A 57,181-nucleotide genomic window follows, 5' to 3' on the forward strand; every position below is an offset into this window, starting at 1 on the left:
TTCTGGCTCCGAATGTTGGTTAACGTGATGCCTGCGGAACCCACGCCACCGACAACGCTCCCGTCGGGCATCGGTAGTGAGTGTACATCTCTGTCAGCGGACCAGCTTCGAGACCTCGCGAAGTACGCCGAGTCACTGGCCGAGTATCGCGATCGGGAATCGCGACTCGAAGCCGAAGACGAGTCGTCGGGTGAGGAATCTGATGACAGACCCGATGGGGTCCCGTCCGGGGCGTCAGTCACAGTCAAGGAAATCAACGACAATCGCTACCGATACTGGCAGTGGCGTGATGGAGACAAAATCAAGTCGAAGTACATCGGCCCCGCTAGTCCTGACGACTAATCCACTGTTGGCTATGCTTCGTCGGTGGCCGCTTCCCAGCCCCGGTGGAAGTGGACCAGAGTGGTATCAGAATCGAATCTTTCACTGGAAGGCCGGTGTAAGAGGCATTGGTCCTCGGGCACTGCTTTGACCGTCCCAGCGGCCCTGAGGTCCTGCGCAATCCGCCGTGCTTTGGACTCGTCGACGTCGACTGTCTGTACTCGTTGATTGTCTCGGTCTTGTGCGAGTTGACGGCGCTCAAACCGTTCATAGTCTGGTCGTGTATCGTCCATGATTGCTCCGCACCACGAAGGAGCGCACAAAGTCTGTGTCAGAAGCAAACCAAGGGGAATTAATCAAACTGGTTTGGGGTCCTGAAATCAGGAGCCAATGACTTCCACAATATGCCCAACACGCGAATCATCTTCCAAGGCATCTAAGACCGAATCGGGGTTAACATCTCCAGCGAGTGTGTACATATTCGACATTCCTTGTCCCCGTCCGCGACCATGACGGTCTTTCGACAAGACATTTGAATGGACGAGGTCATTCAGCTTTTCTCTAAATGTATGCTGTTTGAGTTCATTGGCGTCAATGTACTCACAGAGATTGGAGTACAGTTGATGGAGTGCCGTGGTTTCACCCGTCGCATCATTCAGTTCAGCAGAAACAACGGTGAGGAGTGCGATTTTCCGCTGCGTAGTTTCAGCACCAATCGTATCGATGAGAGCTTCTCTCTCGATCTCCTCTTTCGCGGCACGAACATGGCGTTCGCCAACCATTCCGACACCTTCGTCATCAGCGAGATCACAGGCGTAGGACAGCAATTCAATGGCCTGTCTAGCGTCGCCTGTTTCCTGTGCGGCGAGTGATGCAGTCAGAGGTATCGTACCTTCCTCAAGTACATCGCTTTTCAGATGGGCAAAATCCTCATGTCCGTCTTCAAAGTGTGTGTCCCGGAGCGCCTGAGCAGTACGACGAGCAAGAATATTTTGAAGATGATCAGCGTTGTAGGGGTTGAACGTGATTTCACGCTGTCCAAGCGATGAACGGACATCAGCGTCGAGATTATTCCGGAACTGTAGGTCGTTTGTAATACCGATGATTCCGATTTTGACGTCATCGGGGTTAGCTCGAGAGAGTTCGTAGAGAATGTAGTCATCTTCCCCAATGGAATCAATCTCATCAAGAATGATGATGACAGTCCCGCCAATAGTCTCAAGTTCGTCAAGAACCATTTCAAACAGCCGTTTCCGTTGGTATCCACTGGGTTCGTCAACCCCCTGACCCTTGCGTACTTCGCGAAGTTCTTTGACAAGTCTGGTTAGGACGTGGTATGAACGGTCAGCTCCCTTGCAGGGGAGATGGATGACTTCCAGTTGCACCCCTTCTTGATTAGCCCACTCTTGAAGTTGCTCAGATTTTAGTTTGACACCCGCAGTTTTTCCCTGGCCAGTCGGACCATAAACGAGAATATCGCGGGGAGAGCCATCCAGAGTTACAGGCCGGAGCGCCATGTGGATCTTGTCAAGTTCTTCCTCCCGTTCGGGGAGATCGGTCGGTTTGTATTTCCCGACATCAGCCTCAAGGACGTCAATATTTTCGTATATCGTGTCCCTATCCCCGAATCCCTGTGTCATCTTGTTTGAGGTATAAATCCCATATTTCATAAAACCCCCCGGTAGAGTGATGAGAGTGACATGGGGTGGCCGAGAGTGTAACTCCACGGGGACGGGGGGTATGAGAGTGTAAACAGCCACAGGAATGTGTGGAGGAGAGGACTGTAACAGTCGAGGTGATACTTCGGATATAAAACGCCAAAGAATGAAGAAATCTAGTGGTCTAGTCAATATACCCGATTAAGTGTTAGAGAGGTTCTTGTATCGATTACCCACTCTTTAGGTATTCCTTCTATCTATAACTATACTATCATCTAGCGAAAAGTTTATCTTAATATAAAATCACTCCCAGAAAGTCCAGGAGAACTCTAGGTTCAAATCTTGAGTGTAAGGTACTCTCTGATTGCTGAATTTGCCGATTTTACACTCTTTCACCCCCCGTGGAGGTCAGTTGACTTAGACCTAAATGGGTTCCAAGCCGTCAGTAGTTACACTCTCATACCCCCCGTCTCCCGGTGGTGGTACTGGTGGTTGAAGCGACGAACACTATCAAATCGGCCTACCTGTTGAATAGATGTTGAGTCACAGCTATTCAACAGAGCAGCTTGAACGTCTCTCAGAGACTGCGCTCGTAGTCTGGAACTGTTTCGGTCGGGTCCATAGAGGAAATCCCCTCACTCGACCGGGGAAACACAAAATTAGCGTTAACCAACAATGGAGGAATATGGCGGTCGCTGTTGGTTAAGACACACCACCGTTTCCGCAAAACCACTAGATCAGGCGCATGGAATCGCCGGGATCATCGCCGATGATGTCCGCCAATCCGTAGACAGCGATTGAGTCCGTATACCCCTGCGCTCGGACTGCCTTCTTGATCCCCTTCTTGGCTGGCTTATCGTCAGTGAGTACGGCAACACCCGTCGTTTCCCGGTCTCTGACGTACTGGATGGCTAACCCCGCAAGAATCGCATCGGTTTTCTCCACTTCGTGTTCGACTTGTTCGGTTTCGTTCGCAATGGTTCGTCTGGCGATATCGCTCCCAGCGACAGCGTCTCCATCTGTCGGCGATGGAGCCTCTATGATTGTGGCCCAGCCCTCGTTGAGCGCTGTTTGGACGCGGTCCGTCTTTGGTCCACCGAGTTCACCGATCACGCGCTGTGGGAGTTTGCAGATAACGCTGGCGTTCTGAATTGTACTCCGAAATCGTCGATACTGAGGGTTCGAGGGACGGCCAATCGCATAGAATATGTTTGCGTCGACGAGGACGTCCTGGTCGGCAGCGAATGGTATGTCGGTTCCCATCCGAGAAACTCACCTATCGGCTGACGTACGGGCCGGGGCACCAGATATCTCGTCAAGATCAGGGAGGTCCATTATATCATGTACGTCTGGGAAGAGATACTCGAAGAACGGGTCATGCTCCTGACCGACAGCCAGTACCGGTTTCAGCGCGTAAATGATCATCATCGCTTCTGTCTCGCGAACGTCGATATCAGTGGCGACCATCCGCTGGGTTGTCTTGCCCGCGAAGTGGAGTCCAGCACCCCGTAACGCAGCAATGAGCTTGCCGATACCGTAGCGGTCCATGAAATACTCAACGTCTTCGTCGACTTCCTGAAGCGCAAGGGCGTGGAGAACAGTCGGCGTGATAACAATCGGGACGTACTGCTCAACGATGATTACCGGGTCAGCAGTCAGCTGCTGAGGGCGCGTCGAATCATCGCGATCGACCAAGCCGAGGTCAACGAGCTGATCAACGTACTCATAGGTGGTCGATTTCGAGAGATCGAGTGCGTCCATGATTGCCGGTGGAGCAACCGGTCCCCAGTAACACACGTAGACGTAGACGCGAGCCAATGCCGGGTGGTTGAGTAGTTGGACAATGGTTTCGAGCCGAGCAGCGTTCTGGGCTAGTGTCTCTGGCTTGAGCGTCTCTTCGTCCATCACATCCATCGGTGGCGGATCCAACGCGTCAATCCCGCCATCCGGACGAACGTGATTGTGATCAGAGGTCATACTAGCCAGTCCGTAGTCCATGAACTTCAGACTATCGCTGCAGCTGTCAGCAACTGGGACATTGCCAAGAAGAGTGGCTTGATACCGCGTCCAGTATATTCTCGGTCCACTGGGATCCTTCCGAGAAATAAGTGCGACAAGAGGTCGGGTGAGGGCTGCAAACCCGCTAAAAGCGGTCTGAGCCAACGGTTCTTCGGTTTGGTTCTGCCGCCGAGTTCCCGGTAGTGTTTAGTTAGTAGCATTGAGCCATCGAGCGAAGCTTTGCAACCAATTTTCGGCGGTTTTCGGTTCAACGTGGCTGAAGCAATTCGAAAACGACGAGGTTCGACGCTTCAGCTCTCGGAAAATCCGTTCGACAGCGTTCCGATTTCCGTGGCGACACATCTGAAATCGGAGTCCAGCTCGTTGCAGTGCAGTTTGGAGGTGTTGAGCGCCATCGACGAGAAAGACGGCAGTTTCGACATCGTGCTTTTGCCGAAGTTCGCGCAGGAAAACTTCTGTGAGGATGGTCGTAGTCGTCGCAAACAACCGGACGTGAAGCAGTTCGTTCGACTGCGGATCGGCGGCGGCATACAGCCAGAATTGCTGATCGTTGATGCGAATCACTGTTTCGTCGAGCGCAACTTGATTCGGCTCTTTCCCGGATTCTGGCTGTAAATCGGCTTTCTGCACCCAATCGTGGACGGCCTTTCGACTGCGTTGGACACCCAGCGAGTCGAGTAAATCGACGGTATTCGACAGCGACAGCCCCGCAACGTGCGCTTGAATACCGAGCGCCATCGCTGGCTTGGGTGTCCGCTCGCGCTCCACAAAATCCAAATCAATCCACTCTCTATGTCCACTGAGGCGGCTGATTTCTGCCATGAACCAGCAAGAAATCCGTCCGCCTCACTTTTCACGCTTAACTAAACACGACCGAGTTCCCTGTGATTACATATATAGAAGGGGACAGTTGCTTCTCCGGTCATATTAGCGCTAACCAACAGTCGGGAAGTATGGCGGTCGCTGTTAGTTAAGACACACCACCGTTTCCGGAAAACCACAGGAAGCTGAATCAGTTCGGGAGCTTCGGTGCTATCACGAATTGCATCGCTCCATCGGCGTCGGGGAACTCCGATTTCAGCACAAGCGGTACTGAGTCTCCGATATGGAGAACCCGATTCGTGCCGTCTGGCAGGCCAGCATTAGCTGATTTGACCAGCGACGAGTCAAGTTTCACTGCGACATCCGCAGGCTCGAAGGCGATGAGATCGGTGTCGTCCCACCGGTAGGTCATGCTGTCAGTGTCGCCGTCTGCGGCAAACCGCGCTTCTCTGGTTTCCGAATCAACGGTGAGGTCAAACCGGTCGGCAAGCATATCCGCTGCGTCGAGACCGAGCGAGATGTCATCTGGACTCAGATGGACGGTTGCCGGGATGTCGATGTCCGGCATCTCGACAGGGTAGCGGAGCGATTCAACCGCCTCAAGATCAATAGTGCGCGTTATTCCGTCGATGTTGATTTCCAGTGTGCTATTCGCTGCATCGAGTGCGAACTGTGCAAGGTCGCCTGCATCGCCGACCGAGAGTGCATCGCGAACTCGTCCGACGTCCACCCCCAACGTTCCCCTCCCTGCATCGAAAGAGGTGAACGAACTCCCAGAAACACGCAAGTCGACCATCGCGTGACCCTGCAGGTCAGCCGCCCGGATGGCGATTCCCGACTCTGTAATTCCTATCCGTGTCTTGTCTGTGACCGTGCCAGCCGCCGCGAAAATCCGCTCAAACAACTGGACCTCGCCGCTGATCCGGAGATACTGCGGAGCATCGAGCGACAGGAGGTCCGCAGTGTCGAGTTCCGCTTCACCGTCCGCTGGCGTCTCTGGCACGCTCGTTTTGGCGTCTGTGGTTGCTGCTTCGGTGCTGCTGGCCGCTGTGGACTGTGACATTTCGATTACCCTCCACTTCCTGGAGGGCACACAAAATATGCCGTTGGCGGCGTCGATGGCACATTTGCTGTGAATACGGTTTCTGTATCCATCAGGAAGGGTGAAACAGCTGCTCTGGAAGTGTGCCTATTGACCGCGAAGGAACGGGGACACAAACGCATAGGCGCAGATGAGTAGTGTGATAATGAATAGAGGAAATCCTAATCCATCTTCGTCAGCGATGATGAGTCCGGCTGTGAGGATTGATACCGCCATAGCGACGAGTGCTGTGCGGATTGAACGGAGGTATATACGGAGCGTGGCTTCATCCGTCATACGTATGCCGGATATGGATTCAATATCAGCCTTGCGAAGCTAATGTATTATCCCGAATCCTGCTTGTCCGACTTCTACGGACTGCTGCCGTCATGAATATGTTCGCCGTATTCACAACGGCCGGTCAGGGGACCACCGACGCGAGGCGATGGGTATTGTAGTCAACCGTCCAGCGCGAGTAGTTCCGTGTGATCCGGTACTCGCGAACGACTGCAACGTCTTCCAGCGACTCTTCGGGTTGTTCCCACGTAAACTCGTAGCCGGCGATCACGTCTCCCTCGTCGAGATATCCAACCGGATGATCCGGCCCGTCCCACTCAACCGAGATTGGGTCGCCACCACTGGGGGGCTGGACTCCACGGCTGACCCCTCCCTGGATGACAGATGGATCGCTCGTCAACCCGTGCAACTGTGCTAAGTCACTGGCTTTGATCGTGAACTTGTCCTCCTCGCCGACGAACGAGTGCTGGGTTTGCCCGCGTACTGTTGCATACTCTACGCTTTCGATATCGACACCGAGAGCGTCGGATAGCAGGTGGGCAAACTCAGCAGCCCCCGTGCGGACCGTTTGGTTCTGCTCCTCAATCTGCAGGGTCGTCTCTGGCGTCCGAAGCTTCCTCGTGTATGGATTCTCCGGCTGTTCGACGGGCATACAACTGCACAGGAGCGTCCCTTTTGGCCCCGTCAGAATCCACGGCTGTTTCCCACACGGGATGGCGGTATATTGCGATGCAGTGTATCGGCCACCGCCAGTGAGGACCCGCAATGCCTTTTCGAGAGCCTGGGCGTCAATGCCGTACCCGTAGCTGTCAGCAAGTCCGTCGACGAATGTAACTCGAGTGTCGACTGAACTGAACTCGCCGTACGTGTTTGGGATTTGCAGCAGGTCGCCGGTCGCGTACTGCTCAACATATGCCCCGACATCCCCGTCGACGACCCAGCGCGTTTGCTGTTTGGTTGCTCGACCAGCCGACGTGTTGATCGCCGACACCGGCCGCTGCGTTGTCAGCCCCCAGTCCTCATCCGGGGCTGCCCAACTGCCGTCGTCACGATCAAGAGCGCGACACGTCGTCGCGCATCGGGCAATGCTTACGGCATCAGGATCGAGGTCGTCGTTGGCGCTGTCTCCGTCTCCGAACGTACCGAGTGTCAAGTCAGTCATCCTCTCACCCGATAGAGGAACACAAAATTTTGCCGGCGAGGCCAACCGCTACAGTTCTGAAGTCGGCTAGGTGGCCGCTGAATGCACAGACTGGGGTTCGTTCCAGCCGTTTTCTTGGTGTGCCAAATGAGCTGTGGATGGAATCGGATCACGATTTCAGAATCATGGCATCAAATCGCGAAACAAATAACCGCCCAAGAGAGCTGTCGCTCACGAACGGGCGTCACAGGGGACAACCGAACCTCAGTCAGGCGGATCGAGCCCGTAGCACTGCTTGGCGACGGTCAGAAATTGGTTCGCGTCCACTCGCGGTGCGTACGTACGGCTCTCACCATCGATGGCGAGTTTCACCAGCAGGTCCACCAACCGCCAGACGTTGTAGAGCACACATGCGAACGCGAAATTGAAGAAGCGATAGTCGCGCTCGGTGGAGGTGGTTCGCACCATGAAGTGTTTTTGCTTCTTGCACCCGTTCTCGATCCCCCAACGATGCCGATACCAGCGAATTAGCCGCTCAATCATGTGGACGAACGCTCTCGCGTCCATCTGCTGACCGTCGGTGTCACCGGCGGTCACGTAGGGGTGGTTCGTCTCGAAGACGACGGTACCGGCAGTGTCAACGTCGCCGTTCTCTGCTTTCTGCTTACGCTCTTCGACTGCCTCTTCGCGTTGAATGTCCGCGAGCAGCCGTGAGAACGACATTCTTTCGCTCGGTTCACCCTCTATGTCCTCGAACTCCCACTCGCCGCACATCTCTTGCCATATCTCCGAGAGACCGCTGTCTTCGTCCTCATTGTCCGAGTGCGACTGCCTCGGGAGGTAGACCTGCTTGCGTATCGGCGTGCCGTCGGCTTTCTCTTCGGTGACGTGAAACCGTTCGCCGTTGCGGTACATCCACTCGATGGTGTCGGCCTCGTCGCGATTGGTGTAGATACGCGTCGGGTTGAGGTAGTGGACGTCGTATTCCTCGCAGGTGCCTTTCACCGACTCGCTGTCGAACTCGCGATCCATCATCACGAGATCGAGATTCACCATCTCGGTCGCTTTCGTCAGGAGTTTCTCGACGATCTCGTCTTTCGATTGGCCGCGCACGCGCGGGATAGCGTCAAGCACCAACGGAACGTCTCTTCCGACGATTTTGAGCACCGCCCACTGGTAGTACTCGTCTTCATCCCTGTGTCCGAGGATGTCGTCCTCGTGACTCTCTGGGTCGCCGGTAAACGGGAATCCCTTGGTCACGTCGATAGCCGCCCAGAGCTTCCCGGTGAGTTCGCCGTGCTGGCGCGCACGAGCGATCAGCATCCGTGTCGTGTTTCGGAGCATTTCCCGAATCTCCGCGACCGAGAGCTTGCCGATCTGGTAGCGATGGGTCGATCCCGTCGGAATCCGTTCCCGTGTCGTATCGAGCGAGAACGATGCCGGGCCGCTGCGGGCGTACATGTCCTCGCGCATCCCCATGTAGGCGTGCTGTTCCCAGAAGGCGTTCTCGTGGATCTGCCAGTTCGGCCCGCGGTCGAGTGCGAAGGCGTCGGTCACGAACGGCTTGGCCTGCTGCCACACCTCGTCGGTCCTCTCGGCAACGAGCTGGTGTTTCGGAAGCTTGTTGGTCTTGGTTTCGTCCGTCTCGTTGGTGCTGACTCGTTCGGGGAGGGAAACTTCGTTGGCACGCGCGGCCGTGACGATGCTGTCGGCGCACTCCCGTACGGCGTCACGCAGATCCTCGCTGAAACGCTTGCTCCACGCGCGCCAGAACGTCGATTGGTTCGGGAGACTCTCGAACCCAAGATCTCGGCGCAGCGAGGGGTTCGCTCGTAGGTGGTCGTGGAGCGCGGTCTCATCCCAGCCGTTGATCTTCTCGATGATGAACGCCCGCACCAGTAGCGCCATCGGATACGGTCCCGAATACGGTGCGTGGTCGTCGTGTGCCGCAAACGTGCGATGATCGATCGGGAGATAGCAGATTAGCGTCTCGATGTCGGCAAAACCCTCGCAATGCCCGCACTGTGACTGGGCGATGGTCGTGACATCCGCAACGAATCCGTCGAGGACGTCGCCTCCCTCGTCGAGTTTGCTCTCGAAAAAGTGCGCCTGTTCGTGATGATCGGTGGCGTCGGCGACGAGAGCCGCTGCAACCATCTCCGCAGTGTCGTCCAGCGGGTTTGTGGCGGGTGGTTTCGCGTCGATACGTGCATCCGTGTCGGGTACGTCCGCGTCCGACTCTGGCTTTGGTGACATACCTCTGGCATGTTTCTCACCACCACCACGGATCACCCGACACGCGGACGCTGAGCAGTATCACCCAGTCGATTACGTCCTGTGGTTCGGTGAGTGCTGTGCCATAGGTTGTGTCGGGTATCCGATCGTACCGCAAGCGAGACTATAACCGGTCCGATTCGTTCCGCGTACTGAGCGAGGGGAGTTCCTTCTCGCCGGTGTCGACCTTTGCGCGTTCGAGCCGCCACTGATCGTTGTCGAACGGGATGTCGTAGTTCGCCTCAGCTCGTGCGAGGATACTTCGAATCTTCGAGTCGGGTATCTCGAAGAACGCGGCGGGAGCCTTCTTCTCGCGACCTTTGCGAACCTCGCGGATGAAGCTCTGTACGCGAACGTACTCTGAGGGAATCTGCTGGAGGAAGCCTCCTCGACGGTGTAGCCGAACGGTGGTCGACCGACACGCTTGCCGTCGGCGATGGCGGCGTCGATGCCCTCCTGGACGCGCGAGCGGATCATCTTGCGCCCGGCGTCGGCAAATACCATCATCATGTTGAGCATCATCTCGGCCATCCAGTCGTCTTCACCGACGGTCCCGATGGGTTGGTTCACGAGGTCGATGTCGATGTGCTGCTCGCGGAGGTCCTCTACGAAGCCGGCGAGGTCGGCGAACGACCGTCCGAGCCGGTCGAGTTCGTGCACGACCACTACGTCGTACTCGTCGACGTGTTCTTGGAGAAACTGGTACTCTTGGCGTGAAGTCGATGCCCCGCTCTCACTGAGGTCACAGTACCACTTACGTTGGATATCTGCCATCATCCTTCTAGTTCGCAGGCCTCTCTACATGACGGCTCAATCTAGTCAGCTTCAGATCACGTCCCGGAACGATTCTCGACAGAGTTGACGAACTCCGTGATTATTCGTCCTTCAGCACGGTGCAACACCCCGCTTGCAGCTGAAGAGTTAACCGCAAACGTGTCTGCCAACTCCGTGAGCGTACAACGGCGGGGGCTGTCATAGTAGCCACGCTCAACCGCTTCGGTGATGAACTCCCACTGGCGATCCGTGAGTAACTCTTCCGGGGGATGTGATTGAGATAACGATTGGATTGTGAATGGAATGTTAGCAGCTGCTAATGTGTCTGTATATTCTGCTAATCGTTCGTGTGATGCCGTCATCTCTGTGGATAACCAGCCATCTTGCATTCGAGTCGGAAACTGCGGGATATTTCCCGTTGCCCGAAGTGCCCGATACGGCTCCGCCTCCGGAAACTGATACTGAATCACAACTGTCTGCTCGTCAGTGTAGACCACCTCATGCGAATCAATCCTCGGTACGTCGTCGAACTTTCGGATGATCGCGGTCGGGTTCTTCGTCGCTATTTCTACGAGCCCGAGCAGGCCATCGTCCGTGAGATGACTCGCCAATACCGTGAACGTAGTCTCGGGAAACTCGACGGAGATGTGAGCCAGTGGATCTGCGGACGCTGCCGCATTGAATCGCAACTGAACGGTTGGCATGTTCCCCGGTAATCGCCGATACTATATAAATAGGTGAATATACTCACGACAGAACTCACCAATATTTCTCCCTTTGTATACACCACGATGGGACTATCATCACACATCGAGAAACGCACCAGAAGGAGCAAGACGCTGTCTAGCGGTTCTCTAGAACAATATCTACTATCGGGTTTTACGGGGGTATGACGATGGGAAGAAAGATACTTCTGGACGTTGACACAGGTAACGATGACGCAATATTGCTGGCAATGATGCTTGCGGCTGAGGACATTGATGTTGTCGGTATTACTACAGTTGCTGGAAACTCAACGCTCACCAATACAACACAGAACACGCTGTCAGTCCTGGAATTGCTCGATAGAACAGATGTTCCAGTTGCGAAAGGAGCTGAACGACCATTCGTTCGGGATCATTGTGGTGCAGAATGGGTCCACGGCGAGAACGGACTTCGAGGTGATCTACCAGGTCCAACACCCAGTCCGGTCGATCAGACTGCGATGGAATTTATCTGTGAGCAGGTGGCCACGCACGGTACTGATCTCACGATCGCAGCTGTCGGCCCCCTCACAAATATCGCACTAGCTATCGCCAATCGACCGACGCTCCCTGATGAGATTGATGAGTTGTATCTAATGGGGGGAGCGGCACATACGCATGGAAATACAACACCAGTCGCTGAATTCAATTTCTGGGGAGATCCAGAGGCTGCCAGTCGAGTGATGCAAGATGGTTTCCCACGGATGGTGGGCTTAGATGTGACGAATCAAGCAACTGTGCTCCCCGAATTTGTCGACAAACTAGAGGATGCCGCGCCACCGCTCACTACTGTCGCTCAGTGGTTTGATTACCCAGATGAGCTTATGAAGGTGGAATATGGGACGACTGTTCCGGCGATCCATGATGGGGTAGTCGGGGCAGATATCATCGGAAATGTGTTGGAGTATGAATCGTACTACGTGGAAGTAGATACTACAGACGGTCCGTCCCGAGGTGCAGTTATCTGCGATGTCTTAGAAATAATGGAGACAGAGGTGAACGTCGTCTCTGAAGATCGAAATCACCTCTCACCCACAGGATACGTTGCTGAGAGCATTGATATTGACCACTTCCGAGAGATCATCTCAGAGACAATATTCTCTTACAACTGAAATCAGACAGGTGGGTTGCACATGCACGATAGTGTCGGTATTATAAACTTCGCAGGGAGCCATGCATGACGAATCTACCTAGCCGACCTCTGCTACAGTTGTTTCGACTGGCTTGATAACCCGTGGCGGTTGTGCGCCTCGTCTGAAGAGTGCAAAGACGAGTTCGTTTGGGTAATCAGCGATACTCTTCAACGTCGACGACTTGTTTGGTTTCCTCATGAGTGAGGTCACCGTCGACCGAGACCACTGTCGCATCAAGTTCTCGTCCGACCGCGGCAACGAGCGCGTCAACGCCGTCAAGATATGGTTCCTGTGATCCAACCTCGTCAGCGATTCGTCCCGCTTCAACCGACAGATCTTCGCTGATTTCGTATATTTCACCCCACGACAGCGCTTCAACCGCCTCTTCGAGATCGCCCGATGGGAGGTTTCCGACACCAACGAGTGCTTCAGCGTGGGCAGGAGCAGGCATTACCCATAGCTCTTCCTCACCGCCGTTCGATTCGTAGTACGTTTCTGTGGCAGGGTGACCGCTCAGGTAATCGATAAGGAAGTTCGCATCAAGAACCCTCATGTATCCTCGCCTAACCGTCGCATCCGCTCTTTCCGCTTCTCTTTCGAGTTCTCGCGCTTGTCTCGAATCCAGTCGGCGTCCTCATCAGAAAGAATCCCGAACCCGTCGTAAAAGCCAGCATCTTCACTCTCATCAAGGACGCGTTCGAGCACGTCGTTGAACGATTCACCCTCACGTCGACGGCGGTCAAGCTGTCGCTTCACTCGATCGCTCACTCGTATCTGCTCATCTGCGGTCGCCATTGATACGTCAACGTTGGCGTTGACATTGGTTAATCCTTGTGGGAAAACACAAGGACGATTTGTTTTATAGTCGTAACAAACAGCCCCTTTCACTCGAAACTCGGCGTGTAGTCCACCAGAGGTCGCCAGTTCGGAGTTATATACAAAATGTGCTCCGCTGCCTCAGAGAAAGAGCGGATTATCGTTAGTTCCAATATGTGTATACTATGTTATATATTGTAGTAGTACTTTAGCAAAACGGATATATACACTGTTAGCATCTAGTCATCAGATGGATGTGGAGGGTTATTTGACGACGAACGAAGAAGTACGTCTTCAGTGGGATGGCCAAGTAAAATCTGGTCTTACCAATGCGATCAAGGGCAGTGTAATCTTTGCAGCAACTAATATGAGGTTATTGGCAATAACTGATTCTGGCAACTCGAAAGATATTGAATATTCACATATCAGTTCGGTTGAAGTTGAAACAAGTCCTAAGTATAGTTCAACGGGGACTCAGCGTGACCTCATTCTAGGTTTTATTTCACTATTTGGTGGGCTATTTATTTTGCTTGTAGCAGAAAATAATGCTCAAATTCTACTGGCTGGGATAGGTTTCATTCTAGGACTAGGATTTGTCGTTTTTAATTGGGATGATTTCGAGGGGTTTTCTAGTTTATTTGATTTTGAAGAGACCACTGTATACAATATAACATTGATAACTGGCGACGAAGAAAATAACCAGATTAGTTTCCAGACGGAGGAAAATATCGGTGCTGAACTGTCACGGATTGTCAGGGAAACGAACTGAGAAATAAGGGATACACATGGAGTCGGTAAGTACAGGGGATATCTGTGTCAAAATAGCCTGTGAAATGGGGTTTACGCTATGTGTTTGACTAGTTCGTGAATTCATAGGACTGAATAGCACATTCAATACCGTCGATACTGAGTAGTGATTCACATGATCGACGAAACCGTCACTGAGGCCGAACTCTGACCGAAGCAGAACTTCAGCGATAAACTACGGTGCAACAGTACCAGTGTTCCCGTTCGACCCTGTGAATGGAATGTCGATTTCGAGACCGTCGTAGGCCAACAGCGGCTTCTTTGCTTCGCCCGGTCCACCGCCCTGAAATTCGATAACGTCGATATCTGCAAGTTCAGAGAGGTTCCGGTGTACCTGCTTGTAGTCTCGGTCAACCAGTTCAGCAGCCTCGCGGATGCTCGCCGGTTCATGTTCGGAGATCGCCTCCAACAGCTCCAGATTCTTCGGACTGAGGAGACGACTGAGTTCGGCGTACGAGTCGAAGTTCAGTGTCGGTTGGGCGTCGTCAAGGTCTTCGCCCTCCTGAGCGGCCTTGAGTCGACTACGCGTGCGCTGGTCGAGATGGTCGCTATTTCCGACGGTGACTTTGAGTGTGGGCATTGTGTTCCTCCCGGCAGCGTCCTACGGTGACCAGTTCCACGAAACGGGCGATAGTTCGGTAGCCTCCTCCTTGAAGCGGTCGTAAAGCGTCAGCATCCCCGGAAACTCGATGTATTCAACATCGTCGTGAATGTGGCGCTCGTGCCCTTTCGTCCGTTCGTGGGCATTGTCGTATCGGAGGATCGTGTCTCCGCCGACCTCCCCAAGACGGAGGCTGTAATCCCAACCACACGGGTACTTATTCATCGTCCGTCTGTCGGATGGTCACAGCAACGACGTAGCCGTCTTTGACATCCCGCCAGTCTTCGATGGTAGTGTAGGACGCCATCCGCTATCCTATGTTATTACCTCCATAGATATAAGCCTATGGAGACACCTCCATAACAGGGTCAAAAGACCACAATCGAGATTTTGTGTGCCGCCGGTCAGGTATATAAACGTCCAATTTCGCAGGACCGTAGAAAGCACTAGCTTTTAGCCTTCATCTGGAACAAATTCGTCCTGTTGAATCCGAGCTACCATCTTACAGCTCCTTATTGTGGGGATTATCTTTCGCATCTTGCACGTTCTCTCGCTGCACCATCTCGTACGCGCTCTTGTCCCCGTGTTTCCGGACCGTGTTCGCGATGCGGTCCTTTGTCTGCTGGAAGGACTCGTCAAGCCGCATCTTTGCCTGCTCATACCCACTCATGTATCGCTGGCCTTTCTCAGTCTGCTCTATCTCATGCGGTTCGTCATCATCATCTACCTCAAGCAGTCCAAGGTCCATGTATCGCTGCATCGCCTGAGAAAGCCCCGGGTCGTATGGACCCCGCTCCTCAGTTATCATTCGTAACGAAGTCTCTTCTGCCTCTTCATCGGCATAATTGAACAGGAGCTTGTGGTACTTTGTCCTCCCTTCAATCCGACCACCAGCTTCGCTCAACATCATTAGACGTGGGTGGTGGTTCTTGTCGTCACTCATCGAGATCATCCCACGTTAGCTGGACAGTCATCGTCTGCAGGCCCTCCACTTGGTGAGGGTCGAAGTGCCGTTGTAGAGACTCATTTGAGGACGCGATGATGTACTGGATATCCGTGTCCCGAATGAAATCTATTGCGCTGTCACGCTGGTCATCTTCCAGATTAGCGAACGGCTCGTCAAGGACCACAACCTCGAAGCTGTCATCCGAATTTTCGTTCTCTCTCGCCACAGATGCGGCCGTGTGTGCGAACGCCAAGTTCAGCAGTCGCGATTCACCCGTACTCAATTCACTGTATTTCCGCGGTCCCCCGTTACCCGGAAGGAGAATCTGACCGTCTTCCTCTACCCGGACCTCAAGGCCCAATTCTCCAGCAAGGGCTTCATAATTTTCTGACCACTTCTCTTGGAACGACATCACGATCTCTTCGAAGCTGTCTCGTTCGAGTTCATCAATGCGCTCCGTCACCTGTTCCAGCGATTCATCCATCTCGTCCAAGGAGTCCTGAATCTCATCACGCTCCTCTTCGAGCGACTGTTTCTGGGTGTTGAGGCGATCTACCTCGGCACGGTGCTGCTCAAGTTCATTTTTGGTTCGCTCAGCAACGGCCTCAATATCATAGTTGTTGTCCTCAAGCGTGAACTTGGTAAGGTCGTTTAGATCCGATAGGTCCGGGATGGATGCCTGAATTGAATCGATTTCATTTTCTATCTCAGCTTGTTCCTCTTTCAGCTCCTCAATCCCCGCTTCTAGCTGGTTTACTGTGTCGTCAGCGGACTCAACACGGCTGCGAAGATTCGTTTTCAGATCATCCAGAGACCGATCTTGCCCACAGTGTGGGCACTTGCCTCGATCTAGCCTATGATTAGCAGTACTCTCCGCGACAACTTGGTCACAGACAGGACAAGACAGCTCTTCAATCGCGTTGAGGATGAGGTCGTTGACCTCTTGTGTATACCGGCGGGCCTCACGCAACTGGCGGTCTTTCTTTCTGAGTTCCTGTTCTATCGTTCGCTTCCGGTCGTAGAGGTCCTGTAGTTCCTCGTTGAGTTCCTCGTTTTCTAAGAGCCGATCTCTGATGATTTCGATTCGCCCGGTGTCAATAAGCGACTGAAGCTTCTCGATTTTCTCAAGCCGGCTTTCGACCTGCCCAATATCAATTTCCTCCAACTCTCGCTGAACCGGTGCCAGCTCGGTACGTCTAACCTGCTCGATCTCCTGCTCAAGAGAGTCTCGTTCGTCTCGATAGTCCTCAAGTTCTTGTTGAAGATTGCTTCCAATTATCTGGCGGATAGACTGAATCAGTTGTGGTTTCGAGAGCCGAGAGAGTGGGAGTTTGTCGGTCTCGGAGTGAACGAACTGGAGAGTGGTGATGTCCTCTGGCCCGATTAGCTCTTCGAGGAGATCCTCAGCGGCTTCTTTTTCGACTTCCTCTGTACCATCATCGTAGGAGCGACCTCCCCCACCGCGATGGAGTTGGTGCCCGTTATCGAACTGGATTTCTACTGTGCTCGTTCGCCCGGGCTGGATACCGAGTGTAGCCCGGGGGCCGTAGAGTGCATACAAAAGAGCGTTAATTGTCAGGGTTTTACCTGAACGGTTTCCACCCTTGAGGAGGAGATCACCACCAGCGATATCCTCTTTCGTGATTGTCTGGTAATCCTCAACCGCGAACCCATCGATGTGGAGTCTACTGATTTTCATATTTGGCTGTATACGGCTCACTGATGTTCTGTGCGAGTCTGTTGAGTTCCTGGATACTCCGCCGGGTCAGGAGTTGAGTAGCGAGAAGGCCGATGACCAGCCCAATACCCAGTCCGAGAGTGCCACGGAGGTAGAACCCGACGAAGGGAGTGGTCAAGGCAATAATCAAGCCTGCGAGGATAGAGATATTCTTCTGGTAAGCGCGGCGGTCGAAGTCATCCACTCGGTTCTGGAGTTCTTCGGAAGCGGATTCGTAGAAGTCGTCGTGTCCCGTGATTTTCTGTATTTGGTCTGTGGACCGTCTCAGTTCGCCTCCGGCGAAGAAGTTGATTAGCCGGTTGTTCTGCTGATCGGCTAGGAACATGACCAGTATTGTCGGGAGGACGGACAGTGTTTTCAGGAAGAGTGGTTCTGGCCTGACGAGTTGGATGGCCACGCCTGTGTAGACGGTTAGGAAGACTGCTCCCCACCCACTATCCCAAATTTTCGTCGCAATTTGCATTCAATTCTAACCTTCAGAACTAACCAATAGATTGCCAAACATAAATCATGTGCCGTGATTACAATATCCGAGATGAATCAGCAGTAGTGAGGTCATAATTATCGCCACAATCGGTGACGACCGCCGACCTGCATCTGTCCACGAAGTCATTAATATGCTCTCTGAGAATTGTCCGATAGCAAGATGGGGCACGTCTACTACCATCACCCTGTAGACAAGCAGTTCTCTCTCAATTTCGTCAATCCAGACGCCGAGAATATCGTGTCACAAATCGTCGACTACGACGGGGATGTAGCTGTGAAAGTCGTGGAATACGAACTTGAAACAGAGTTCTACGGTGTATACACATCTCGGGTTGGTGGCGGTGCAGTGAGCGAGATCGAACTTGACCTCAGTGACGCTCTCGCGGACATGACTGAGGACAATGGGACGATTGTCGCACGTCTCCTAGAGATATATCGTGCGCTCCTCTCACAGAACGAGGAAGAAGAGGGTACGCCTGTGGAGGCTTACAAGAACATCGACATTGAGGACCTCCCCGATGTGTTTGACGAGACGTCGTGGGAAGGGACGGCAACAGATGTCGCTGGTCGCCTCGCGCCGAACCTGATTCTCAAGCACGCTCTTCCTAACGCCAATCATCGGACCGCTGTGGCGCTGCTACAGTTCTACCTGCGTCGCATCAACAGCGACTTTTCGATGCCCGAAACAAAAACCGAGATTGAGCCCGATACCTACGACTGGCGAGAGTGGGTCAACGAGTATATTAACGAATCAAAGCGTCTCCTGACTGTTCGACGGAAGAACGTCCTGTTCAAACATTTGCGTGAGTTCGGAGCCACAACGCTTGAGCGGAAACACGAAGTCATGATCGATTTGTCAGAGTATGAGCTTGATATGTATCCGCATGAAGCGAAGGTATTCTACGCCGAAAAACACCAAGACCTCTGGATAGAATTTGTGGAGAAAGCAGTTGAGCGAGCCGGCTTTCCAGAATTGACCGACACTACGGGGATATCTAAAGCAGAGTTCGCAGAGAAAATCCGGCGGCTTGACTAGCGGACTGCGTTAGTCTTGGAGAGTAGCGACTAATCGGCCAGTTTCTTCGGCCTCTTCGCTACGCGACATCCCATATGTCGCAAGCGCCTCGTCCACCGCTTCATCAAGACTCATAGTTCACTTCAATATTAGCTGTGTGATTGTATAAACTCTTGCATCACCCTGCATGTGCGCCATACAGACGTGAGAGATGTTCCTGATTATCCCTGTAATCGGAGCTGCCTGAGCAGATAGAACAGAAACCCAGAGAAACAGCCAGAATGCCGGATTCATGTCTAATTTGCAGAGCTGACGAGCGAAGCTGAGTCGTCGTCGGATCGGGGTCAAGCCCCAGCATGACCGATTTGGGGGGTGGTAACGCACTGTTCGGCCCCGTCGGTCTGCCGTTCCAGCGTCGTCCCCCGCAGGTGAGCGACCAGCGACAGCACCTGCCTGACATCTGGATGCAACGCCAGCCACTCCTCAAGTCGATCAGCACGTCCAGTCACAGCCAGCGTCAATTCATCGCCGTAGTCGATCTTCCGATGCCCCAGATCATAGAGAACTTCGGCGATGACAGCCATCTTGTCGGCAAACTCCGGTCCGTAGTCGTCGATGTCCACGTCAGCGCTGGGGGTAGAGCCTGCGAACTGCTGCCCTCGCCACCGAATGGCAGGCAAATCCATCCTTATGATTTGGGACCCCCGCCCCCGGGTGTTTCCGCGTAAACCCTAGATAGGCAAGACAGGCTAAATGAGAATAACCAAGATACACATATAAATACAGGAAAATATTAGAAGAGATATTTAATTCTAGAGAGAGCAGAAAGCTGATACAGAGGTTTGAAACGGATAGCAGACCGTTTCTCTCTTTCTTCTACTTTAGGCAATAACTAGCTAGAAAGAAAGAGATATAATAGATGTGAGAAACAGGAACTGATTCAGTTTATGCCGATAGGAAAATCCGCGTTAGAGGGCATTCTTAATCGCAGTATCGCCAATAATTCTCTCTTGTCGAGACTCATTATGCTCTTCTGCACCTCACACCATCTATAGAATTACGCGGAAACACCCGGGCCCCGGGGAGGGGACGCCGATTCAGAGTCGGACTTCCGTGAGGTCGCCGGCGCGATCTTCGGCGAAGCCGACGGCCACGACCCATTCCATCGGCCCGCCAAACAGACCTTCGCGGAGATGCTGATGTATCTCCATCTCAACGCGAAAAAGAACAGTCGCCGCCATGCGCTCTGTCATGCCGATATCGTCTCACTCCTCAACGAGGGCCATATCGCGCTGAAAAAGGCACTCGATGAGTTCGACCGACTGGACTCGGGTCACATCGACCCTGACAAGGGGAAAGGCGCACAGAACGTTTACCAGACGATCAAGGAGAACGTCGATCCCGTCTTCACTGGTGACTTCGGAGAGTATGGGGAGTTCTCCCTGCAAGAATATATCGAGAACCCGGAAGGCCGAGTCCTCATCATCGACTCGAATCCGACAGAACTGGAAACGCTCGGGCCGATGTACCAACTGCTCGTAGACTGGTCGATCCGCTACGCGATGAACACCTCGAACCCGACGGTCCACATCCTCGACGAGATTGACGCGCTGCCGGCGCTCACTCAAGTAACGAATCTTACCGCCCGAGGGCGGAAACACAAGGCTCGGGCACTAGTCGGCGTGCAAACAATCGGCCAGCTCAAGGACACGTACAGTACAATCTCTGGGATTGTCGGCAACTGTCCACAGGGAGTTTACTTCGGGCCGGGTGACACTGAGTCGACGGACTTCATCCTCGACGAACTCGGCGAGAGCCGGCAGTATGACCGGTCCGAGATGGTATCGATGAGTCACCAGGGACGCGGCGAGAACCCCCGGACGCAGGCTCGGGACACGTACAAAGAGAAGGACAAAATGCCGGTCACCTCTGGTCTGCTCCGTGACTTCCAGCCCGGTGAGTGCGTTGCCGTCTCACGAACGACGTGGGTCCACGGGCAGTCTTATGAACTGGCTGACGTTCGCGATAGCCTCCCGGCACAGGGTGCGGAGTCGCCGGGCAGTTCGGAACCGGAACCCACTGACGATGACACCGACATCGAGAGCGACAGTTGGTTCTCGTTCACCCGGGCTCGGCTCGACGATGTGCTTCGTGGGTCACTTGGTGAGGACGACGACGATGAGTCCAGAGAGAGCGGCCCTGATCGTGACTCCGAAGTCGAGCCGACCGTCGACGCGACAGACGGGTTGGGCAACGACGAGTCGACCGGCCCACTCGACCAGACAACAGCAAACACCGCCGTCACGTCTCCGGATACAGACCATCCGAACCTATCAGATGAAGAATGTGAGTGTGTCGGTGGCGATCACGACCAGCAGTCCGACGACAACAGCGGTGACTTCTCCTCTGACGAGTCACCGAACCCCACCACTGATGAGACGGAAGCCGCTGAGAAAGGAGATGCTGAATCGGCCTCAGAATCAGACGCTACTGAGACTGATGAGCAAGACAAAACAGAGTCAGAAGAGAAGGGGCACGACCCGGCTGGGTTCATGTGACTGCCTCTCTACAGAGTAACGATAGCATCTAAGAAAATCTATACTTTTGCAGATAATCTCTTGATCTCCCTTTGGTTGTTGACTGATAGAGTCCTTTGGCTGTAGCCCCTCAATAGAGCTATTATCAGATATCCGATAAAGTCTCCCCAGCTAACTGATTCTGGGTGAAATCGCCAGACGGAATCGGTTTTGCTCCTATCTGAATCTATTAGCTAAGTGACTGATTCGTACAAAATCGCAATACGTGGAGGGTGTGATTCACCGAATAATTGGTCCTTTAACTTGCCGTGCTTTGCGGGGCGTTCTGAGAGCGATTTTTGCGAGAAATGCATAGGCAATCTAACAGTGGGAGAGCGGGTCGATAGACCCGACACAAACAGGGGTACGAATCCGCTCAGGCCACCTGCACTCTCACCTATTGGAGAACAGATATGTCTCACCTCACTCCCCAGAGTCCGACCGGGACTGCACATGGCGGGCCAGCCCCACCGAGTGTCATGCGAGTCCACTGTGCCACGCATGTCGCCGGCCACCGACGTCCCGGGCCACGCCGATTACGACCACACTCGAACTGAGCCAGTGCTGGCAGACCCACGCTCGACCCTCGCTCGCTTCGGCCCCTCGTGGCGCACACCTTGTCGCTCACCGGTCGGCGAGCACACCATCATGTCCGGAGCTTTGTGTCTGAAACCCAACAGGTACAATGTGCCTTGTTTTCGCATCATAGTGTAGTCGCAAATTAGTGTGCCACTCAGCTGGGAACTGTCCGATTCCCGGCGGGGATCGCGCCCGCCACTGCAGGCACGAGTGGACCGGCGTGAGGCGCGCGACCGCGCCGAGCGCAGCGCCCCGTCGTCCGAGTGAGCAGGAGCGAACGAGGACACGACAGACGAGCATCGCGAGTCTGTCAGTGGCGTCGCGCGCTGGGACGGTCCACCAGCCATCCAGCCCAGTTGTGCCCCGGCCGACAGACCCACGCTTGCGATACATCCGACACTCCGTGGAATCGGTATCTCGACGTGTGCCAGCTGGGGGAGCCAGCCCAACCCGGAGCTTTTTGAGCGATGACGGCCAAGTCTGAATCGCACCGTTCTCATGTCACAGCCACACCTTTCTCCAGAGCAACAGCCATCCGACCAGCGTCAGATTCCGAGCATCGAAACGATCGGGCCGGTCGTCGACGAAGTGATCGACATCGCCCGCCGAGAACTCGATGCACCGCGGTCAGTGAAAATCAAAACATGGGAGGATCGCGAGTTTCTGGTGCGTGTCAAGCACGGCTCAGCACCAGGCGTAAACACCCGGTATGGATACGAGACAGCAATCCAGTATCACAGTGATCGGGAAACCGTTGAAGCCTTCCTGATCGAAGAGGATACCCACACTGATGAAGCAGAACGCCTCCTGAAGATGGAACTCGGAACGATCCCCGATCCAGTACCAGAAAAAATTGGGGAGTAGACGACTGACTTATTTGTCTGTCAGTTCTCGATGGCAGTCCTCACAGACCTGCTCGTACTCTTCATCGCGCTCTGGGTCGTAGAAGGACCCGGCGCGAAACCTCACAGGGTTGTACCGAGTGTTGAAGACTTCCTCACATCGCGGACACTGAACGTCTCCCATTTGAGAAATTACCTCCCGGCGGCCCGGTCTGGCCGCCACCTGCCTGCGGCCACACAAAATCGAGGTGTTCCGCCTGCGATGCCGGTCTCAGCCGCCGATCGCTCTTATGTAAGGCTGCGGAAAGACCGTATAGTTTCACTGAACCGTCGCTAATTTGGCTAGATAGCTTCTGCTCCGCCACGCCGACGTTGACGATGAAAATAGGCGGCGAAGTATGGCCTCAAAGACGAAACCGACGCCTTGCGCCGCTACCTTGGGACCCACGACAAAGTCGATAAAGAGCGTCTTCCGAAGTGGGACGAGTGCCGGGAGCTGGCGGTTGACTATGAGGTACAACTATCCTGAGACCGAACTTCGTCGGCGGCCCTGGCGTCTACCAGTGTCAGTCCGGATCGTAGGGATTCGTTGCGGTATCGAGCCGATAGACTTCATCGACAGCGTCAAAATCGTCATCAAACGCATACAGGTAACCGAGTCCCTCGGTTTGCATATACGCGATAATGCAGGCATCGACGAAGGAGAGCGGTTCGTGTTGGCGAAAAAGGGCCTTCCCTGTCGCGAGGGCGTCGGTGGTGAGGGAGTCGATGTGGAAGCGGGCGTTTTCTTCGATACGATCAAGGAGATCGACGGCTGCGTCGTGGCCGGCGTGGGTCGTGAGGCCGTTGAGTGTTTCTGCGAGAACGTAGTCGAGGATGACTGCCTCCGGGAGCGTTCCATTGTCGATTCCCTGGAGCACGGGAAGCGCGGCATCGTGGGATCCATCCCGTCGGTATGCGACTGCAAAGAGGACTGTCGTATCAATGAGTGCACGAGGCATTTACTCGACGTTGACGCCCCAGGCGTCGTGATCGCTCGTTACGTTGGTCGACTTCTCACCAGCGTAGCCGTCGAAGTCGGCGAACGTGCCCGTTTGCTGTTGGACAACTTGGACCCGTATGCTGCCGTCGTCTTCGAGATGCCAACGGAGTTGATCACCATCGTCGATATCGAGCTCGCGCCGAATCCGGGCGGGAATATTTGCCTGGTTTCCAGACACCTTACTTTCGGCGTCGACTCTGTCGCTGCTCATACCACAGTGTATGTGATCGGCTGTGAAATACCTAGTGTGCGGCCACACTACTCAGTAGCAGAAGAGCGATTCCGACGGAGAGGATGGCAATCTACTATGAGGCCATTGGGAGCCGGCCGGCGCACCTCGCCCAACCCGTATGCGAGATTCCGTTCTGCTTTGGATCGCCAGCGGCCCCGAGTCAGCTCATGGCGCATTCGGGCGAGCTACCGGCGTTTCTGCCCTGAAAGTCCGTTCCCGTGTGTATCGGTTCTGCGTCCGACCTCCGTCGAGAGGCCTCTATCGTGGCGGGCCGCAGTTAGTGGTGCGCCTGTTCGTTCACGCTCGTCCGCATCGTACGACAGCACCAGCTTGCGCTCTCGATCCGCCTTTGAGAGGGATCTCGAGTGTGTCGCTCCGATCAAGGACTATAGATTCGATTCAGTTCGACTGTGTGAATCCTCGTATGAGGCGATTTCTCCAATGCAGAAAGCTGCCGATGTTTGTTTCGTACCTTTGATTGAGAGTTGAGCGTTAATTCGTGTGTCTACTCATCAACTCAACCTCTGAAAATTGCTTCCTAACCGATATGATTTTGAAAATAGTGTGACAAGATCCAGTATGAAATTACGAGAGTTGGTATCCAATTATCTCCCAGACGCCGTAGTTGCTGCGATTATATTCACGCTTTACAATACCTATACGAGCGATATTGCTGGTCCACTCGCAATAGGTACCAATTTTATTTTTTACGTCGTCGTGATCTTCATCGGGTTTGTAGTAATCACTCCAATTTTGAACAGAATATTCGATCGCAGTACAACGTGAGATCCCTGTATCTATCGGTCAAACATCTAATTCTGTAAATGCCGGGCCGGGCGGACGGGGTTTCTCGTTCAGTTCCCACTTGACGTTGTACCTATCTAGAAAAACGCGGTGATGGGAGGCGTTCTCTTTGACGTCACACCCAAGGGAGTCGGCATGTTCAGTAATTGCCTCGAATGCGTCATCATCAACGGCGAGTGCGATGTGGTCGAGCCGGCCAGTGTCCTGTTGTCCCTTTGCATTAGCGACCGCCACATGGAACCCGTCTCGTCCAAGGAACGACATATACGGTGTCACTCCTTCGTCGAGGGCCTCTTCCCATGAGACCTCTTCGGGGACAGTTCCAGGTTCTCCATCAAGGGTGCCCTCGCGGAAATGCACTTCGAGATCAAACAGTTCCCGGTAGTACGATTCACCTTTCTGAACGTCGTCAACCAGCAAAACAAGGTGATGGATACCGTCGATGTGCATGCACTATTGTTGTTGGCTCAATAACTGAAGCTACTGGTCATATGAAAATTTGTCATTTTCTATAGCGGAAAGGATCCTATCCACACGAACTATATGCCGAATCCACAGTACCGTATTTCTAGCGGACCAGAGCAGACAAGGTTATACTTATTAGCCAGTTTGCCTTCCTCCGAATAACAATTGAGATGATAGTATCTTGGGCTTAGTTATTGAGTTATGCTACAAAGAACGGCGGTTTTGGGCACTGCTTGTTATTATTCGGTGCCTGCCACTCGTTTATAATCAGGAATCCCACGCTCTGTAATTCGTCACGAGTTGCTTGTGTGCCCACCATTTTCCAAGTCATCTCAACGTCATCAGGCTGCCAAGTTCAGAGACAATCCCAGATGCTATCAGAATTGCTCAGTGGGACCGGAGACTGCTCCAAATCAAGTAGGGACACTTGTCCTGACCATTGCAGTATCGCTGTAGATCGTCGTTATGGCTCAACACGTCGCACCGCAGGCCGACGATGTCGTTCACGTCTATCTTGCGATATCGGCATCTGCCTGATCTGACACTTTTTACCTATTGGACGTCCCTCACATAGACACCCACCTATTATTAGCCTCAAATGTGTCTCATCAGCCATACGAGAATTGGTATTTTCAACAAAGCTATTTCTATTATTTGGAAACCATCCTCCAGCTTTTTTATGTAACTCTGCCACTTCCCGCATGCAATGCCCTCCAGCAATCGGCGTACATTCCTTGGTGCAAGCGTAGTCGGACTCGGCTCACTAGTCGGTTTCAGCCGTGTTCGGGCAGAAAACTCCAGTGAACCCTCAACACCTCATGAAACCGAGGATACAGAGTCGGTAAGTACAATCGATCCGTTAGATGAATGGCTCTTAAGTGCGAACGACCCACAAGGCCAGACAATTCGCGATCTCCGGTATAATGACCCGCCAACAGTATATCTCGGGATAACGGGTACAAAGTCATTTGCACCGCCTGCGATCAAGGTTACACCAGGCACAACCGTAACCTGGGACTGGATTGGAGACGAGACGGAGCACAATGTTGTAGCAATAGACGGTACGTTTGACAGCGGACAGCCAATTGCAGAAGCAGGCAATACTTTTGAGTATACATTCGAAACTGAAGGGACGTACAAATACGTTAGCGAGCCACATGAAGAGGTGGGAATGAAGGGGGTCGTTGTGGTGGCTTCCGCACCATCGAGTGGGTACCCCACTGTGGATAAGTGGCTTGCTGCAACAGATGAATATGATGGCTCAATCACTGACGAAACGGGGACGGACTTCGTCGAAATCGCGTCAGGGGCAGAAGGTAATGGTGGAAACCTCGCGTTTGATCCGCACGCAATAAAGGTTTCAACTGGGACAACAATTCGATGGAACTGGATCGGGAAGGGAGGTGCGCATAACATAGTCTTCGATGATAGTGAGATTGGTGAAGAGTCCATATACGCCAAGTCTGGGGTTCACTTCGAAGAGACCTTTACCAAGGCTGGCATTTACCGGTATTCATGCGAACCACATCATTCTATAGGACATCGGGGTGCAATTATCGTTGAATGATCTGGGGACGTAAATAACGGAACAGCAACCAAGCGGATCGTCTACCTCGCATACCCACTCGGGATCGATTGTCCCACCGGCACAGCTCTCGTCGAGTTGTTCACAGGTGGGGCCTCCCTTCTGGATCCGATGCACCCTAAACAGGCCAAACAATAGCACGCATCGTCGCCAAATCAACGTCGAGCCAGCGACCCTGGAACCGATAGCGGCCGTGAATTACTGGCATAGGATACTGCCCTACTACTTGATGACGCCACCTATAGTAGCCATTGAAAATCAATGCACACCTGATCGCACGATGGCAGTGCGATCAGTGTGTAAATCGTTTCAATTGTTACTATATTTATATGCTGTTGCACAAAATCAGATAGTGTCTGAAATAGCGAAACGGGATATAACGGTCTGCATCGATACGTATCCTGACCCGGATACCGATGTCTTTCGTATCGGTGCCGCAGACGACATCTTCCGACTGCTCGCCGACGCCCACGACACGGAGATTACGATCCCCGAATTCGTTGACGCCACGGGTGTCACCCGCTCGACGGTGTGGCGGGCTGTCGCCCTCCTCGACAGTATTGGTGCCATACAAATTCGAGAGACGCCACAACGAAACCACATCACGATCAACCAAGATCGACTCTAGAAAGACGACCCAATCCTCGCCATTCCGCAGTCTGAGTTCCATGCGCCGATCCGGGCCTTCATCGATCGTGTGCAAGCCGCGATCACTGACGCCGACGACGTCGACGAACTACTCCGGGGGGTGTATTAGCGCTCACAACAATCGGTTTACTCGTGGCTAATTGGGAGTAGTCGCTCTATTTGTACACTTGCTGAGCAAGTAGTTCTCGCTCAAGAGCGTTGAAACAAACGACCCAGTGAACCGTTCTATGACACCGTAGAATACATCAAACGAATAGAAGTTTCGAGTTGAACCCTCCAAATACATAGAGTATCACTGTGACTAGTACGAGTATCCACCACTCATCTATCCACGGAAATCCGTTGGTCTCTTTTTCAGCACTCCATGCCCAGTTTGTGAGTTGGATTCCGATAACCGACGCACCATACGTAATACAAAAAAACAAGATAGCCCGCTGCTCGGGCTTACACACAGCCCAGATACAATCACTCATGAGAGTCTGTATTATTTACGGGATTCTAAAGACTCAGGTATTGAGACTATAGATGAACGCAATTGGTCTTGGGTTGACAACGACCTCGACTGCATCCGAATCTCAGCGGATTCGGTAATGAATCCGTCCTCACGCCATAGACAGTGAATATCATTCACCGGAGATATTACCTCCCAGCGGCCCTGTCTGGCCGCCACCCGCTTGCGGCCACACAAAACCGAGGTGTGTCTACCCGGGCCACTGGGCCCAGACACCGACTAACCAACATTTCCCCAGACTGCGCCGACTTTGTTGGTTAAGACAAAAACGGATGAGCTAGGCGAATAGATCCTGAATCGCTTCCGTGGAAACAATCGTACCGCAATTGGAATACAAAATGTCGAAGATAAAGTAGGGAGATCTCGACAGAGTATTGAGAATCGACTAGCTATCGCCCGGGAGTAAATCTTCGAGGAACCGGAAGCCGTTCACGAACGTCACCGAGTCACCGTATCCCTCACTGGTGAGCACAGTTTCAGCCCCTTCGCCGGCGGCGATATCGGTTGTATAGATGTACACTTGGCGTACTGTCCCCGAACTGAGATGCTGAGCAGCTAGGGCCGCAAGCGCGGCGTCGGCTCGCTCGACCTCGTCTGCGGGTCGGTCGTCGGCGCTCGCAATGTATCTCTGGACGCCATCCATCGCCCTCGAGACGATGGGTTTGGAAAAATCAAGTGGCGCTGCGACGTCAGCCCACTCCTCGTTGATCGCAGCATCGACAGGTGGCGCTTCAACGTCGGAGTCGTCGACTGTCAGCTCCTCGTACACTCGCTCTGGAAGGACGAAGGTGATGTCGTTCTGGCGGGCAAATCGACGGACGGCCTTGTACCGCCTGTTCGACAGCTGCCCCATCGCGACGAACAGGCCGGTGTCGACGATATGGAGGCTGCTCACGTGTCGTCAGCCGCGTCGCTGTCGTTGGTGTCCAACTCGTCAAGCGACGCGCCCGACGCTTCGATGTCGTAGTGCTCGTGGACGACGGGCCGGAGCGCCTGCAGGATCATCTCCGCAGCCAGCGGCGAGATATCGAGATCCTCAGCCATCAGCCGGTGGGTTGTTTCCCCACGTTCGCGGGCGACCGCGTAGGTGAGCGCCGTTGCGAGGCCGGCGACGCTGTGGCGGTCGATGTAGGTGTCGATGTCATCGTTGGACTCACGGCGACCGACCGCGTCAATGAGCGCTGGCGTGATCGTGTACTCGCGGTCGCCCGCGACTGTCGTCACAGTCAGATTGATCTCGCGGGCTGCATATCGACGGGGCTGCTCGTCGTGAGTGACCTCAACGACGTCGGCGTCAACGAGCCGGTTAACGTAGCTGTAGGCAGTTCCCTGTGCGAGGCTGAGTTCGTGCATTACGTCTTGGACAGTCGCCTCGTCTTTGCGAGCGAGGTATGCGTACAGCTGTGCCAGTTGAGGCTCTTCGAGGAGATCCGCGACCGAGAGGAAGTCGCGGACAATGTCGCCGTCGGTTTGGTCTGAGGTGCGTGACATAGTGTACGTTAATTACAGTTTACAGAGAAACAGTAAAGAGTGTTCTGGTCACTATCACGGTATCGCGATAAGCTTCTCTTTGAGGTAGTGCATCCAGTAGCTGGTCCACTGGGACTCTCTTGATCAACGGTCGACCAACTATGAGTAAAAACGATTCCAGTCTCTGCTTCCAGCTGCAGGCCGGGATCGCGCCCGCTACCGCAGGCACGATGGACCGCCGCGAGGCGCGCGATAGCGCCGAGCGCAGCGCCCCGTCGTCCTCGTGAGCGGGAGCGAGCGAGGGCTTGACAGACGACCAGCGGGAGTCTGTCGGTGGCGTCGCGCGCTGTCGCGACCCACCAGCCACCCACCCTTAGTTCCTCCCGGGCCGGCTGGCCCACGCTCACGCACACACTAGGACACCAGCTCTCTCACAGCCGCCACCAGACTGACCCACGTTGACGCGCTGGTGCGGTGGCGTGCCAGTCCGTGCGCGCGGTTGTCTCGCCGCCGCCCGCTGTGCCGGAGGCGGCGGCGAGGCCGCGTGCGCGAGCACCGTCGCACCGCCCGAGGAAGCCCCCCGCTCGGTGGGGGACGCCCCCGGTGTCGGGCGTCAGTCTGCGGAGTGGACGATACCGCGATGGGTGGCGGCCCCATGCTCAGTGTCGAACAGGTCCGAACATCCGGGTTCAGGACAGCGGGCCTTGCCGAGCGTCACGGCGACCGCGCGGTCAGAATCCCGCTCGTTGGCCCACTGATGGGTGTCTGATTCTGCTTCCCACGACGCCGCCGTTCGACTATCGCCGGACGAACCGAACGAGCCGCCCCCGTGTCCGGTGGGCGCGGGACCGTCGCCGCGCTCGATGATGCACATGAGCGTGTCGCTCGTGACGGCCACCGTCTTGATACCGTTGTAGTCGTCGGGCTTGCCCCCGGAAATCCGAACTCTGTCGCCCTCGTGGAGCGTGCGAACCATCTCGCCGCCGTGCATGGACTTGCCCCAGACCGTGACCTTCGCGCTCGTTCCCTCGTCGTCCTCGATGTAGAGGACCTGATACTGATTGCGGGCGTCTGGCTCCTCAATGATGTGGGTCACTTCGCCCTCGACCGTACACTCGTAGCCGTAGGGGCTCACCTCGTCGATAGGCGTGGGAGTTGCCAGTTCGTCACGGGCGTCCCTGAACACGGTAAAGGAAGCCTCATACAGGCTGTTACAGTCGCCCATCTGCCCGGACACAAGGGCCGCGAGTCGGCGGCCTGCTGCCGCTCGTGACAGACTGGTTTTGTCTGCCAGCGTCGCGGCCTGCTGGTTGACTCGCGCCAGCGTGTCGCGGTCCATCCACTGCCGGGGGTCAGCCGGTGAGCGGAACCCGTCAGCGCGTTCGGTTTCGGCGTCGGTGAGCTGGCGAGCCGAGGCTTCGCGGTCGGCACCGTCGACGTGAGCGCGTGCGACCTCGGAGTGGCGGGCTTGCTCGGCTTCGCGTCCGTGACGTTCCTCCTGCTGTTCCAGCGTTTCGCCAAACCGCCGGTCCGGACCAACCTCGGTCGAGCGGGTCCAGTCGTATGCCTCCTCCTGCCGGGCGTAGAAGTTGCCACGGCTATCGCTACCCCGATTCATCCTGAAATCGAGTTCGTCGCCGTTCTCCGTCTCTGCGACCGCCTCTAGAAGCTGTTCGGGGCCACCCTCGACGTGGGCCGAAAGGGAAACCGTCTTGTTGCTTGCCGATGCTTTCTTACCGCTGGAATTGCTAGCGTACATTGTCTTTCGTGTTCCAACGGAAAGACACTTGTCGGGTGCTCTAACACCCGATTTCTGCGGCGTGAAACTGCCCTGCCAGCGCCGCGTGCGTCGTGTCTTTCCGTACTTAATGGCATGGGTGCCGAATAGTTAAAGGCAACGGACCATTTGGATTGTTTCAAGTGCAATCTTCGGGCGTCTGAGTGGTTTCTAAGCGGCGTCTTGTGTTTCGCGTTTCGAGGGAGAATAGTATATAAAACCGTAGGTGGTTGACACCCCGGCAGGCGGCCCCATCGTGTGCGGTTGCGGTGAGCCAGCATCCCGCGCGGCCAAGCGAGTGCCGGATGGGTGAAAGCCCGGCAGCGCAACGAAGTGAGCAGCCCGGAACACAGCGACTGCAAGGAGCGTCCTCGTTCCGGCGAGGGAGCGCCGGCCGCGAGGGTTCCTCACCCGGATCGCGCGCGACTCCGACGCGCGCGTTCGATTCTGCTGTGCTGTGCCGTAGCAGTCGGGCGGGACTGAAAGGGGCACGCCGCTGGCGCTTGCCGTGGTCGCGTCAGCGGCCCCTATCCGAACGGAGTGAGGATATGTCGCTGAGCGACCGCCAGCGGCGTGGGGCTTTCAAGATGTGCTGGTCCGACACCGAGTCCGCCGTCGCGATGTCGCTCGGAGTAGTACCGTCGAAGCCAGCAGTCCCGTCGCAGTCAGTGTCAGTAGTCCCGCCAGCAGTCCCACGAGTCCTGCCATCCGAACCGCCGCCTCCCTCGACACCGTCACGAGTGCCACAGGACTCGACTCCAGGGCCAGCAACACCAGAATCCCCTGCCGGCCACACACGAGACACACGCCACTCCTACCCTCTCCGCCGGCCATCGGTCCACGCACCGGCTCCGCCAAGAGCGAGCGTGCCGCCCAGCGGCGGCTGCCCGGCGGTCAGACGACACACCAGCCAACCACCTGTATCTGCCCGGCCGTCAGTCCCACGCTGAGAGGGACCGACTGCCAGCGCGAGTGCAGTCGTGTCCCTCTCGTCTCCAACCACGCGCGACCCCGACGTGCGCGTCGTCACTCCCCGGAAACGCAGACCAGCGATTCTACATAACTCGCTGGTGGCCCTCCGTACACGTCACGACAGTCTCGGTGCGCGGGTCACGAGCGCGTGGGTCTGCCTCGACGTCGACAGTCTCGGTCTTGACGATGTCTGCGTCACACTCCTCTCTCGGGCATGAATCAGGAGTCTCCGACATTCGTGTTCCTCACCCGCCAGGAACACACAAAATCGGGTTCGACGAAAACTGACTGCCGCAGCTCTCCCTCAGAAGTGGACGTCGGCGGGGACGATCCAGAGGTTATCACTCTCGTCCAGAAGCCGGTCAAGCTGCGTCCGATCGCGAATCCCGCATCCGTGTTCCTCGTACAGTGCAATCTCTGGACCCTTGGCGGCTCCGACTCTCTGGAACGCACATCGAGTGAGGTCTTTGTCGCGCATAATCTCCTCGTCTGAGAGCTCGTCGAGGGCGTCTTTGACCGTCTGGAGATTACGCTCGAACGCTGACTTCGTTGTCTCCCAGCCATCGCCAAGGAGTTCTTGGCCGACCTCGGAGTCGACCGGAGCCGCGGTCGGACGCTCGCCCCACCGGGATTTGCTTGCGACGGTGGAACTCTCGTCGAACGTGACGTAGTAGTCGAACACTGCGTTTGAGTGCCTGTCGACGCCGACCAGGTTGTCGAAAACGCCTTTGCCAGCGGCGAGTGCTGCGTCTGCTGTCGATGCCTCAACGAGCGCGTAGATGAGCATATGCATTGGTAGACCGTGACCTGCCGGCGCTCCACGCACTGCAGTCAGTGCGACGCCGGCACCCTCGTCGGCGCACACAAAACTCGGACCACTGGGTCTGGTCTTGCTATCGACCACAGACCTCTACGATGGTTCCACTTACACGAGACGAGCGAGGGACTGCTTGATGCGAAGCCTTGGACTGCGTGGTGCGACGACTTCAATCTCGACGACACAAGAACACAGTAGCAACAGCTCGCCACACGCGGGGCATTCCTCGTCGTCGCAGAACCGATGATGTACCTCGCCGTGCTCGACACCACACGCAGGACACGACTGGTCACGCCACCGTTCGAGGTCGACGGTAACGGCCCGTTCGTTTGTCTGGAGGACTTGCAGCTTGTACGTGAGATACTGGCTGCCCTCGCCCCACGGGATCGGGTCATGGGCTTGCCCGTCGACGTAGTACCGCTTGTCGACACACGCCGACGCTGACCGTGGCCGCCGGCAGTCGGGACAACACATCTATCTCTCACCCCGTGGACGCCCCGCAAAAACCTCGCCACTCGTCTGTGATTGTCGGTGCTGGGAACGAATGTCTGGGCGGTTGTCGGATTCGGTGCTTGGAGACTGTTCGTCGACGGACTGCTGTTCGGTGCTCATGTTCGGGCAACCCCTCACCCCATCGGGGGGACACAAAATTGTGGAAAATATCATCACTAGACTGCACGGTCAAATTGTAGCCCTTACATGGACGTACCAGCGAAAGAAGGCGCAAAAACCCTCTCGACTATTCTGTTTCGAGCAGTCATTGACCACAGCAAACCAATGACGGTATCGAACTCGCATTCATATCATAGCTCGCTGAAGGGCGGTAAATACACGAAATGAAACTAGCTGAATACTATATGATTTTATTCTAATACCCACACATAATCAAGTGATGAACTTCTAGATAGTTTCAAGTTTACCCCATCTATATATCTACTTGTTAATGCAGCGACGAAGTTTGCTTACAACAGTTTCTGCTGGTGCAGCATCTGTACTGGCAGGTTGCACTGGAATTCTTTCCAGAGAGGATACGACCCCCGCCTCTGAATCGTCCTCCACGCCTACCTCCACTCCCAAACCACAACCAACGGTTACGTGGTCCGAAGACTGGGTGAGCGGCACTAAGTATCGAGTAGATGCGACTGTCCAGCTAAATGGGGCTGAAAAAGTACTTGTTAAAGAGGGAACCACCTCAGGAGAGACTATCGCCACGATCTCCGCAAGTGGAACTCACACGGTTATCGGCCCAGACACAAATGAGGGTCCAATCGAGATGGGGCGCATACTCTTTCTCGTACGGCCAACTGAGTCGGAACTCGAGGGCATGGACACAGTCGACACCGTTGGGAGCTTCTCTGTTGGCAGCCAGGAACAACCAACGTTCCCGCTCCACTTACGTGGACTTCGCGGAAGCACTGATCCGAACCTCGAAACGAGTGGGACACTCTCTCGAACGTTCAAGAGTCAGTCAGGTGCTGGCCCAACAGCGCTCTCGCTTGAGATTCCAGAGGTTCTCTACCAGTACTACAAAAACCGGGATCGAACTCGCAAATATGGTGCCTACGTCTCCGACACCTACGATGATCAGTACATCAAGGGAATAGTGAGCGAGTTTGAGCGCTACGGGAAAGAGAATGGCCTGAGCGATCCCGGCATCATCAACCACATGATGGCGTTCGTTCAGAATCTGGAATACACCACAGACAAAGTTTCTGCCGGCTACAACGAGTATCCGAAATATCCAGTCGAGACGTTAGTGGATAAGGAAGGTGACTGTGAAGATACCTGCATTCTTCTAGCTTCGATGCTTGAACAATTTGGATACGGGTCAAAACTTCTGGTCTTCCGTGACAAGCAACACATGGCGCTCGGTATTGCTGGCGCTGAAAACATCCCCGGGACATACTTCGAGAAAGACGGCCAGCGGTACTACTACGTTGAGACTACAGCTTCAGGATGGGAAATCGGACAGCTGCCACCGGATATGGACGGTGGAACACCCGAGTTCCGACCAATAAACGACAGCGGTGTACTGGTATGCTCGTATGCCGTTAATACGCCTGCCTCTGGTGGTGCAGCTGTTGAAGTGAGTATAAAAAATGTCGGCGATGGGGCCGGCACTGCTCAGGCGACGGTTGGCTTCCAGAACCCAAACGACGAGTTGATCGCATCCAAGCAGAGTCAGCCGGTACAGCTTGGTCCGCAACAAGAGCACACTACCACTCTAAACCTATTACCCCCAGATGACCAGCAATTACGCGCGAAAGTGCAAGTATCTCTGGATGGTACTGTGCAAGATACACTGGTGAGTGACTGGCGAACTCCGCAGGCCTAAGCATTCCTCTACATTGAGGCACACTGTGTTAGTCGGACAGGCTGGGCTGTGAGTGTGGATTTACTCATTTCACGGAATAGAGAGGAGAGGAAAGGGTCGAAGACTAAACAGTTCGTTGGGTCACGGCTAACCAACACAGAGCAATAAATGCCGCAGTTGTTGGTTATCTAACTATACCAAGACAAACTGGTTTGCTGAGCGCGGGCCATAGGGCGTTTCCCGACGATGTCCTTGTCATCAGATGAGATGCTTGATAGACTCGCCATCTCGGGCTAACTCGGACTGCTCAGGTGAGACGTCCGTATCACGTCTAGTGAACGATTCCGGTGAGACGGCCTGTTGCATTGCGTTGAGCTTTGACCGAAGTTGGCCGCTCGTCGAGCGGACCAGCTCATCATCAGGCCAGAAATGTACTTCGAGCCCGTCGAAGCGCGTTGCGACTTGGTGGACTGCGTTCAACTGATTAAGGGCGTGTTCGACCCAGTACTGGTGTCCTGCATCCGCTGGAGTTTCTTGACAACGTCGTCATAGCCGGCTTGCCCGGCGGCGGTGAGACACTGCTGGAAATTCGCGCCACTGGGATTGATTGGTTCGTGGAAGACGACGCTCTCACCGAGCGCTCTGAAGTAGCTGAGCAGCCTGTGAAAGTCATCTTCGCCCATCGGCGGGTATGTTCGACATCGAGATGAACACCGACACACCGGCCTTCTGCACCTCGTCTACCGCTTGCCAGCGAGTTATCGGTGGCGTAGCTACCGCTATCGCTCTAATAAGTAGACTCTGTGGATATGTGAAACGCTTGTCCCCATTTTATCCCATTGGGGATAGTTTGATGCAGGGATGCGAATTTACCAGTTCGACGATGTTGATTCTCCTCAAAATACTACTGAGGCTAAATCGGACCCAATTATTCCTGCTGGTGAAGAGGACGGAGAAGGGGAAGCGGAGTTAGAGAGGTGGCTGAACGAAACCCCAGAGGCGATTCTTGATGAGCCCATTCTCTTATTCGCCCGGCAACCAAGCCTGTCTACAGGGATTCCCGATCTGCTGGGACTGGACCGGTATGGGAATGTAGTTGTCGTCGAACTCAAGCGTGGAGACTCTGGTTCTGGATCGGCCTCTGAGGCGAGTATCATAAGCCAACCTCAGCTCTACGCACAATCCCTTGACCGGTACGACTACAACGATCTCGATAACCTCTACTCCGAGTATCGGGGCAAAGAGTGGTCAGTACAGGACGTTGTGGGCGAGCACAGTTCCCTGTTGACTGCGTTTAATGCCTTTTTTGAGACTGATGCCAAACCCTGGGAACTGAACCAAACGCAGCGACTTGTTATCGTCGCAGAATCGATTACGGGTCAAACGCGCGACTCTGCCCGGTGGCTTCGGGATCGAGGTCTTGACATACAGTGTGTGGAGGTGCAACGGTTCCAGTTCCCGTCTGGCAGGAGCGGCTTCGGAGCGGTCACTGTCATTGATTACGACGAATCACGTTCACAGCTATCTGCGCCATCAAAACCGGGTGACCGGGTATTCACCACAAATGTGTTCACGAGGGCGTTCCCAGACATCCAAGGCTTACTCTCTGTTCAGAGCATTGATCCAGTCCTTGGTAACCTCTCGACGAATTACCCATATCTTGAAACAAGGGCTGAGACTCACCCGGACTCGATCCGGTATGCATTGCGTGTGAACCCATACGATGATCAAGAGATCAAGGTCGCAATTGATTCATCCGGAAATGATAGTGGGGCCGTTGAGAGTCTCCGAAAGCACAGTAGCAAGTTCGAGTGTCGTGGATTCACGGTGAGTTCTAGAACCTCAATGCGGATTATTGTTGACACTTGGGACATTGAGTGCATCAAGGACCTCCGTGACGATGCGTTCATACATCGCGTTGCAGAACGCTACGCTGAACTGGTCAAGATAGGACATCAGGTACTCTCAACATAATAGATTGTACTTCGTAGCGGGTGTCACCGATGAAGTCGGTTAGCTCACCAGATAACAGAACTGGGCCCAGTTCTACTGTAACGAAATAACTGGCAATCTACTGGACGAGAAAACACAGTTACTATCGGACATCATTGGAGTGAGCGATGCCCTTCATTGCGGTTGACCCTGTTGACAACCGGCCTCGTATTCCAGTCGGTGTTGGTGATGATGAGAAAGTCCAGTGCCCTGTCTGTGATGACGTCCTCCGGGTTCGAGATGGCCCCAGTATCGCCCCACTCATCGACCAGAGAGTATGGAAACAGTGGTATCAAGGGGGTGTTCGTGACCGACAGTCTAAGCAGGATGGCATTGATCCCCCTCCAACGGCGTTCGACGATGTTCAGTGTCATGAATGAGGGAATTATTTTTTCTGGAAGAACGGGTATTCAGAGTGCCAGAACTGTGGTACTGAGATTGACTGGGAGTGGAACATAGCAACCAGCCATATCTCAAAGAACTCAACCCCTGAGGACATATAGCCGTTATTAACTAAATAGACTCACCAGCCGTTGCAGGCTCTTTGTCTGAGTCACAATATACTGATATTTGTGTTGATAAGTGCGTAATTAGATTATTATTGATATTAATAATCTAATAGACGATTTTATATTGGATAGCCCGTCCCCAATTTCGAACATACATTGAATTGAATAACAACCACCCTCGGGCGGTACTGGAAATGAATGGATGGGCCGCCATCGAACTGGACGCTAACGAAGCCGATTGCACGTATCTGGTACGCCTGTGACGGTGGGTTAGGGTGGCCGGGAGTCTCGCGCGGCCACGGGCCACTTGGGCGATCACCGACGACAGCAAGCGACAGGCGTGCGAGCAGGCAATTGCTGAACAGGGCTACGACGTCATGGTGTGGGATCGGCGGCTGGCGTTACCCTTCGATGCGACTGAGCGGTTTCTGGCGTGGCTTGGCGACCCGAGGCCCGCGAGTGCGTACAAGTGGGCGATGGAGCGTGAAGAGTACGATGGCAGCGGGGTAGTGTCCTCCACCGAGTTAGTGAGTAATCCTACGGGATGAATGAAGATAAATTTGAACGGGAAAATTTATTAATTTAGGAACTTTGTAAAGAAGTATAGATGAAAGCGGTACCGATTCCGGGAGAGATTCTCCGGACAGACGTTTTCATGGGACTGACATTTGATGAGTTAGTCATACTTGGCTCAGTACCGCTTGTAATGGTATTTCCCAGCCTGTTCATAGACCAAATTCCGCTGGTGGCTACTCTGGCGTTGATTGGGGTGTCGCTTCTTGGTGTGATCGCAGTCGTAATCAGAACACCTGAGGGTCAGAAACCACTTGAATGGGCTCCTGCAGCAATTAAGCGACGACTTACACCAAACGAGTATTACCTGAAACCGCGAACGCGTGAACGCGATTCTGTGCCAATCAAGAATCGCGTTCACACAGCGTCGCAAATTCAGTCAGAAACGTGTGAGGAAGATTTTGAATGGGATACATCCGTGTCTGACAGGCTCTCCATTCCCTACCAGAATGAGTCGAGTCACACTGGCAATGAGAGCAACTCGGATAGGGACAGCAGGCAGGCATAATTAGCGGCGACAAGACACAATAACACTATGACACCTAAGGAATCAGGTTCCGGAATTGCAGGGGGCGAAGAAACGGCGACTGAGAAATCAGAAGAACGCGGCAGGGACGAGCCAGCTATGAACAATGACACAGAAGTACAGGAGGCAACATCTGAAAAAACCGGATCCGGTTTCGACGGAGTATCGGCGACCACCGACAGTCAGTCTCATCACGAGTCAGGTCGGGCAGATTCACCAGCCAGAGGCTCAAAGGAGAGTCTGACTGAGACCGACAGTTCCGGGGCAGTCGGGGTTGCAGATTCTGCGACAGAAACGAGTGTAATTGCACCACCCCAGCAGACCGATTCGACAGAGCAAGGAGCGTTAGCGATACCAAACTACGCGCAGGATTTGATTGATTTCGAGTTTGTACTCGAATCTAAAGACGACTACCTCCCAACTGGAGCCAATGGTGCCGGGATGATTGTCAAGGATGAGGATGAGTACGTCGGCATTACTGAGGTTCAACCTCGTTCGTGGTCAATACATACGGAAGAAAAGAAGTCCGAAATTATCGAGGCATTCAAATCGAGTTTCCTTGCAACACTCGATTTCCCGATACAGATAGTTGCCTATCCAACAAAGTTCGATATTTCCGATCACGTTGACCGGCTCAATGATGTCATCTCTGAGGACCGGAATCGATCAACTGATAGCAAACTGGTAAATTTGGGTCGTCAGCTGTATCCGAATTGGCTTGAGCGTTTTATCCTCGATAACGATATGAAACAGCGACGATTCTACATCGTGATTCCAATATCGGCCGAACAAATAAATCAATTCCAGAATGTTGACTCTGGATTACTGGATACGGCCGCTGAAAAGTTCGGTCCATTGGCACCAATCGCCGACTTCTTCGGCAGTTCAGACAACAGAAATATCAGTAAGCAACAATGCCTTCGGGAGCTTGATACGCGTCTAAATAGAGTTGAGCGAGCGCTCCAGCGGTTCGATGTACAGACTGAGCGTCTAGATGACCGTGACCAAGTCATGAGCGTGCTATACCACTATTACAACAACGAACAACCCCTTAATGACGTATTCCTGAATGGTCCGTATTCTGTTGAGTCTGGGGACGAGCAGACACTGACTGCCTACATGGAGGACTGAATTTCCTATGCAACACCTGATAATGTTCCAGACTGGCGGCATCGCGTCAATGACGAAATCCGTGTATGCACTGTTCGGGTTCGAGTGGGTGGTCAACACGTATGGCGTCTGGCCATCTTTCGGATTGCTGTTTGGCGGGGCTATGATACTTGGGGCAGCTGGAATCGCTATTTCAGAGGTTCTATCTCAGGATGGAAGACAGTCGGCAACAGCAGGCACCACGCTTTCCTCAATGCTGGGTTCCAACGGCTCCAAGACCTCAGTCGATACTGCCGACGACGACGTAGTGACTGAGGCCGCACGCCGGCTACAACAGTCAGACGAAACGATTACTCAAGAAAAGCTGTCACATTATATTGAAAATGTCAAACGAGATCAAAACAGCGATCAAAACGGACGGACGGGGGTAATCAATGATCCTATTGAGCGCTCTGAATCGGCCGGATTGGCTGTGTCTCCTGAGCGAATAATCGAATCAAAGAGTTATATCAAACGGCTCGGAGACCAAGGAGCTGAAAAGTACGCTCGATCACTTATCATCGCTGATTACCCGAGTCGTGTGGCCCCCGGCTGGCTGGATAAGCTGTTCACCAACGGGCTGTCAGTCAATGGAACCGAGCTCCGCTTGTCCTATCACATTTTTCCCCGCGACTCTGACAAGATGCAACAGAAACTCAATGTTCGGGCAACGCGGCTTACCTCGCAGATCCGGCGGAAGAAGAGCGACGGGAAGCTCAACACCATCGAAGAAGAGAACCAGTTGCAACACGTTGAACGTCTCCGAGAGGGGCTAACAGAGGGGTCAACGAAGCTATTCGACTTCGGGGTGTATTTCGAGATTCTAGCTGACGACGAGGATACCCTCAAGGAAGGCACGCAGGAACTCAAGCAGATTCTTTCACAAGTGAACGCAAAGGTGACAACACTCTACGACCGGCAGCTTCAGGCACAACAGTCGATGGCACCATTAGCAAATGATCAGATCCGGAACACGCAGATCATGGATCTTGATGCATTGGGTACTGCGTTCCCGTTCACTGATAGGTCAGTCGTGGAATCGACCGGTGTTCTGATGGGATTCCATATGTCAACAAACGCTCCTATTGTTGTAGACCGGTTCGAACAGTCGGGGCATAATATGTTAATATCTGGGAAAATTGGATCCGGAAAGTCATATCTGGCCAAGCTTACTCTCTGGCGGCGCCTGATGATGGATCCGGAGACAGAAGTCCTGATTATTGACCCCGTCGGTGGTTTCAGTGATGTTGTCGAAGCTGTGGACGGGCAGCGCGTGACCATCGACGGGCGGTCACGAATCAACCCTCTCGATATCAAACAGGTCGATAATATTGATGACGTTGAAGGGGACCCATACGACGACAAAATCCGGAGTGTAATGGGATTGTTCGAGTCACACTTCCAGGGAAAACGAGAGCTCAGTAAAGAGGAAGAGGGCGTGCTCCGCCGTGCAATCCGCTACGCATACCTTGAGCGAGGGATTACCAAAGACGTTAGTACGCACAACCAGCAAAGCCCTGTAATTCAGGACGTGTTAGACGTTCTTGCACGAATGGCGAATGGTTCACCACCCGGTGAGTTCCTCAACGTGCCAGAAACCGTTCAGTCAGAGATCACGACAATCAATACCGAAACCAGTATCGAGGACCGCGAACAAGCTGAACGGCTCGCAGACTATGCTCAAAGTGTTCTCCTTGGATTGGAGGAGTTTAAAAAGGGAGGACAGCGGGCAAATCTCAATGGAGACACAAACGTTCATCTGCAGGACCGGGTTGTTCAGTTTGACCTTTCGAGTGTTGCTGATGGGTCAAACGAAGGGCTGATTATGCATATCGTTCTCGACTGGCTCTTCCAGCGGGCAAAGGCCAATACTGGAAAGATGGTCGTGATGATCGACGAGGCGCACTATATGCTCGGTCACGAACAGGCGCTGGACATGCTGAACCTGTTTTCTCGGCACAGTCGCCATTACGGAAGTGGTCTGACGCTTATCAGTCAAACTGTCGACGAGTTCATGACTGATCCGAAGGCCAAAGAGATCTACGACCAGTGTGACATTCGAGCACTGATGCGACACCAAGACATCGGCGAGGAGGCCATTGATGCCCTTGACTTGACACCGCGCGAACGGGACTTCGTGCTGCAAGCTCAAGCCGGGAACTCGGCAGACTACTCTGAGTCGCTTCTTTCCGTGTCTGATGCCGGGAAAATGCGAATGCGGGTGATGTCGAATGACTTCGAGCACCACGTCATAGATGGTGATATGAACGTGTGGGCTTTCTTGTACGATAACGATCTTATTGACTGGGGAGATATTCCGGACCACGAAGAGCAGGCAGTCGAGCAGATTCTCAATATGAACGCTTCCAGCGCTCTCTCCTGACAATAATAGCGATGGCCCCTCGTCGATATACAGGCTCGGAACGGAGTAATTCCGAGAGTTCAAGCAACGCTTATCACATTCATTCTTTCACCGGTGACTCCTTCTTATAGCGGATGGCAGCCAGCACATACCCACGGAGGCATTGTCTGGCCCCGATAGTCCAGTGGTATGGTCTTCGTTGGTGGCGACCCTTTCTCGGTGAAAGTGTGATATCTCCGACGAAGTATTGTTGTCCCCCGACTGCCTATACAGTAGCGCTCTTCAGCAAACTCCGAGTTTGTCAGTTTGTTTCACGCGTATATCGAATGATAGCTTCTTCAGCAGATCCCACTGCTGTATTGAAGCGCCCTCTGAGCTAGGGTGGAATGATACCAGATTTGAAGCAACAAGCCTCAGCCGCTCACACGGCGATCTGAGCAGTTCTTTCCGAGCCAAGCGCCACTATCCACTGGAGCAGATCTCACCGAACACCGTATAATTGTCTGTACAGTCTGTACGGCGCATGAACTGACAGTAAATGAATATACACGCAACCCCTCTTTCAGTCGTGTGCGAACTGAACGAGTAATGATCTGAGACGACTCACTCGAAGAAGCCAAAGTGACGGATGTAACCGTACAAGAACAAAAGCGGTGTTATCAATGCTAGTGTTAGTACAAGTGAATGGAGGCGAGATAATAAGATAACGTCCGGGATGAATGTCCGCTCTGCTGATGACTTGTCATAGAATGCCCCGTTTGAGATTGATTGAAAGTCGTCGTGGTCTACAGTGGCCTGAACATAGGCGTTTACACGGGTGGCCTCCACATTTCCGTTTGCATCTGTTACAGCATTACCTGAGGCAGTAGGTGACTTCGGGACTGCCCCTTGAAGATTCACTTTACGGCCTGAAATAGGCTGGCCTGTCTTTGGGTCCTCAACATGTATCTGCAACGAATCCCCGGAGTTGACTTGTCGTATAGTCACACTGGGTTTGCGCCGCTCCACTCGCGTATCAACATCGACAGGTACCGGTTGTCCATGGATCGTGACTAGGTCTGTCACAGGCTGTTTCGCATCGGTGATAACAATGCGTTCGTATGCAACTGGCTGTCTTGGCGTAATTTTCACGTTAGCGTGGAGCGATTGTGAAACGTCGACATTGTACCCCTGATGTCCGATAACCTGAGTCTTATCCGAGCTAAATCCCACTGCTGTCACTGTCGGTTTTCTGTCCATCCCAACCAGCCGCGTCTGTGGAACGTGCGGCGGACTCGGGTCAGTCGAAACGTCACCATCTGGTTCATATAACGTCACTGAATCATACTGTCGTGTTGAATACGTCCGCCACGTACCATCTACTGAATGGTCGGAACCCATCGCCAGATAGCTCCAGAGCTTCCGGTCTTCGAGTTTCGATTGAGATACAGTTCGTCCGTTCCGTGGTCCTTGTATCTCAAGAATAAGATGCTTCGTATTACCTTCGGTTTCAACAACGGTCTGTTCCACATCAATATCTCCCGCGTCTGTCACAACCACTTCTTGACTATCACTAACCTGGATGCGATCAAACCGGTACCTATCATCAACCCTCTGTGATTGGTCCCAGCTTCCGTCAGATGGACCACCGCCATATCTACCGTGTGGGTCCCAGTCGTATTTTTCTGTTATGCGCTCAACTCTGACTGTGATTTCGGCATGAACAGTGAGTTGCTGGGGCGAGTTCGACGAGAGTCCGCTGTAAGAAATCGTATCTCCCCCAGAGATACGCTTACCATCGACAGTGACCCAGCGATCCATCTTCGTGTGCAGTTCATACTTCTTGCACGTCTGGGAGCCATCGAGGTAGACTTCCTCGTCTCTCCCGTCTTTGTCAACATCCCAGTCAGCAGTATCGTAACTTTTGCCCGAACACCAGTCGTCTTTCGGAATGTCTTCTGGGACGCGATAATCCGCGTGGTTTAGGACTGTGCCGTCGGCGCCAATGAACATCGGTGACGAGCCAGAACTGAACTGAGGTTGTGCACCACCGTAGATCCCAAGTAGGGTTACGTGTGCATTTTTTATCAGTGCAGTGTTTCGTTGATCCGATTGTGGCATGGTCCGTGAGTGACGCACGTTGGTGTCTAGTCGAGATAAACTATTACGTTGATACTCATGCAGCTTGGTGTCGCTAATTTCGTACTGTGGCTTACTTGTCCGAAACGTAAGGTCGCCAATCTTCGCAAATGTCTTCCCACCATCACTCAGGTCACCGGACACTGAATCTGGATCTTTATCGATATCCCCAGAGAGAAAAACCCGCTCTTCCGCCCCTGATAGCGACCCCTGTGCAGGTAACGACAGGGCGAAAACCACCAAAAGGATGAGTCCTGTGGTCTGTGCGAATCGATGCATGCTGTTGAAACCGATGTGGCCGCTGTTTCACACCTAAATGAGGGCGTTCAACAACTGCACCGCCGTCACCACAGCGGTGGCCCCAGCGACGCCAATGAAGGAGTTGCGGATTCGCTTCCGGCCCTTGTCGCTCTGTTCACTGTCAGTCCCAGCTGTCATGTACTGGAACACACCGAAAGCGCCGTTCGGAATTGCCACCGCACTGATGACAATCGCGAGGAAATCGCCGACCTGATTCATCTGATCTTTGAGTTGTTGTTGCTGTGCGGGCTGTGCTGCGGCGGGACTTGCGAAGACGGTAAGAAGCACGAAGGTCAGAACCATGACCTTGCATATTTGTTTCATGTCAATCCTCTCTATTCCAGCTCTCCACTGTGCCATATTATCCAGATAAATCTACTATAAAATAAGTCTAATGATTTCTTAGACTATTAAGTATTTATTAACATATATTAGAAGTCTTAGTTTAATTTTGCCGTCTCAGTCGGGCATTCGGCAGTACGTTCCAGAGTATAGTTGGCCGCTTCACCAAAGGTGGCAACCTCGACGACTCTAATGCCTTCTACATTTACCGCTTGCCCCTGCGGAACCGCAAATACAGTAACACCACGTTCTTTTGCTGCAATGGCCTTCTCACGCACGCGTTTTACTTCAACGACTGTTCCAGACCGCGTCAAACCACCAGTCATTGCGACGCTTCTGTTCAATTCAACACAAGGGTTTGTTGCGGCAAATCCAGATGCCAACGAAAGTGCAGCACTCCCACCACCAACAGTATCCCAGCTCTCTGGGGGCTTGATCTGGATGACAATTCCATCATATGGTGGTGGATACTGACTCGCGTTGGCTACTGACCAGGCACGCGCGATGGAGCGTTGAACCGTAGCAGTATGTGCGACCGGCGACACATCGAGATAGATACCGCTTGCTGGGATAGCTTCTATCTCCGCTGGCACGACTGTTGCTTTGCCTTTGCCCGTGTTGTACGCATACAATGATGACGTGGCAGATGTCGCACCGCTGCGTGATTGGTTCGCACCTGCAAAGACGGCTATAGACGCTTGCTCCTGTTCAACAGTCTCAACACGATTTTCAAGCGAACCAGCCCGATTATTGACTGCGCCTGTCCAGCTCAGATTTAGAACGACTATGGCAATCAGCAACAAGATGAGTGTACGCTCCGTATTCACGGGACAGTCCTCTATATCTACGAAGTAATAGCTAGTATATAATAACCTTTAGGTTAGTGGAATAAATATCTAAATACACGAGTAGAATATTTGAAATGCCGTCTGACAGGAGCAAAAAAAGGCCGAAGCCGACAATGAAGCAGGCTGCTGTGACTCATGCAGTGGTGCCTGCAGCGTTGCTCCTTCAAATTGACTTCCCGGGCATCCCCGACCTGTACCAACTATTCAAAAACGGAATCGAATGGTTCCTTACGAACGTCGTTTCGGGGCTTCTATATGCTCTTTCAGCGATATTTTCTCTCGGTTATGAGATGTTCCTTTTCTACCCGAACCCGGCGGACGTTAGCGTATTGAATACGCTCTGGGAAATCTCATTCAGTGCATATGTAGCAATGGCTGGCCTGTCGTTTCTATACATCCTCTTGATGGCACAATATTTCGCGGGAACGGATTCGGCTGACCTACAGCTACATCTCGAAAAAGTGACAAAGTACTTTGCAGTGATTTTCATCTCACGCGAGTTAATAGCGTTTTTTGTTGCCTTCACTCACACACTCACTGGGCTGTATTATCAAACATCGTATGATCTCAGTATTGGCGTAACTATTACTCGGGCTATAATAGATGAGGTCGGCCTGTACGTCGGCTACAACTGGGGAGTACTTGCTGTGGGTCTTATGCTCATCGCCGGGCTCGGCCTGATACTGATACTTGTCCTACGTATGTTAATAATCTACGTGACATACGCGTTGCTCCCGCTCTTACTCGCATTCAAGCTCGTGAACGTCGGGCCATGGAAGCGTGTCAATGTTATGGGTGAGAAATTCATCAAAGTGAGCGCGAAATTAATGCTGTTTGGAGTATTGGTAACAGCGTTAATCTGGTCAAGTACACTGCTGACTGATTTCAGCACGTACGATAGTGCCTCCAGCGGAACGTTTGCCGGCGGGGCCGCGGTTGATGACTCTCTGCCTGATGGTAGATTTTCGACGCACGGACAACTTGCACAGTATATTCAGGACTTCTTTTTGCTCATCACACCTTTGCTGATGATCGACTTCGTTGGGTTCAAACTAATCATGGATCTGTTATGACGGGACCCTGTCCAGCCGACGCGTATCGACAATTCTGTAACGGAGGAAACCAATGAGTCTCGCGTTTCGAATCCAGTCTGTGCGAGAACACACGCAGTTGCTTCTCACTGTCGGCCCCGACGCTACCGGACGGCCGGCCCCACTCGCTCTCGTCGGTCTCAGGGATCCCTTTCGGGACTTCGCCAATAGCGTATTCGCCGCCGTATTCGATCTCGTCGTGAAGTTATTCGCAGATATCATAGATGAGTTTCTCCGCATCAGTCCTGCGCACCTCCAGCAGTTAGAATCTATCTATCAGATCAGTATCACTATACATTTCGCACTGCTTTTGGTGTATGCAGTATCGGTCTTTGGGTCGTTCCAGCTGTTCCCCAGCACAGAGAAGACGGATCCCTATCGGTTCGGTGTTCGCGCTCTCGCCGCAACGACATCAATCTGGATTGTAAATCCACCGGGAGGGGGCGCAAATCTCTTTGGGAAGGGTGCATTTGCGTGGGCCTTTGTGGTCACGAATAATCTCTCCACATGGTATCTCAGTCAAGTTGGTACGTCTATCTCCTTCCAGAGTAGCACAATCGCTGGTGCGCTGAGCGGGCCATTTATGTTGCTTGCAGTGGGTATCCTCATCGGCAAGGTCATACTTCTCGCTGAGATCATTTTGCTGGTCCTGCTCGTGGCACGGCAGGTGTTAGTTCTAGTCACATATGGGTTGTACCCGGTCCTCATCCTGCTCTGGGTTGTCGACCACGGGCCACTGAAATACGGGAATAAGCTCGCGTCGAAGATGTTCAAGACTGCAGTAATGCTGTTGGCTGGTGGTGTCCTCATAGCGGCCGTATTTACCGTCGGACTCGGTCTCATCGGTGGCAGTAGTCAGATATTCGCCGGTGGGACGCCACCGACCCAGCCAACAGCGCAGGGACCACCAGTCCAGGGCGGTGTGTTCGCTAGCTCAGGTGGTGGTGATGTACTGCTGAATTTCCTCATCAAGGCCGTCATCATCATCGGGATTCTCGTCCTCCCGACCCTGATGCTGACACAGATGTTGGGCGCCGTCGGAACTGCTGTTACAGGCATTGCACAGGCTGGTGCCGCGGTTGCAACAAGTGGTGCAAGTGCTGCCGCATCAGTCGCTGGACAGGGCGGGAAAATGGTGGCAAAGAAAGGTGTCAAGAAGGGCGTCAAAGCGACTGCAAAGAAGAGCATGAAACAGGCCAAAAAGGGCGTCAAAAAGCGTGCGAAAAACGGCTTCAAGCCGGGTGGAAAAGCTGGAAAGTCAGGCACAGGTAGGTCTTCCAGTACGATGTCGCCTAACGCACAATCACTGACGGATGTCTCGACAGCACAATCCGCGCAACAGGCTGAACCGGATGATTCCGAGGCGGATAGTGAAACGGGCTCGCGACCACAGCGAGGGGCGTCCGATTGACCGTATTATTTCATATCCAGATAGAAAATATTAATATGAGAAGGAGAAAAGGTGAATTAGATGGCGGAGTCGGGGCCAGAGCGTCTGGAGATGGAGTCAACGTACGGCCAGGTGCTGGCTGTACCATTCGTAGCTCCGCTGCTGGTCGTTGACGTCGGGCTTGAGAGCCTCATCCAGTGGATTAATGAGCAACTGTTCAACGCAGTGTTCGAACTCATCGAGATCCTGTTTTCAAGCGTTCTCTCCGAGATGCTGAAGCTAGAGCCGTCGATGCTTGATCAGTTCCAGAGTATGTGGGACCTCTCGATGGTGATATACTTCTCGTTGTTGACTATTTTCGGCCTGTCCTATTTGGGACTGTTCCAGTTGTTCCCGGACAACGAGAAGATGGACCCGTACCGGTTCATGTCACGCGCGCTGGCAGCGACGCTCTCGCTGTTCATCGTCAATCCGCCTGGATCTGGCACACTGTTCAGTCGCGGGGCCTTCGCGTGGGCGTTCTCGATATCCAACGCGAGCATCGATCTGTTCCTCAAAGGCGTCAATCTGAACGCTAGCTTGCCGAGCAATCCCGTCGCACAGACCTCCGTAGGGTCGTTCGTGATGTTGCTGTACGGAATCGGGATTTTGCTCGTCGTGGTGCTCTCTCAGATTGTGCTGTTCGTCGTTCTGGTCGCCCGGCAGGTCCTGGTGTATCTCACCTACGGGCTGTTCCCGCTGTTAATCATCTTCTGGGTGGCTGACGTCGGGCCGCTCAAGTACGCCAAAGAACTCGCTGAGCAACTGTTCAAGGCCACGGGAATGTTGATTCCGGGCGGGATACTCGTTGCCGGGATCTTCGCTGTCGGCACGAAGTTCACCACCAGAACGCTCTCGACGTTCAGTGGCGGTGGCACGGGCGGAACGACGACGGCTGTCTTCGCCAGCGGGCCGAACCCACTGATTCAGATGGCAATGCCGGCCATGGCAATCGCTGCGATGTGCCTGCTAAGCAACGTGCAGCTCTTCATGATGTTTGCCGGCTCCCTCGGCGGTGCTGCAGGGGCCGCTGCCGGTAAAGTGTCAAAAGGCCTGTCCGCGGGCAAAAACAAAGTTACCGGTGCAGTCGGCATCGGCGGCACCGGCGGCACCGGCGGTTCAGGCCCGACGCCACCGTCTCAAACGGGCGTTGTCGCATCGACTGTCCCGATGGAGGGCGGTGCTACCGACTCCCAGTCAGGGTCATCCGTGACCGACAACACGGCCCAGGACCTCTCAGCCACGTCGGCAGTGGCTCCGGAGGGCGGCGGTACTGATTCGCAGTCTGGGACTGATACTACTCAGCCAGAGAATCCATCTCAAACCAGTGGGCCATACAAAATGGCACCAGTCTCGGAAATGAAATCGGGGAGTTCTGGTGGAGGCGCAGACGACAGTGGGCAAGCGTCACCGCCAGACCTCACAGAAATGGATGCCGACACCGACCCAGAGCAACTCGGCACGGCCTTCGAAAACGCCACTGCCGAAGAGCGAGGGGAGTTCCTCCAGCAAAATATGCAGCAGGATTCAATGGGGTCGGGCCGCAAACTCCTCGGGAAGATGATGGGGCCAGCTGGCGGCGCGGTGGCCGGTGCCGCCGTCACCGCACTCGGACTCTCTGGTGGTCTCGCTGTCACCGCCGGGACTGTCGCCCTTGCCGGCACAATCACCTTCGCTGGCGAGCAAATGAACAAGAAAGGGATTCGGGACGGCATTTCCAACACGGTCTCTGCCGTCTCAGACCTGACCGTTGGCTCCTACTCCGAATTCAAAGAGAGCATGGCTGACGCCAGAACTGCCTACGAAGAGGCTTCTAATGGCTCTGGAAGTGCAACCAATAACGAGACCAAATTCGAATAATTATGCAAACAGAAGTACTCGGTCACGATGAGAAGGACTGTGGAATCGAGGTGTATGATGAGAATGGAAACCGTCATGCTATCACAATTTCATGGGATGGTAAAATACGAGAACACGGTACGCAAGACTATCCACTTGAACCAGAAGACCGAACCGACGAAGAACAGCGAATAATGACCCAGGTCGAAGCTCGGGCACGGTTCGCCGCCCAACAGGAGTTCCCGGACGCGGATATCCTGAGCCCGATGTGGCGGCCAGAACACATCAAGGCCGGCATCGAAGCGTTCAGCAACTATCCCATGGAAGAGTTCCTGGAGGACTTCCGGGAGTACTACGACGCCCTTCGAAACCCGATGCAGTATATCAACGACAGTCCCGTCAACGAAGAGTCGATCATCGTCAACCTAGCCGTCCACTTCGATGACGGTGAAGTCCTTGAGGTTTCAGACGTAGTTATCGACTACAAACTCACCGATGGCAGTGAACACCGCATCGGCGCTCCTCCCTCCTACCCCAACAAGGAACTCATCTTCGCGATGCCGGAACTGGAATTCGCCGATGGGTTCGAGTACGAAGAGGAATTCGCCGACGTGATTATGTCACACTTGATGGCCCAGATACGGGACATCTACCTCAACATGGGCGAAGACCCACCAGCCGAATACCGGGTCGAAGGCATCGGGAAACTCAACATCGTCGGCGACGGCATTGGCGCGACCTAGAACACAACAGCAAACACGGCTCTGTGGGCCAGAGTCTGGCGGCTGAAGTGCTCAAATCTGGTGCGGCAAAGACAGCCGGCACAGTCGTTGGCGGCGCCGTCGGCGGGCTTCCAGGCGCGCTCATTGGCGGCGCTGCAGGCTGGGCCACCCAGAAAGGCGTCGAGCGCTACGGTGATAGTATCGCCAAGCGCCTGCCCGACGGCGTCCGCACTCGCTTCACCGACACCGTCGATACCGTCACCACCAAAGCTGATATGTGGGCCAGCGACGTCAAAATTGGATACGATGCCGTTACCGGTGGAGTCCAATCTGGTGACCAGTCTGGTGGTACTGGGGGCGGAGTTGAGAGTGTGGACAATACCCACGACAAGTACTCATAAATCATGGAAACAAGCTTACTCGGTCACGATGACGAAGATTGCGGCATAGAGGTGTTCGATGAGCGTGGCAATCGTCACGTCATCTCTGTAGAGTGGGATGGAACGATTGACCAACACGCAACGCAAGATTATCCCAACGAACGGGCCAACCGTACTGAGGAAGAACAGCGAATCTTATCTCAAGTTCAGGAGCGAGCGAAGTACGCTGCCCAGCAAGAATTCCCCGAGGAAGACATCTTGGAGCCGATGTGGGACCCGGAACATATCAAGCGGGGAATAGAAGCACTGAAAGCGTACCAACTCGATGACTTCCACCGTGAGTTCCGGGATTACTACAAGGCGTTACAGGACCCGGCGAAATATGCCTCGGACCCCAGGGAGTCCGTCGTGGTCGAATCAGCGCGTATCTACAAGGCGTTCACTATTACACCGGACAACCGTATCGATGAGATCGACGATGTGGCCTTGAGTTACGAGTGTCAGGACGGTAGCGACGGCAGCGCTGGGCGCGTCCGCGAAATGGACGATAGCCTCATCGTCTGCGCAATGCCTGCGCTAGATATCGGTGCGGATTTTGACTACGAGGACGAGTTCCACAAACTCGTGATTACCCACCTCATCGCGCAGATCCGGGATATCTACCTCCACATGGGCGAAGAACCGCCAGAGGAGTACAAGGTCCAGGGCGTCGGCAAACTCAATATCCACGGTGACGGTATCGGCGAGACCTAACAGTGGTATGTGGAAATCATCTGCGACCACTGATAGCCTGATCCAGCGTTGCCTGTGCTACCGACTCCCAGTCAGGGTCGTCCGTGACCGACAACACGGCCCAGGACCTCTCAGCCACGTCGGCAGTGGCTCCGAGAGGCGGTGCGGGCGAGGGAATCACCAGAGGCTCCGAATACCTGTATCCAGATGACCACACAGAGTCACGGAAACTGACTAGCATCCTTTATGCGGCAGACGTAGCACAGTGGTACCGGAACTCCTCCTTCCCGGCTTGATCGGATTCGTGCTCGTGATGATTGCGGCCTACGCCGGTTCACTTCGGGCTCTGGAAGTCTACTTTCATCCGGAACAGGACAGTATCTTTCTCTCGGACGACTACGAACCCCCGGTGAGCAGTAGCCCGCTGTATCGACCACGAGCTGAAGGTTATGCTGAAAGCTAGAGGCAGATGTCCCTCTGCTTCAGACTCATCGACAGATGTGTGTTCAAGTGTATCCACCGTTCATGCTGTCGAGCCGAATACCGCCTATGACAGACTATCGGCACTCATCTGAGGGGGAGTTTAGTGTACTATTTGACGTAGGAAGTGCCACGGATGGATTGATTACATTCTGCGACCACTGAGCACCTCTGGTATACTGACCAGCGATTGGGTGAACAATTTTGTTGTCGTCTGGGTGATTGAGCCAGCTATCCTGACCCGAAGAGAGACCTCTTCTGACGAAATACGGAGAGCAATCCGAGAACACCGCAGATGATAAACAGCCCAGCGAGGAGGAACCAATGACCATCAAGATACTGTAGCGTACCGACTAGAACAAAACCAGCATACAGAAGCGGCTGATAGAGTGGATGATCTTGAACACCGTCCACCGTCGTTGCGAGCAACATTGGAACGACAACTATCCAGAGGACAATGGAATATACCGTTGGTGGCCCGTGGTATATGAATTCAAAATAGGTGGCTGCACCGATCACCCCCAGCATCAGTAGTGTGGCTTCTGGACGGATTCGGTTCTGGAGGGAACGGAGGGCGGTCATTCAGAGTCGTTATTTTTTATCGATACATATCTATCTGCCTGTTGCTTTCTAGTGGCTGGTCGTCTCATGAGCCGGTGTACTGACCGCCAGTGACCACGAATCGAATGAGAGTTCGTGTGTCTTCGCCGTACGAGATCGGGTTTGACTTCCTCCACACGACTGAAGTCGTGGGATTCCCACGGCACCGCACCGCTTGATTGGGATATTATGGTTCACGGAACGACCCGTTCTTGTGGGGCTACTTGCCCCGTGGATTTGTCGAACAGGTATACCGATGGCTGAGCCAAGCAGCCGTTACTCCTATCCTTCGCAGGACTCGGAGTTACCGTTTTTCGCATATTCTCTGCCGCGTTCAGGTCACTGTTCGCAACTAAGTCGCAGTTTGCACACACGTACAGGCCACGTGCAACCCGGTTTGAGTTAGCTTCCGTCCCACAGTCACAGCAGGTTTTCGATGTTTTCAATCCTGCTTCGTCCACACGCACTACGTCGATACCGCGTTCGTGGGCTTTGTACCCGATGTGGTTGAGCAGTGTTTCAAACGCCCAGTCGTGCAGGCGTTTGTTGCCGTGTCGTCCCCAGTCTTGGTCGTCACGGATGTTCTTCGGATGGCCGACTGCAATTGTCTCAACACCTCGGTCAGCACACTGCTCAACAATGTCTTTCGAGAGAGCATGTAGGAAGTGTTCTTGTCGCCGGGATTTCTTCTGTTGTGCCCACTCTGCGTGGTCGCTGGGGCCATTCTCGCCTTCCGTGTCGTATTCCTGCTGTCGGAAGTAGTGAGCGTCTTCTTTCAGGGCGTTCCCTGGATACAACAGCGTCTCGTCACCGACAGAGACAGCCGCAGTGTTGCAGATACCGAGGTCAACACCTGCTGTCTTCTCACCGGGCGTCTCAGGCGCCTCAATCCGCATTTTACAGACGAAATGTAGCTCCCACTGCTCACCAGTCCAGACAGCACGCACCGTCTGGACGTTTTCAACAGCGTCAAGCGTCTGGTCGTCTGCTTGGAGTGTGTATTCACAGAGTATGTAGTCGGCGGCGTAGCGCGACTCTTTCATGTTCGTGCCCTTGGAAAGTCGGACACGGTTGTACTGCGTGTCGAGTTTGAAGCCCTGGTTTTTCCACGTCATCGTCGAGCGTGGGTGGTCGTCGCCGTGTTTGCGGTAGCCGGGTGGGTTCGCCTCCGGGTCGTCTTGTTCGTACCACGAGACGAACGCCTCACCGAGTTCCTGAAGAACTCGCTGACTAGATTGGCTGTGCAAGTCTGCATAGCGTTCGTGGGTTTTGAGGTACGAACAGAGTTCGTCGGCGTCTGGAATGTGGCCGATAGCGTCCCAGACACGCGAGATTGTCCATCGCCCGACGTTCCACAATTTCGACGCGGCAAAGCCATGCGAATCGAGGTCGTCACAGACTTGCGAGTGGTTGCAGATACTCGCTTTGAGTGTCCGAGTGACAACCTGATTCGATATATGTAAGCATAGTATTTTTAATTACATAAACGTTGGACATCTCGGCGTGGAATATCCAGCCGTGGCTACGAGCGTAGAGAGATGCCCAGTTGTCGGCTTCAGCCACACCCGTAAACGGGTGGGCTTTCGCCTCGCTACCGCTGTAAATCAACCTATCAAGATGGAATACGTCGACAGAGACATTCACGGACTATCTGGGAATTCATTGCCCACCACGGGAACGCCCCGCAAAAACCTCGCCACTCGTCTGTGCTCGTTGGTGCTGGGCACGAATGTCTGGTTGGTCGCCGGCTTCGGTGCTTGGAGACTGTTCGTCAACGGACTGCTGTTCGGTGCTCATGTTCGAGAACCCCCTCACCCACCGGGGGGAACAAAATTGCTTCCAGTACCGCCGTTAGACCGGCATCACTACAGCGGTTCGACCCACGCAGGAGCAGCGTCGTGTATGCCACGGAAACCCAAGTTGTCGGCAGCCTCGACAAACACGACCACGTCGCCGACGCAACACGAGCATAGACCACGAAACGCAGATGTGCGCGACGATTGTGCTGTGCTGTCGTATTGGAAGCAACCGCTATCGGCGTGGAGAGTTCAAGATGGGTTGATCCTTCTACGAGAGGGCAAAGGCGTTCACAAAAGGCGACCGAGTAGCCACTAGTCGCGAACGACGCTGGACACGAAAACGCAGAACGTGGGGCTTCTCACTCGTTTTCGAGCGCTGCGTAGATATCTGCGTGGCGACGTCCATCGAGCTTCCCCATTTCAAGCGCAATCTCGCGGCGTTCGGCGTCGCTTTCGGCCGCCTGATATCGCTCGTACAACTGCCGGACTTCCTCGTCAATCGCCGTCGAGGAATCGGTGCTAGACGCCATTTCTCTATCTATCATTATCCAGTGTATCGGTTTATCAGTTGCGGCGAGCACATGCCCGGAAGTAGATGACTGCAGTGTCTACGTCGACTGTGGTTTCGCCGGTCGCAAACCGGTGTAAGAGCGCTCGAATTTCATCACCGTACTCAAACGTGTATCCGTTCAGCATGTAGAAAACGACCACTGTTCGGAGTGCCGTTCGCTTGTTTCCGTCGACGAACGGATGCTCCGAAACGAGTAGTCGCATCAGATGGACCGCCTTTTGATGGATCGTCTCAGGCACTTCCCCGAAGAACCCCTCCGAAACGTACTGTAGTGCGGATGCAATCGCGTCCTCTGACCGGGCCCCCGGTTCCGTGATGTCGCCTTCTGTCACGACCTGGTCGTGGAGCTCAAGGATGAGTTCGACAGAGGGATACGCGAGATCGTCAGTCACAAGCCCGACTTTTGCATGCTCCTCGTTAACCGTTTCTCAACTGTCGAGGTTGAGTCTCTCTTGTGGGGCCTACTGGCAGTCGGGGCAACACATCTACCTCTCACCTCGGGGACGCCCCGCAAAAACCTCGCCACTGGCCTGTGCCTGCCGGTGCTGGGCACGAATGTCTGGTTGGTCGCCGGCTTCGGTGCCTGAAGGCTGCTCGTCGACGGACTGCTGTTCGGTACTCATGTTCGGGAAACCCCTCACCCTCTCGGGGGACACAAAATACGGGCGAGTACGCGACCGACAGCACTCAGGCCTCTGCGACGTCCCAGACAGAGAGATGGCCGCTGGAACAGACGCCGGCGTGACGCCCGACAGCCATGCAGGGCCCGTACGCTCCGTCGACACACGCGATGCGCTCGGCGTCGAAGATCGGTGCGTCGCATCCGTCGGTTCTGCAGGTCATATACTGAGACGAGTCACTGGACATCACGCATCGCCCGCCATCGCTTGGTGACGGAGCTCGCTTTCGTCTGGTAGATCCCAGCCGTGGTACTCGCGAGCGATGTGGCGAGCTCGCCTGACGTTGCCCGCGCCGCCGGCTGCTGGAGACTGCTGTGCCTCAACGCGCTCTTTCAAATACTCGGGATGGTTGCGTGTGTACGTGCCAAAGCCGAGGCTGTCTGGCCCGCTCTGGCTCATGACGACGTAGCCCTTCAACTTGGTCTGGATCGCGTGTTTCTCTGACATAGCTGGTGGTCAAGACGCTCTCTCTGGAACGCCTCTCACCCGGTGGAGGGTCACAAAATAGGGGTGAGTCCGCGCCGTCAGACTAGGATTGCTCTATCGGTTCAACTCAGGCACTCGCGCCGTTGTGGGACCCCCCGCAGGCCCCGGCATGGGGTCGCAAACTGTCAGGAGTAGTCTCGAAACCATCGCGACCCATGCAAAACAGGCACGCAGTTCGACAGAAAGATAGGGGAATCGCCTGTCAAATACCCCGTTATCGAGGTGTCGCGTCAGCGCTTCGACTCGAGGGACTCGCAGCCGACGGTGACGAATTGGTTCGCCTACGAATTACGGTCGAGCCACTCACAGAACGCCGCAAAATCGTTCGCGCCAGCATCGTCGGCGAT

The 57,181-nt window shown here is 54.1% G+C and carries 56 protein-coding genes and 5 pseudogenes (1 of these 61 running past the window's edge); 21 read left to right on the forward strand and 40 right to left on the reverse strand.

The window, feature by feature from the left end; genetic code table 11:
* The first annotated feature begins 27 nt into the window (after positions 1-27).
* Entirely contained in the window at positions 28-342 is a 315-nt protein-coding gene (locus SG26_RS01235) for a hypothetical protein (protein WP_050036631.1), read from the forward strand.
* 359 nt (positions 343-701) lie between these two features.
* Here the strand turns inward: SG26_RS01235 and SG26_RS01245 are convergent, their stop codons facing one another.
* The 9 genes and pseudogenes from SG26_RS01245 to SG26_RS01290 all read right to left on the reverse strand — a co-directional run bounded on the left by SG26_RS01245 (position 702) and on the right by SG26_RS01290 (position 11,091).
* Complete coding sequence (locus SG26_RS01245) at positions 702-1,961, reverse strand: Cdc6/Cdc18 family protein (RefSeq protein ID WP_050036633.1); 1,260 nt, start codon at positions 1,959-1,961, stop codon at positions 702-704.
* 750 nt (positions 1,962-2,711) lie between these two features.
* Positions 2,712-3,242, reverse strand: a complete 531-nt coding sequence (locus SG26_RS01250) for a hypothetical protein (protein WP_050036634.1) — start codon at positions 3,240-3,242, stop codon at positions 2,712-2,714.
* Positions 3,243-3,251: 9 nt separating this feature from the next.
* Entirely contained in the window at positions 3,252-3,956 is a 705-nt protein-coding gene (locus SG26_RS01255; RefSeq protein WP_079980839.1) for a helix-turn-helix domain-containing protein, read from the reverse strand.
* Between the two features lie 228 nt (positions 3,957-4,184).
* A complete protein-coding gene (locus SG26_RS01260; RefSeq protein ID WP_050036636.1) occupies positions 4,185-4,820 on the reverse strand; it encodes an IS6 family transposase in 636 nt (211 codons plus the stop codon).
* A gap of 190 nt (positions 4,821-5,010) precedes the next feature.
* On the reverse strand, positions 5,011-5,883 hold the full coding sequence (locus SG26_RS01265) for a DNA polymerase (RefSeq protein WP_050036637.1): 873 nt from the start codon (positions 5,881-5,883) through the stop codon (positions 5,011-5,013).
* Between the two features lie 439 nt (positions 5,884-6,322).
* Positions 6,323-7,360 carry a hypothetical protein gene (locus tag SG26_RS01275; protein WP_050036638.1) on the reverse strand — a complete coding sequence of 346 codons (1,038 nt, stop codon included), beginning with the start codon at positions 7,358-7,360 and terminating at the stop codon, positions 6,323-6,325.
* A 243-nt stretch (positions 7,361-7,603) separates the two neighbouring features.
* Positions 7,604-9,496 carry a transposase gene (locus SG26_RS01280; RefSeq protein WP_050038230.1) on the reverse strand — a complete coding sequence of 631 codons (1,893 nt, stop codon included), beginning with the start codon at positions 9,494-9,496 and terminating at the stop codon, positions 7,604-7,606.
* Positions 9,497-9,737: 241 nt separating this feature from the next.
* Positions 9,738-10,369, reverse strand: a pseudogene (locus SG26_RS01285) (recombinase family protein); the annotation flags it as partial.
* A 74-nt stretch (positions 10,370-10,443) separates the two neighbouring features.
* The gene (locus SG26_RS01290) at positions 10,444-11,091 is read right to left on the reverse strand and encodes a helix-turn-helix domain-containing protein (RefSeq protein WP_050036639.1); all 648 of its coding nucleotides are present in this window, start codon (positions 11,089-11,091) and stop codon (positions 10,444-10,446) included.
* Between the two features lie 185 nt (positions 11,092-11,276).
* On the opposite strand from SG26_RS01290, the gene SG26_RS01295 reads away from it, so the two are divergent.
* The gene (locus SG26_RS01295; RefSeq protein WP_228841617.1) at positions 11,277-12,242 is read left to right on the forward strand and encodes a nucleoside hydrolase; all 966 of its coding nucleotides are present in this window, start codon (positions 11,277-11,279) and stop codon (positions 12,240-12,242) included.
* 175 nt (positions 12,243-12,417) lie between these two features.
* Here SG26_RS01295 and SG26_RS01300 read toward each other — a convergent pair whose 3' ends face one another.
* Together SG26_RS01300 and SG26_RS01305 are read right to left on the reverse strand one after the other, a co-directional pair.
* Positions 12,418-12,816: a PIN domain-containing protein gene (locus SG26_RS01300; RefSeq protein ID WP_050036640.1), complete on the reverse strand. Its 399-nt coding sequence runs from the start codon at positions 12,814-12,816 to the stop codon at positions 12,418-12,420.
* Positions 12,813-13,058: an antitoxin VapB family protein gene (locus SG26_RS01305; protein WP_050036641.1), complete on the reverse strand. Its 246-nt coding sequence runs from the start codon at positions 13,056-13,058 to the stop codon at positions 12,813-12,815. The genes SG26_RS01300 and SG26_RS01305 overlap by 4 nt, the downstream gene beginning before the upstream one ends.
* A 271-nt stretch (positions 13,059-13,329) precedes the next feature.
* Here SG26_RS01305 and SG26_RS01310 point away from each other — a divergent pair, with 271 nt between their 5' ends.
* On the forward strand, positions 13,330-13,848 hold the full coding sequence (locus SG26_RS01310; protein ID WP_050036642.1) for a PH domain-containing protein: 519 nt from the start codon (positions 13,330-13,332) through the stop codon (positions 13,846-13,848).
* A 213-nt stretch (positions 13,849-14,061) separates the two neighbouring features.
* On the opposite strand, the gene SG26_RS01315 is transcribed toward SG26_RS01310, so the two are convergent.
* The 5 genes and pseudogenes from SG26_RS01315 to SG26_RS01335 all read right to left on the reverse strand — a co-directional run bounded on the left by SG26_RS01315 (position 14,062) and on the right by SG26_RS01335 (position 17,634).
* Positions 14,062-14,466 (reverse strand): transcriptional regulator, encoded by a 405-nt coding sequence (locus SG26_RS01315; RefSeq protein ID WP_050036643.1) that lies wholly within the window; start codon positions 14,464-14,466, stop codon positions 14,062-14,064.
* A 21-nt stretch (positions 14,467-14,487) separates the two neighbouring features.
* Positions 14,488-14,794 (reverse strand): annotated as a pseudogene (locus SG26_RS01320) (DUF6516 family protein).
* Positions 14,795-14,989: 195 nt separating this feature from the next.
* Positions 14,990-15,430 carry a hypothetical protein gene (locus SG26_RS01325; protein ID WP_014030646.1) on the reverse strand — a complete coding sequence of 147 codons (441 nt, stop codon included), beginning with the start codon at positions 15,428-15,430 and terminating at the stop codon, positions 14,990-14,992.
* Positions 15,423-17,132, reverse strand: coding sequence for an SbcC/MukB-like Walker B domain-containing protein (locus tag SG26_RS01330; protein WP_050036644.1), 1,710 nt, complete (start codon positions 17,130-17,132; stop codon positions 15,423-15,425). The genes SG26_RS01325 and SG26_RS01330 overlap by 8 nt, the downstream gene beginning before the upstream one ends.
* The gene (locus SG26_RS01335; RefSeq protein ID WP_050036645.1) at positions 17,119-17,634 is read right to left on the reverse strand and encodes a hypothetical protein; all 516 of its coding nucleotides are present in this window, start codon (positions 17,632-17,634) and stop codon (positions 17,119-17,121) included. Before SG26_RS01335 ends, SG26_RS01330 begins: the two co-directional genes overlap by 14 nt.
* Positions 17,635-17,817: 183 nt before the next feature.
* On the opposite strand from SG26_RS01335, the gene SG26_RS01340 reads away from it, so the two are divergent.
* Positions 17,818-18,693: a hypothetical protein gene (locus SG26_RS01340; RefSeq protein WP_050036646.1), complete on the forward strand. Its 876-nt coding sequence runs from the start codon at positions 17,818-17,820 to the stop codon at positions 18,691-18,693.
* Between the two features lie 323 nt (positions 18,694-19,016).
* Here the strand turns inward: SG26_RS01340 and SG26_RS01345 are convergent, their stop codons facing one another.
* On the reverse strand, positions 19,017-19,358 hold the full coding sequence (locus tag SG26_RS01345) for a hypothetical protein (protein WP_023842902.1): 342 nt from the start codon (positions 19,356-19,358) through the stop codon (positions 19,017-19,019).
* Positions 19,359-19,760: 402 nt separating this feature from the next.
* Between SG26_RS01345 and SG26_RS01350 the strand changes: the two are divergent.
* Both SG26_RS01350 and SG26_RS01355 read left to right on the forward strand, forming a co-directional pair.
* A pseudogene (locus SG26_RS01350) lies at positions 19,761-21,230 on the forward strand (type IV secretion system DNA-binding domain-containing protein); the annotation flags it as partial.
* Between the two features lie 1,095 nt (positions 21,231-22,325).
* On the forward strand, positions 22,326-22,691 hold the full coding sequence (locus tag SG26_RS01355; RefSeq protein ID WP_175055134.1) for a hypothetical protein: 366 nt from the start codon (positions 22,326-22,328) through the stop codon (positions 22,689-22,691).
* A 9-nt stretch (positions 22,692-22,700) separates the two neighbouring features.
* On the opposite strand, the gene SG26_RS21020 is transcribed toward SG26_RS01355, so the two are convergent.
* From SG26_RS21020 to SG26_RS01375, 5 genes and pseudogenes are all read right to left on the reverse strand, one after another.
* A complete protein-coding gene (locus SG26_RS21020; protein WP_023842963.1) occupies positions 22,701-22,853 on the reverse strand; it encodes a hypothetical protein in 153 nt (50 codons plus the stop codon).
* 382 nt (positions 22,854-23,235) lie between these two features.
* Positions 23,236-23,670, reverse strand: a complete 435-nt coding sequence (locus tag SG26_RS01360; protein ID WP_050036647.1) for a PIN domain-containing protein — start codon at positions 23,668-23,670, stop codon at positions 23,236-23,238.
* Positions 23,671-23,922, reverse strand: a complete 252-nt coding sequence (locus tag SG26_RS01365; RefSeq protein WP_023842898.1) for an AbrB/MazE/SpoVT family DNA-binding domain-containing protein — start codon at positions 23,920-23,922, stop codon at positions 23,671-23,673.
* 116 nt (positions 23,923-24,038) lie between these two features.
* A pseudogene (locus SG26_RS21820) lies at positions 24,039-24,263 on the reverse strand (transcription initiation factor IIB family protein); the annotation flags it as partial.
* Positions 24,264-24,747: 484 nt separating this feature from the next.
* The gene (locus SG26_RS01375; protein WP_050036648.1) at positions 24,748-25,197 is read right to left on the reverse strand and encodes a VOC family protein; all 450 of its coding nucleotides are present in this window, start codon (positions 25,195-25,197) and stop codon (positions 24,748-24,750) included.
* Positions 25,198-25,918: 721 nt separating this feature from the next.
* On the opposite strand from SG26_RS01375, the gene SG26_RS20620 reads away from it, so the two are divergent.
* Together SG26_RS20620 and SG26_RS01380 are read left to right on the forward strand one after the other, a co-directional pair.
* Positions 25,919-26,779 (forward strand): halocyanin domain-containing protein, encoded by an 861-nt coding sequence (locus SG26_RS20620; RefSeq protein WP_079980789.1) that lies wholly within the window; start codon positions 25,919-25,921, stop codon positions 26,777-26,779.
* Between the two features lie 379 nt (positions 26,780-27,158).
* Positions 27,159-27,539: pseudogene (locus tag SG26_RS01380) on the forward strand (helix-turn-helix transcriptional regulator); the annotation flags it as partial.
* 802 nt (positions 27,540-28,341) lie between these two features.
* Here the strand turns inward: SG26_RS01380 and SG26_RS01385 are convergent.
* Positions 28,342-28,851 (reverse strand): hypothetical protein, encoded by a 510-nt coding sequence (locus tag SG26_RS01385; protein WP_050036649.1) that lies wholly within the window; start codon positions 28,849-28,851, stop codon positions 28,342-28,344.
* Positions 28,848-29,447 carry a helix-turn-helix domain-containing protein gene (locus SG26_RS01390; protein WP_050036650.1) on the reverse strand — a complete coding sequence of 200 codons (600 nt, stop codon included), beginning with the start codon at positions 29,445-29,447 and terminating at the stop codon, positions 28,848-28,850. Before SG26_RS01390 ends, SG26_RS01385 begins: the two co-directional genes overlap by 4 nt.
* 140 nt (positions 29,448-29,587) lie before the next feature.
* Here SG26_RS01390 and SG26_RS21825 point away from each other — a divergent pair, with 140 nt between their 5' ends.
* Positions 29,588-29,713, forward strand: a complete 126-nt coding sequence (locus tag SG26_RS21825) for a hypothetical protein (protein WP_255355532.1) — start codon at positions 29,588-29,590, stop codon at positions 29,711-29,713.
* A gap of 326 nt (positions 29,714-30,039) precedes the next feature.
* On the opposite strand, the gene SG26_RS01395 is transcribed toward SG26_RS21825, so the two are convergent.
* The 4 genes from SG26_RS01395 to SG26_RS01405 form a co-directional block, all read right to left on the reverse strand.
* Positions 30,040-31,185, reverse strand: coding sequence for an SOSS complex subunit B family protein (locus SG26_RS01395; protein ID WP_050036651.1), 1,146 nt, complete (start codon positions 31,183-31,185; stop codon positions 30,040-30,042).
* Positions 31,186-32,258: 1,073 nt separating this feature from the next.
* Positions 32,259-32,411, reverse strand: a complete 153-nt coding sequence (locus tag SG26_RS21025) for a hypothetical protein (RefSeq protein ID WP_154020781.1) — start codon at positions 32,409-32,411, stop codon at positions 32,259-32,261.
* A 68-nt stretch (positions 32,412-32,479) separates the two neighbouring features.
* Positions 32,480-32,968: a hypothetical protein gene (locus tag SG26_RS01400; RefSeq protein ID WP_050036652.1), complete on the reverse strand. Its 489-nt coding sequence runs from the start codon at positions 32,966-32,968 to the stop codon at positions 32,480-32,482.
* Between the two features lie 132 nt (positions 32,969-33,100).
* Positions 33,101-33,466, reverse strand: coding sequence for a hypothetical protein (locus SG26_RS01405; protein WP_050036653.1), 366 nt, complete (start codon positions 33,464-33,466; stop codon positions 33,101-33,103).
* A 637-nt stretch (positions 33,467-34,103) separates the two neighbouring features.
* On the opposite strand from SG26_RS01405, the gene SG26_RS01410 reads away from it, so the two are divergent.
* The gene (locus tag SG26_RS01410) at positions 34,104-35,327 is read left to right on the forward strand and encodes a copper amine oxidase (RefSeq protein ID WP_228841615.1); all 1,224 of its coding nucleotides are present in this window, start codon (positions 34,104-34,106) and stop codon (positions 35,325-35,327) included.
* Between the two features lie 455 nt (positions 35,328-35,782).
* Here SG26_RS01410 and SG26_RS21830 read toward each other — a convergent pair whose 3' ends face one another.
* Positions 35,783-35,989, reverse strand: coding sequence for a hypothetical protein (locus SG26_RS21830; protein ID WP_228841613.1), 207 nt, complete (start codon positions 35,987-35,989; stop codon positions 35,783-35,785).
* Between the two features lie 178 nt (positions 35,990-36,167).
* Between SG26_RS21830 and SG26_RS01420 the strand changes: the two genes are divergently transcribed.
* Positions 36,168-37,280, forward strand: coding sequence for a hypothetical protein (locus SG26_RS01420; RefSeq protein ID WP_050036655.1), 1,113 nt, complete (start codon positions 36,168-36,170; stop codon positions 37,278-37,280).
* 131 nt (positions 37,281-37,411) lie between these two features.
* Here the strand turns inward: SG26_RS01420 and SG26_RS21030 are convergent, their stop codons facing one another.
* Positions 37,412-37,672 carry a hypothetical protein gene (locus tag SG26_RS21030; RefSeq protein ID WP_050036656.1) on the reverse strand — a complete coding sequence of 87 codons (261 nt, stop codon included), beginning with the start codon at positions 37,670-37,672 and terminating at the stop codon, positions 37,412-37,414.
* Positions 37,673-38,414: 742 nt separating this feature from the next.
* Here SG26_RS21030 and SG26_RS01435 point away from each other — a divergent pair.
* The 3 genes from SG26_RS01435 to SG26_RS01445 are packed head-to-tail and all read left to right on the forward strand — an operon-like array spanning position 38,415 to position 42,438.
* Positions 38,415-38,888: a PrgI family protein gene (locus SG26_RS01435; RefSeq protein ID WP_023842893.1), complete on the forward strand. Its 474-nt coding sequence runs from the start codon at positions 38,415-38,417 to the stop codon at positions 38,886-38,888.
* Positions 38,889-38,915: 27 nt separating this feature from the next.
* Positions 38,916-40,037, forward strand: a complete 1,122-nt coding sequence (locus SG26_RS01440) for a hypothetical protein (RefSeq protein ID WP_050036657.1) — start codon at positions 38,916-38,918, stop codon at positions 40,035-40,037.
* Positions 40,038-40,044: 7 nt separating this feature from the next.
* Positions 40,045-42,438, forward strand: coding sequence for a VirB4 family type IV secretion system protein (locus tag SG26_RS01445; protein WP_014030626.1), 2,394 nt, complete (start codon positions 40,045-40,047; stop codon positions 42,436-42,438).
* Positions 42,439-43,020: 582 nt separating this feature from the next.
* On the opposite strand, the gene SG26_RS21035 is transcribed toward SG26_RS01445, so the two are convergent.
* The 3 genes from SG26_RS21035 to SG26_RS20630 form a co-directional block, all read right to left on the reverse strand.
* A complete protein-coding gene (locus tag SG26_RS21035; RefSeq protein WP_154020852.1) occupies positions 43,021-44,517 on the reverse strand; it encodes an Ig-like domain-containing protein in 1,497 nt (498 codons plus the stop codon).
* Positions 44,518-44,847: 330 nt separating this feature from the next.
* Positions 44,848-45,195 (reverse strand): hypothetical protein, encoded by a 348-nt coding sequence (locus tag SG26_RS01460; protein WP_023842890.1) that lies wholly within the window; start codon positions 45,193-45,195, stop codon positions 44,848-44,850.
* A gap of 80 nt (positions 45,196-45,275) precedes the next feature.
* Positions 45,276-46,004, reverse strand: a complete 729-nt coding sequence (locus SG26_RS20630; RefSeq protein ID WP_014030623.1) for a S16 family serine protease — start codon at positions 46,002-46,004, stop codon at positions 45,276-45,278.
* Positions 46,005-46,099: 95 nt separating this feature from the next.
* Here SG26_RS20630 and SG26_RS01465 point away from each other — a divergent pair, with 95 nt between their 5' ends.
* The 7 genes from SG26_RS01465 (at position 46,100) to SG26_RS22175 (ending at position 52,681) form a co-directional block, all read left to right on the forward strand.
* The gene (locus tag SG26_RS01465) at positions 46,100-47,098 is read left to right on the forward strand and encodes a hypothetical protein (RefSeq protein ID WP_050036659.1); all 999 of its coding nucleotides are present in this window, start codon (positions 46,100-46,102) and stop codon (positions 47,096-47,098) included.
* Positions 47,099-47,150: 52 nt separating this feature from the next.
* Complete coding sequence (locus tag SG26_RS01470; RefSeq protein ID WP_050036660.1) at positions 47,151-48,527, forward strand: hypothetical protein; 1,377 nt, start codon at positions 47,151-47,153, stop codon at positions 48,525-48,527.
* A gap of 60 nt (positions 48,528-48,587) precedes the next feature.
* The gene (locus SG26_RS01475; protein WP_050036661.1) at positions 48,588-50,405 is read left to right on the forward strand and encodes a hypothetical protein; all 1,818 of its coding nucleotides are present in this window, start codon (positions 48,588-48,590) and stop codon (positions 50,403-50,405) included.
* 173 nt (positions 50,406-50,578) lie between these two features.
* Positions 50,579-51,127: a hypothetical protein gene (locus tag SG26_RS01480; RefSeq protein WP_050036662.1), complete on the forward strand. Its 549-nt coding sequence runs from the start codon at positions 50,579-50,581 to the stop codon at positions 51,125-51,127.
* Between the two features lie 23 nt (positions 51,128-51,150).
* On the forward strand, positions 51,151-51,507 hold the full coding sequence (locus SG26_RS01485; RefSeq protein ID WP_050036663.1) for a hypothetical protein: 357 nt from the start codon (positions 51,151-51,153) through the stop codon (positions 51,505-51,507).
* 3 nt (positions 51,508-51,510) lie between these two features.
* Entirely contained in the window at positions 51,511-52,239 is a 729-nt protein-coding gene (locus SG26_RS01490; RefSeq protein ID WP_050036664.1) for a hypothetical protein, read from the forward strand.
* Positions 52,240-52,483: 244 nt separating this feature from the next.
* The gene (locus SG26_RS22175) at positions 52,484-52,681 is read left to right on the forward strand and encodes a hypothetical protein (RefSeq protein ID WP_050036665.1); all 198 of its coding nucleotides are present in this window, start codon (positions 52,484-52,486) and stop codon (positions 52,679-52,681) included.
* A 248-nt stretch (positions 52,682-52,929) separates the two neighbouring features.
* Here the strand turns inward: SG26_RS22175 and SG26_RS01500 are convergent, their stop codons facing one another.
* The 7 genes from SG26_RS01500 to SG26_RS01525 all read right to left on the reverse strand — a co-directional run.
* Entirely contained in the window at positions 52,930-53,280 is a 351-nt protein-coding gene (locus SG26_RS01500) for a hypothetical protein (protein WP_023842887.1), read from the reverse strand.
* Positions 53,281-53,492: 212 nt separating this feature from the next.
* On the reverse strand, positions 53,493-54,755 hold the full coding sequence (locus tag SG26_RS01505) for an RNA-guided endonuclease TnpB family protein (protein ID WP_050036666.1): 1,263 nt from the start codon (positions 54,753-54,755) through the stop codon (positions 53,493-53,495).
* 701 nt (positions 54,756-55,456) lie between these two features.
* A complete protein-coding gene (locus SG26_RS21430; protein ID WP_004592295.1) occupies positions 55,457-55,627 on the reverse strand; it encodes a hypothetical protein in 171 nt (56 codons plus the stop codon).
* A 34-nt stretch (positions 55,628-55,661) separates the two neighbouring features.
* Complete coding sequence (locus tag SG26_RS01510; RefSeq protein ID WP_014030614.1) at positions 55,662-56,060, reverse strand: type II toxin-antitoxin system death-on-curing family toxin; 399 nt, start codon at positions 56,058-56,060, stop codon at positions 55,662-55,664.
* A gap of 295 nt (positions 56,061-56,355) precedes the next feature.
* Positions 56,356-56,511, reverse strand: coding sequence for a hypothetical protein (locus SG26_RS21435; protein WP_014030612.1), 156 nt, complete (start codon positions 56,509-56,511; stop codon positions 56,356-56,358).
* A 23-nt stretch (positions 56,512-56,534) separates the two neighbouring features.
* On the reverse strand, positions 56,535-56,795 hold the full coding sequence (locus SG26_RS01520) for a hypothetical protein (RefSeq protein WP_014030611.1): 261 nt from the start codon (positions 56,793-56,795) through the stop codon (positions 56,535-56,537).
* Positions 56,796-57,115: 320 nt separating this feature from the next.
* Positions 57,116-57,181, reverse strand: partial view of a type II toxin-antitoxin system HicA family toxin gene (locus SG26_RS01525; RefSeq protein ID WP_008313655.1) — the final stretch only. The gene runs 186 nt beyond the window's last position; only the last 66 of its 252 coding nucleotides appear in the window; the start codon falls outside the window, past its right edge; it ends in the stop codon at positions 57,116-57,118.

It is taken from the genome of Haloarcula sp. CBA1115, from assembly GCF_000827835.1.
Classification (GTDB): Archaea; Halobacteriota; Halobacteria; order Halobacteriales; family Haloarculaceae; genus Haloarcula; species Haloarcula hispanica.

Coding starts and splice junctions, on each gene's coding strand:
- SG26_RS01345 (WP_023842902.1), bottom strand. CDS start 19,358: ATGGATTTGCCTGCCATTCGGTGGCGAGGGCAGCAGTTCGCAGGCTCT.
- SG26_RS21825 (WP_255355532.1), top strand. CDS start 29,588: ATGAGTAAAAACGATTCCAGTCTCTGCTTCCAGCTGCAGGCCGGGATC.
- SG26_RS01355 (WP_175055134.1), top strand. CDS start 22,326: ATGTCACAGCCACACCTTTCTCCAGAGCAACAGCCATCCGACCAGCGT.
- SG26_RS01290 (WP_050036639.1), bottom strand. CDS start 11,091: ATGCCAACCGTTCAGTTGCGATTCAATGCGGCAGCGTCCGCAGATCCA.
- SG26_RS21035 (WP_154020852.1), bottom strand. CDS start 44,517: ATGCCACAATCGGATCAACGAAACACTGCACTGATAAAAAATGCACAC.
- SG26_RS01315 (WP_050036643.1), bottom strand. CDS start 14,466: ATGCCCACACTCAAAGTCACCGTCGGAAATAGCGACCATCTCGACCAG.
- SG26_RS01400 (WP_050036652.1), bottom strand. CDS start 32,968: ATGCATATGCTCATCTACGCGCTCGTTGAGGCATCGACAGCAGACGCA.
- SG26_RS01405 (WP_050036653.1), bottom strand. CDS start 33,466: ATGTGTTGTCCCGACTGCCGGCGGCCACGGTCAGCGTCGGCGTGTGTC.
- SG26_RS01335 (WP_050036645.1), bottom strand. CDS start 17,634: ATGCAAATTGCGACGAAAATTTGGGATAGTGGGTGGGGAGCAGTCTTC.
- SG26_RS01475 (WP_050036661.1), top strand. CDS start 48,588: ATGGCGGAGTCGGGGCCAGAGCGTCTGGAGATGGAGTCAACGTACGGC.
- SG26_RS01465 (WP_050036659.1), top strand. CDS start 46,100: ATGCCGTCTGACAGGAGCAAAAAAAGGCCGAAGCCGACAATGAAGCAG.
- SG26_RS01435 (WP_023842893.1), top strand. CDS start 38,415: ATGAAAGCGGTACCGATTCCGGGAGAGATTCTCCGGACAGACGTTTTC.
- SG26_RS01260 (WP_050036636.1), bottom strand. CDS start 4,820: ATGGCAGAAATCAGCCGCCTCAGTGGACATAGAGAGTGGATTGATTTG.
- SG26_RS01250 (WP_050036634.1), bottom strand. CDS start 3,242: ATGGGAACCGACATACCATTCGCTGCCGACCAGGACGTCCTCGTCGAC.
- SG26_RS20620 (WP_079980789.1), top strand. CDS start 25,919: ATGCCCTCCAGCAATCGGCGTACATTCCTTGGTGCAAGCGTAGTCGGA.
- SG26_RS21025 (WP_154020781.1), bottom strand. CDS start 32,411: ATGTCGGAGACTCCTGATTCATGCCCGAGAGAGGAGTGTGACGCAGAC.
- SG26_RS01445 (WP_014030626.1), top strand. CDS start 40,045: ATGCAACACCTGATAATGTTCCAGACTGGCGGCATCGCGTCAATGACG.
- SG26_RS01280 (WP_050038230.1), bottom strand. CDS start 9,496: ATGGTTGCAGCGGCTCTCGTCGCCGACGCCACCGATCATCACGAACAG.
- SG26_RS01480 (WP_050036662.1), top strand. CDS start 50,579: ATGACCCAGGTCGAAGCTCGGGCACGGTTCGCCGCCCAACAGGAGTTC.
- SG26_RS01340 (WP_050036646.1), top strand. CDS start 17,818: ATGGGGCACGTCTACTACCATCACCCTGTAGACAAGCAGTTCTCTCTC.
- SG26_RS01325 (WP_014030646.1), bottom strand. CDS start 15,430: ATGAGTGACGACAAGAACCACCACCCACGTCTAATGATGTTGAGCGAA.
- SG26_RS21430 (WP_004592295.1), bottom strand. CDS start 55,627: ATGGCGTCTAGCACCGATTCCTCGACGGCGATTGACGAGGAAGTCCGG.
- SG26_RS21435 (WP_014030612.1), bottom strand. CDS start 56,511: ATGACCTGCAGAACCGACGGATGCGACGCACCGATCTTCGACGCCGAG.
- SG26_RS01470 (WP_050036660.1), top strand. CDS start 47,151: ATGAGTCTCGCGTTTCGAATCCAGTCTGTGCGAGAACACACGCAGTTG.
- SG26_RS01500 (WP_023842887.1), bottom strand. CDS start 53,280: ATGACCGCCCTCCGTTCCCTCCAGAACCGAATCCGTCCAGAAGCCACA.
- SG26_RS01245 (WP_050036633.1), bottom strand. CDS start 1,961: ATGACACAGGGATTCGGGGATAGGGACACGATATACGAAAATATTGAC.
- SG26_RS01490 (WP_050036664.1), top strand. CDS start 51,511: ATGGAAACAAGCTTACTCGGTCACGATGACGAAGATTGCGGCATAGAG.
- SG26_RS01235 (WP_050036631.1), top strand. CDS start 28: ATGCCTGCGGAACCCACGCCACCGACAACGCTCCCGTCGGGCATCGGT.
- SG26_RS01395 (WP_050036651.1), bottom strand. CDS start 31,185: ATGTACGCTAGCAATTCCAGCGGTAAGAAAGCATCGGCAAGCAACAAG.
- SG26_RS01300 (WP_050036640.1), bottom strand. CDS start 12,816: ATGAGGGTTCTTGATGCGAACTTCCTTATCGATTACCTGAGCGGTCAC.
- SG26_RS01330 (WP_050036644.1), bottom strand. CDS start 17,132: ATGAAAATCAGTAGACTCCACATCGATGGGTTCGCGGTTGAGGATTAC.
- SG26_RS01460 (WP_023842890.1), bottom strand. CDS start 45,195: ATGGCACAGTGGAGAGCTGGAATAGAGAGGATTGACATGAAACAAATA.
- SG26_RS01310 (WP_050036642.1), top strand. CDS start 13,330: ATGGATGTGGAGGGTTATTTGACGACGAACGAAGAAGTACGTCTTCAG.
- SG26_RS01440 (WP_050036657.1), top strand. CDS start 38,916: ATGACACCTAAGGAATCAGGTTCCGGAATTGCAGGGGGCGAAGAAACG.
- SG26_RS21830 (WP_228841613.1), bottom strand. CDS start 35,989: ATGGGCGAAGATGACTTTCACAGGCTGCTCAGCTACTTCAGAGCGCTC.
- SG26_RS01265 (WP_050036637.1), bottom strand. CDS start 5,883: ATGTCACAGTCCACAGCGGCCAGCAGCACCGAAGCAGCAACCACAGAC.
- SG26_RS01255 (WP_079980839.1), bottom strand. CDS start 3,956: ATGACCTCTGATCACAATCACGTTCGTCCGGATGGCGGGATTGACGCG.
- SG26_RS01375 (WP_050036648.1), bottom strand. CDS start 25,197: ATGCACATCGACGGTATCCATCACCTTGTTTTGCTGGTTGACGACGTT.
- SG26_RS01420 (WP_050036655.1), top strand. CDS start 36,168: ATGCGAATTTACCAGTTCGACGATGTTGATTCTCCTCAAAATACTACT.
- SG26_RS01295 (WP_228841617.1), top strand. CDS start 11,277: ATGACGATGGGAAGAAAGATACTTCTGGACGTTGACACAGGTAACGAT.
- SG26_RS01360 (WP_050036647.1), bottom strand. CDS start 23,670: ATGCCTCGTGCACTCATTGATACGACAGTCCTCTTTGCAGTCGCATAC.
- SG26_RS01275 (WP_050036638.1), bottom strand. CDS start 7,360: ATGACTGACTTGACACTCGGTACGTTCGGAGACGGAGACAGCGCCAAC.
- SG26_RS01305 (WP_050036641.1), bottom strand. CDS start 13,058: ATGGCGACCGCAGATGAGCAGATACGAGTGAGCGATCGAGTGAAGCGA.
- SG26_RS21020 (WP_023842963.1), bottom strand. CDS start 22,853: ATGGGAGACGTTCAGTGTCCGCGATGTGAGGAAGTCTTCAACACTCGG.
- SG26_RS01390 (WP_050036650.1), bottom strand. CDS start 29,447: ATGTCACGCACCTCAGACCAAACCGACGGCGACATTGTCCGCGACTTC.
- SG26_RS21030 (WP_050036656.1), bottom strand. CDS start 37,672: ATGACACTGAACATCGTCGAACGCCGTTGGAGGGGGATCAATGCCATC.
- SG26_RS01520 (WP_014030611.1), bottom strand. CDS start 56,795: ATGTCAGAGAAACACGCGATCCAGACCAAGTTGAAGGGCTACGTCGTC.
- SG26_RS01365 (WP_023842898.1), bottom strand. CDS start 23,922: ATGAGCAGCGACAGAGTCGACGCCGAAAGTAAGGTGTCTGGAAACCAG.